At 31.9% G+C, this 57,671-nt stretch carries 52 protein-coding genes, 4 tRNA genes and 2 pseudogenes (1 of these 58 running past the window's edge); 20 read left to right on the top strand and 38 right to left on the bottom strand.

Annotation, left to right across the window (positions count from 1 at the left end; genetic code table 11):
- Nucleotides 1-30: the 5' end (the start) of a UDP-N-acetylglucosamine 1-carboxyvinyltransferase gene (gene murA, locus LS73_RS03735; RefSeq protein WP_034556655.1), read on the bottom strand. 1,257 nt of this gene lie to the left of the window's left edge; only the first 30 of its 1,287 coding nucleotides appear in the window; it begins with the start codon at nucleotides 28-30; its stop codon lies beyond the left edge, outside the window.
- Between the two features lie 247 nt (nucleotides 31-277).
- Between murA and LS73_RS03730 the strand changes: the two genes are divergently transcribed.
- Both LS73_RS03730 and LS73_RS03725 read left to right on the top strand, forming a co-directional pair.
- Nucleotides 278-940, top strand: coding sequence for a response regulator transcription factor (locus LS73_RS03730; protein ID WP_034556653.1), 663 nt, complete (start codon nucleotides 278-280; stop codon nucleotides 938-940).
- Between the two features lie 26 nt (nucleotides 941-966).
- Nucleotides 967-2,217: a sensor histidine kinase gene (locus LS73_RS03725; protein WP_138069982.1), complete on the top strand. Its 1,251-nt coding sequence runs from the start codon at nucleotides 967-969 to the stop codon at nucleotides 2,215-2,217.
- A gap of 214 nt (nucleotides 2,218-2,431) precedes the next feature.
- On the opposite strand, the gene cmoA is transcribed toward LS73_RS03725, so the two are convergent.
- From cmoA to smpB, 4 genes and pseudogenes are all read right to left on the bottom strand, one after another.
- The gene (gene cmoA, locus LS73_RS03720) at nucleotides 2,432-3,529 is read right to left on the bottom strand and encodes a carboxy-S-adenosyl-L-methionine synthase CmoA (RefSeq protein WP_052089425.1); all 1,098 of its coding nucleotides are present in this window, start codon (nucleotides 3,527-3,529) and stop codon (nucleotides 2,432-2,434) included.
- A gap of 26 nt (nucleotides 3,530-3,555) precedes the next feature.
- The gene (locus tag LS73_RS03715) at nucleotides 3,556-3,936 is read right to left on the bottom strand and encodes an ExbD/TolR family protein (protein WP_034556649.1); all 381 of its coding nucleotides are present in this window, start codon (nucleotides 3,934-3,936) and stop codon (nucleotides 3,556-3,558) included.
- 289 nt (nucleotides 3,937-4,225) lie between these two features.
- Nucleotides 4,226-4,666 (bottom strand): annotated as a pseudogene (gene exbB / locus LS73_RS10180) (TonB-system energizer ExbB); the annotation flags it as partial.
- A gap of 27 nt (nucleotides 4,667-4,693) precedes the next feature.
- On the bottom strand, nucleotides 4,694-5,146 hold the full coding sequence (gene smpB / locus LS73_RS03705) for an SsrA-binding protein SmpB (protein ID WP_034556648.1): 453 nt from the start codon (nucleotides 5,144-5,146) through the stop codon (nucleotides 4,694-4,696).
- 158 nt (nucleotides 5,147-5,304) lie between these two features.
- Between smpB and nusA the strand changes: the two genes are divergently transcribed.
- Nucleotides 5,305-6,552: a transcription termination factor NusA gene (nusA, locus tag LS73_RS03700; RefSeq protein WP_034556647.1), complete on the top strand. Its 1,248-nt coding sequence runs from the start codon at nucleotides 5,305-5,307 to the stop codon at nucleotides 6,550-6,552.
- Between the two features lie 212 nt (nucleotides 6,553-6,764).
- Here the strand turns inward: nusA and LS73_RS03695 are convergent, their stop codons facing one another.
- Nucleotides 6,765-7,826, bottom strand: a complete 1,062-nt coding sequence (locus LS73_RS03695; protein WP_034556644.1) for a glycosyltransferase family 2 protein — start codon at nucleotides 7,824-7,826, stop codon at nucleotides 6,765-6,767.
- 282 nt (nucleotides 7,827-8,108) lie between these two features.
- Between LS73_RS03695 and LS73_RS03690 the strand changes: the two genes are divergently transcribed.
- The gene (locus LS73_RS03690) at nucleotides 8,109-9,368 is read left to right on the top strand and encodes a DUF2972 domain-containing protein (protein ID WP_034556642.1); all 1,260 of its coding nucleotides are present in this window, start codon (nucleotides 8,109-8,111) and stop codon (nucleotides 9,366-9,368) included.
- Between the two features lie 206 nt (nucleotides 9,369-9,574).
- On the opposite strand, the gene LS73_RS03685 is transcribed toward LS73_RS03690, so the two are convergent.
- From LS73_RS03685 to LS73_RS03660, 6 genes are all read right to left on the bottom strand, one after another.
- Nucleotides 9,575-10,564 carry a catalase gene (locus LS73_RS03685; RefSeq protein ID WP_104692168.1) on the bottom strand — a complete coding sequence of 330 codons (990 nt, stop codon included), beginning with the start codon at nucleotides 10,562-10,564 and terminating at the stop codon, nucleotides 9,575-9,577.
- 100 nt (nucleotides 10,565-10,664) lie between these two features.
- A complete protein-coding gene (gene folP, locus LS73_RS03680; RefSeq protein WP_034556640.1) occupies nucleotides 10,665-11,819 on the bottom strand; it encodes a dihydropteroate synthase in 1,155 nt (384 codons plus the stop codon).
- 9 nt (nucleotides 11,820-11,828) lie between these two features.
- Nucleotides 11,829-12,497, bottom strand: coding sequence for a DNA polymerase III subunit delta' (locus LS73_RS03675; protein WP_052089424.1), 669 nt, complete (start codon nucleotides 12,495-12,497; stop codon nucleotides 11,829-11,831).
- Between the two features lie 63 nt (nucleotides 12,498-12,560).
- Nucleotides 12,561-13,112 carry a HobA family DNA replication regulator gene (locus LS73_RS03670; RefSeq protein ID WP_034556639.1) on the bottom strand — a complete coding sequence of 184 codons (552 nt, stop codon included), beginning with the start codon at nucleotides 13,110-13,112 and terminating at the stop codon, nucleotides 12,561-12,563.
- 9 nt (nucleotides 13,113-13,121) lie between these two features.
- Nucleotides 13,122-14,378, bottom strand: coding sequence for an aspartate kinase (locus tag LS73_RS03665; protein WP_034556637.1), 1,257 nt, complete (start codon nucleotides 14,376-14,378; stop codon nucleotides 13,122-13,124).
- Entirely contained in the window at nucleotides 14,378-14,857 is a 480-nt protein-coding gene (locus tag LS73_RS03660; protein ID WP_034556636.1) for an RNA pyrophosphohydrolase, read from the bottom strand. The genes LS73_RS03665 and LS73_RS03660 overlap by 1 nt, the downstream gene beginning before the upstream one ends.
- Nucleotides 14,858-15,067: 210 nt before the next feature.
- Here LS73_RS03660 and LS73_RS03655 point away from each other — a divergent pair, with 210 nt between their 5' ends.
- The 4 genes and pseudogenes from LS73_RS03655 to thyX all read left to right on the top strand — a co-directional run bounded on the left by LS73_RS03655 (nucleotide 15,068) and on the right by thyX (nucleotide 19,100).
- Nucleotides 15,068-16,294 carry a lytic transglycosylase domain-containing protein gene (locus LS73_RS03655; protein WP_081955510.1) on the top strand — a complete coding sequence of 409 codons (1,227 nt, stop codon included), beginning with the start codon at nucleotides 15,068-15,070 and terminating at the stop codon, nucleotides 16,292-16,294.
- A 370-nt stretch (nucleotides 16,295-16,664) separates the two neighbouring features.
- Nucleotides 16,665-17,132: pseudogene (locus LS73_RS10175) on the top strand (septal ring lytic transglycosylase RlpA family protein); the annotation flags it as partial.
- 246 nt (nucleotides 17,133-17,378) lie between these two features.
- On the top strand, nucleotides 17,379-18,416 hold the full coding sequence (locus LS73_RS10510) for an SPOR domain-containing protein (RefSeq protein WP_324737345.1): 1,038 nt from the start codon (nucleotides 17,379-17,381) through the stop codon (nucleotides 18,414-18,416).
- A 57-nt stretch (nucleotides 18,417-18,473) separates the two neighbouring features.
- Nucleotides 18,474-19,100 (top strand): FAD-dependent thymidylate synthase, encoded by a 627-nt coding sequence (thyX, locus tag LS73_RS03645; protein ID WP_034556634.1) that lies wholly within the window; start codon nucleotides 18,474-18,476, stop codon nucleotides 19,098-19,100.
- Between the two features lie 641 nt (nucleotides 19,101-19,741).
- Here thyX and gatC read toward each other — a convergent pair.
- The 17 genes from gatC to LS73_RS03560 all read right to left on the bottom strand — a co-directional run bounded on the left by gatC (nucleotide 19,742) and on the right by LS73_RS03560 (nucleotide 29,994).
- Complete coding sequence (gene gatC / locus LS73_RS03640) at nucleotides 19,742-20,020, bottom strand: Asp-tRNA(Asn)/Glu-tRNA(Gln) amidotransferase subunit GatC (RefSeq protein ID WP_034556633.1); 279 nt, start codon at nucleotides 20,018-20,020, stop codon at nucleotides 19,742-19,744.
- Between the two features lie 76 nt (nucleotides 20,021-20,096).
- The gene (locus LS73_RS03635) at nucleotides 20,097-20,588 is read right to left on the bottom strand and encodes a hypothetical protein (RefSeq protein WP_034556631.1); all 492 of its coding nucleotides are present in this window, start codon (nucleotides 20,586-20,588) and stop codon (nucleotides 20,097-20,099) included.
- Between the two features lie 22 nt (nucleotides 20,589-20,610).
- Nucleotides 20,611-20,895 carry a DUF2018 family protein gene (locus tag LS73_RS03630; RefSeq protein WP_034556629.1) on the bottom strand — a complete coding sequence of 95 codons (285 nt, stop codon included), beginning with the start codon at nucleotides 20,893-20,895 and terminating at the stop codon, nucleotides 20,611-20,613.
- A 121-nt stretch (nucleotides 20,896-21,016) separates the two neighbouring features.
- Nucleotides 21,017-21,718, bottom strand: coding sequence for an endonuclease III (gene nth / locus LS73_RS03625; protein ID WP_233708789.1), 702 nt, complete (start codon nucleotides 21,716-21,718; stop codon nucleotides 21,017-21,019).
- A 26-nt stretch (nucleotides 21,719-21,744) separates the two neighbouring features.
- Complete coding sequence (locus LS73_RS03620) at nucleotides 21,745-22,452, bottom strand: toxin-antitoxin system YwqK family antitoxin (RefSeq protein ID WP_052089423.1); 708 nt, start codon at nucleotides 22,450-22,452, stop codon at nucleotides 21,745-21,747.
- A gap of 77 nt (nucleotides 22,453-22,529) precedes the next feature.
- Entirely contained in the window at nucleotides 22,530-23,102 is a 573-nt protein-coding gene (gene ruvA, locus LS73_RS03615) for a Holliday junction branch migration protein RuvA (RefSeq protein ID WP_034556627.1), read from the bottom strand.
- Complete coding sequence (locus LS73_RS03610) at nucleotides 23,099-24,019, bottom strand: methylenetetrahydrofolate reductase (protein WP_034556626.1); 921 nt, start codon at nucleotides 24,017-24,019, stop codon at nucleotides 23,099-23,101. Before LS73_RS03610 ends, ruvA begins: the two co-directional genes overlap by 4 nt.
- 60 nt (nucleotides 24,020-24,079) lie before the next feature.
- A complete protein-coding gene (locus tag LS73_RS03605; protein ID WP_034556625.1) occupies nucleotides 24,080-24,784 on the bottom strand; it encodes a hypothetical protein in 705 nt (234 codons plus the stop codon).
- 120 nt (nucleotides 24,785-24,904) lie between these two features.
- On the bottom strand, nucleotides 24,905-25,810 hold the full coding sequence (gene surE / locus LS73_RS03600) for a 5'/3'-nucleotidase SurE (RefSeq protein WP_034556624.1): 906 nt from the start codon (nucleotides 25,808-25,810) through the stop codon (nucleotides 24,905-24,907).
- Nucleotides 25,811-25,894: 84 nt separating this feature from the next.
- Nucleotides 25,895-25,971: transfer RNA gene (locus LS73_RS03595), tRNA-Arg, on the bottom strand.
- A gap of 25 nt (nucleotides 25,972-25,996) precedes the next feature.
- Nucleotides 25,997-26,073 (bottom strand) — tRNA-Arg (locus tag LS73_RS03590).
- A 21-nt stretch (nucleotides 26,074-26,094) separates the two neighbouring features.
- A tRNA-His gene (locus LS73_RS03585) sits at nucleotides 26,095-26,171 on the bottom strand.
- Nucleotides 26,172-26,212: 41 nt separating this feature from the next.
- A tRNA-Pro gene (locus LS73_RS03580) sits at nucleotides 26,213-26,290 on the bottom strand.
- 499 nt (nucleotides 26,291-26,789) lie between these two features.
- The gene (locus LS73_RS03575; protein ID WP_267891668.1) at nucleotides 26,790-26,891 is read right to left on the bottom strand and encodes a P-loop NTPase; all 102 of its coding nucleotides are present in this window, start codon (nucleotides 26,889-26,891) and stop codon (nucleotides 26,790-26,792) included.
- A gap of 58 nt (nucleotides 26,892-26,949) precedes the next feature.
- The gene (locus tag LS73_RS03570; protein WP_138069981.1) at nucleotides 26,950-28,467 is read right to left on the bottom strand and encodes an SEL1-like repeat protein; all 1,518 of its coding nucleotides are present in this window, start codon (nucleotides 28,465-28,467) and stop codon (nucleotides 26,950-26,952) included.
- Between the two features lie 3 nt (nucleotides 28,468-28,470).
- Entirely contained in the window at nucleotides 28,471-29,685 is a 1,215-nt protein-coding gene (locus LS73_RS03565; protein ID WP_172458480.1) for an argininosuccinate synthase, read from the bottom strand.
- A gap of 15 nt (nucleotides 29,686-29,700) precedes the next feature.
- A complete protein-coding gene (locus LS73_RS03560; protein WP_034556623.1) occupies nucleotides 29,701-29,994 on the bottom strand; it encodes a YciI family protein in 294 nt (97 codons plus the stop codon).
- A gap of 181 nt (nucleotides 29,995-30,175) precedes the next feature.
- Here LS73_RS03560 and speA point away from each other — a divergent pair, with 181 nt between their 5' ends.
- The 3 genes from speA (at nucleotide 30,176) to LS73_RS03545 (ending at nucleotide 34,399) form a co-directional block, all read left to right on the top strand.
- Entirely contained in the window at nucleotides 30,176-32,017 is a 1,842-nt protein-coding gene (speA, locus tag LS73_RS03555) for an arginine decarboxylase (protein ID WP_034556621.1), read from the top strand.
- Between the two features lie 33 nt (nucleotides 32,018-32,050).
- Nucleotides 32,051-32,950, top strand: a complete 900-nt coding sequence (locus LS73_RS03550) for a polyprenyl synthetase family protein (protein ID WP_052089421.1) — start codon at nucleotides 32,051-32,053, stop codon at nucleotides 32,948-32,950.
- 90 nt (nucleotides 32,951-33,040) lie between these two features.
- Nucleotides 33,041-34,399 (top strand): tetrahydrodipicolinate N-succinyltransferase N-terminal domain-containing protein, encoded by a 1,359-nt coding sequence (locus LS73_RS03545; protein ID WP_104692169.1) that lies wholly within the window; start codon nucleotides 33,041-33,043, stop codon nucleotides 34,397-34,399.
- Nucleotides 34,400-34,689: 290 nt separating this feature from the next.
- Here LS73_RS03545 and serB read toward each other — a convergent pair whose 3' ends face one another.
- Complete coding sequence (serB, locus tag LS73_RS03540; RefSeq protein WP_034556619.1) at nucleotides 34,690-35,349, bottom strand: phosphoserine phosphatase SerB; 660 nt, start codon at nucleotides 35,347-35,349, stop codon at nucleotides 34,690-34,692.
- Between the two features lie 130 nt (nucleotides 35,350-35,479).
- On the opposite strand from serB, the gene LS73_RS03535 reads away from it, so the two are divergent.
- Nucleotides 35,480-35,719, top strand: a complete 240-nt coding sequence (locus LS73_RS03535; protein WP_034556618.1) for a DUF2443 family protein — start codon at nucleotides 35,480-35,482, stop codon at nucleotides 35,717-35,719.
- 748 nt (nucleotides 35,720-36,467) lie between these two features.
- Here the strand turns inward: LS73_RS03535 and LS73_RS03530 are convergent.
- Together LS73_RS03530 and LS73_RS03525 are read right to left on the bottom strand one after the other, a co-directional pair.
- Entirely contained in the window at nucleotides 36,468-37,187 is a 720-nt protein-coding gene (locus LS73_RS03530; protein ID WP_034556616.1) for a lysophospholipid acyltransferase family protein, read from the bottom strand.
- 22 nt (nucleotides 37,188-37,209) lie between these two features.
- The gene (locus tag LS73_RS03525; protein ID WP_034556615.1) at nucleotides 37,210-38,445 is read right to left on the bottom strand and encodes a hypothetical protein; all 1,236 of its coding nucleotides are present in this window, start codon (nucleotides 38,443-38,445) and stop codon (nucleotides 37,210-37,212) included.
- 126 nt (nucleotides 38,446-38,571) lie between these two features.
- Between LS73_RS03525 and LS73_RS03520 the strand changes: the two genes are divergently transcribed.
- Entirely contained in the window at nucleotides 38,572-39,318 is a 747-nt protein-coding gene (locus LS73_RS03520) for a hypothetical protein (RefSeq protein WP_052089420.1), read from the top strand.
- Nucleotides 39,319-39,400: 82 nt separating this feature from the next.
- Here LS73_RS03520 and LS73_RS03515 read toward each other — a convergent pair whose 3' ends face one another.
- Both LS73_RS03515 and LS73_RS03510 read right to left on the bottom strand, forming a co-directional pair.
- Nucleotides 39,401-40,585, bottom strand: a complete 1,185-nt coding sequence (locus LS73_RS03515) for a cation:proton antiporter (protein WP_034556614.1) — start codon at nucleotides 40,583-40,585, stop codon at nucleotides 39,401-39,403.
- A gap of 405 nt (nucleotides 40,586-40,990) precedes the next feature.
- On the bottom strand, nucleotides 40,991-41,674 hold the full coding sequence (locus tag LS73_RS03510; RefSeq protein ID WP_034556612.1) for a response regulator transcription factor: 684 nt from the start codon (nucleotides 41,672-41,674) through the stop codon (nucleotides 40,991-40,993).
- A 181-nt stretch (nucleotides 41,675-41,855) separates the two neighbouring features.
- On the opposite strand from LS73_RS03510, the gene LS73_RS03505 reads away from it, so the two are divergent.
- From LS73_RS03505 to LS73_RS03495, 3 genes are all read left to right on the top strand, one after another.
- Nucleotides 41,856-43,202, top strand: a complete 1,347-nt coding sequence (locus tag LS73_RS03505) for a homoserine dehydrogenase (protein ID WP_034556610.1) — start codon at nucleotides 41,856-41,858, stop codon at nucleotides 43,200-43,202.
- Between the two features lie 285 nt (nucleotides 43,203-43,487).
- Nucleotides 43,488-44,861, top strand: coding sequence for a sodium-dependent transporter (locus tag LS73_RS03500; RefSeq protein WP_034556607.1), 1,374 nt, complete (start codon nucleotides 43,488-43,490; stop codon nucleotides 44,859-44,861).
- Between the two features lie 25 nt (nucleotides 44,862-44,886).
- On the top strand, nucleotides 44,887-46,695 hold the full coding sequence (locus LS73_RS03495) for a sodium:solute symporter family transporter (RefSeq protein ID WP_034556606.1): 1,809 nt from the start codon (nucleotides 44,887-44,889) through the stop codon (nucleotides 46,693-46,695).
- A 218-nt stretch (nucleotides 46,696-46,913) separates the two neighbouring features.
- On the opposite strand, the gene LS73_RS03490 is transcribed toward LS73_RS03495, so the two are convergent.
- The 3 genes from LS73_RS03490 to ppsA form a co-directional block, all read right to left on the bottom strand.
- A complete protein-coding gene (locus LS73_RS03490; protein WP_267891669.1) occupies nucleotides 46,914-47,267 on the bottom strand; it encodes a S24 family peptidase in 354 nt (117 codons plus the stop codon).
- Between the two features lie 393 nt (nucleotides 47,268-47,660).
- Complete coding sequence (locus tag LS73_RS03485; RefSeq protein ID WP_052089418.1) at nucleotides 47,661-48,347, bottom strand: hypothetical protein; 687 nt, start codon at nucleotides 48,345-48,347, stop codon at nucleotides 47,661-47,663.
- A gap of 9 nt (nucleotides 48,348-48,356) precedes the next feature.
- On the bottom strand, nucleotides 48,357-50,783 hold the full coding sequence (ppsA, locus tag LS73_RS03480; protein WP_034556603.1) for a pyruvate, water dikinase: 2,427 nt from the start codon (nucleotides 50,781-50,783) through the stop codon (nucleotides 48,357-48,359).
- A gap of 172 nt (nucleotides 50,784-50,955) precedes the next feature.
- Here ppsA and purL point away from each other — a divergent pair, with 172 nt between their 5' ends.
- The gene (purL, locus tag LS73_RS03475; RefSeq protein ID WP_052089417.1) at nucleotides 50,956-53,694 is read left to right on the top strand and encodes a phosphoribosylformylglycinamidine synthase subunit PurL; all 2,739 of its coding nucleotides are present in this window, start codon (nucleotides 50,956-50,958) and stop codon (nucleotides 53,692-53,694) included.
- 213 nt (nucleotides 53,695-53,907) lie between these two features.
- Nucleotides 53,908-54,873: an aldo/keto reductase gene (locus LS73_RS03470; RefSeq protein ID WP_052089416.1), complete on the top strand. Its 966-nt coding sequence runs from the start codon at nucleotides 53,908-53,910 to the stop codon at nucleotides 54,871-54,873.
- Between the two features lie 368 nt (nucleotides 54,874-55,241).
- Here LS73_RS03470 and hypD read toward each other — a convergent pair whose 3' ends face one another.
- Nucleotides 55,242-56,360 carry a hydrogenase formation protein HypD gene (gene hypD / locus LS73_RS03465; RefSeq protein WP_407918757.1) on the bottom strand — a complete coding sequence of 373 codons (1,119 nt, stop codon included), beginning with the start codon at nucleotides 56,358-56,360 and terminating at the stop codon, nucleotides 55,242-55,244.
- A gap of 176 nt (nucleotides 56,361-56,536) precedes the next feature.
- On the opposite strand from hypD, the gene LS73_RS03460 reads away from it, so the two are divergent.
- Nucleotides 56,537-57,325, top strand: a complete 789-nt coding sequence (locus LS73_RS03460; protein ID WP_034556598.1) for a histidinol-phosphatase — start codon at nucleotides 56,537-56,539, stop codon at nucleotides 57,323-57,325.
- A gap of 25 nt (nucleotides 57,326-57,350) precedes the next feature.
- Nucleotides 57,351-57,671, top strand: a 321-nt coding sequence (locus LS73_RS03455; protein WP_201273577.1) for a gamma-glutamyltransferase, incomplete at its 3' end; no start/stop codon positions are given.

Genomic DNA, 57,671 nt, shown 5'->3' with positions numbered 1-57,671 from the left:
ATACCCGCCTTCAATCTCTAAATAATCCATAATATTTATGTCCTTTTACATCGCTATTTAAGTTTCTTAAAATCCAATAGATTCTAGCATAAAGCAATTTAGGTTGACAATAATATCAAGATCATTTATTTTAATTTTGATAAAATAATTTTAATATTTTGGGTTTCCAATGTTACAATATAATTTATTATTTAGTATATTTATAAAAATAAGGTTTCGTTTTAAGAGTATGGAAATTAATGTTGTATAAACTATAAATATTTAGAGGTTATATATTTTGAGAAAGATTTTATTGATTGAAGATGATGTAGAATTGCAAAATCTACTTAGAACATATCTTAGTCAAGCTATGTTTGAGGTTGTATGCTTTACTTTTCCAAGTAAGGCTCTAAAAATGCTTGAAAAAGAAAATATTGATTTGATTGTCCTTGATTTATGTTTACCTGAAATGGATGGATTTGAAGTATGTCAAAAGATACGATCTATAACGCAATCCCCAATTATTATATCTTCAGGAAGAGTTGATATATGCAGCAAAATTAATGGGTTTGATAATGGTGCTGATGATTACATTGCAAAGCCCTATGAGCCAGCTGAATTGATTGCTAGGATTAATGCTTTATTACGTAGATTAAAACCCATAGAGATGGTCTTTGGTGGACTTAATATAGATGTGAAACGTAGAGCAGTGAAAATTCAAGGCACAATAATAGATTTGACTAATACAGAATTTGATATTCTTGTATTTCTAATTGAAAATCGTATGCAACCAATTAGTCGTGATAGAATAGCTAATGCTATAAACGCTATACATGAAGATGCCAAGCTTCGTAGTATAGATACTCATATTAGAAATTTACGAAATAAGCTTGGAGATTCTGCAAAGCAACCGAAATATATACAATCTGTTTGGGGTATTGGTTACAAGTTCTGCCTTTAGTATTAGTCGCTTAATAGAATTTTGAAATGAAACGATACAGTTATATAATTTGTATCAGCATAGCCGTATTTTTGCTGATTGTTTGGTTAATATATCTAGTAAATCGAGATAACTATTGTTTTGTTAAAACTCATGAAGAAATCTTATTTTTGGTTGATAGTATAATTCTTTTTATAGAACAAGGTAATGAGAATGAAATAGCAAAATTGCTTATGAAGAGCGGTTATTATCAAATAGGTGGCATGCCATTGAACGCGTCTATTTTAGAAAGCCATAGTTGGCATAATTTTGATTTGACTTTATTTAAAGTTGAGAATCTCAATGGCTTTTTGTTGGATATTGGCGATAGGGAAATTATAGCAATTACATATAGATATTATGGGTTTGGCTTTTATTTAGTATCTTTTTTATTTTTTTGTTCTTTATTTTTAATTTGTGTTATGTCATATTATCTTAATAAGTTCAGCGTTCAACATGATATATTGCATAGCACAATTCAGAATTTTGTTGGAAGTAATTTTGCCATTGACTCAAAGCTTGACAATTCAACTAAAGAAAAAATGAAGAAAATATCAATGCTAATTAGGAATCGAGAATTTATATTGCGTACAATTGGTCATGAAATTCGCGCTCCTATAACAAAAATGAAGCTCATAGTAGCTTTGTTATCTTCACAAAATTCACAATCTAAAGACAACATTAACTTATTGCGTAATTATTTAGGCGACTTGCATGTTATATCAGAAAATATGCTTAAACTTGAACGAACATTGAGCTTTGATGTAAAGCCAAATTATCAAAATTTTTCTAGTGATACATTGCTTATTGAAAGCTTAAATCGATTTGATGATGAAGAGGATAACATCTCACTAAAAAATAGTTCTAGTTTTAGTATCTACGGTGATTTACATATGCTAAGAATATCATTATGGAATCTGATACATAATGCACTTAAATATAGCATTAATAGGAGAGTTAGCATAGAGGTTATACAAAATCAAATCATAATATACAATATTGCAAATAGACTTCAGCATGATATTAATTATTATTTGCAGCCTTTTTCTAGAGACCCAAATTCCAATACAACAGGATATGGTTTAGGGCTTTATATTGTTTCAGAAATTTTGAGATTACATAATATTACTCTTTCATATCATTTTGAGCCTACTGGTTTTTGCGATGATACTTTTAATGTTTCATTATCGGAAGAAAATAGTAAAAGAAATATTGGTATCCATAAATTTAGTATCATTTTTGATTATCAACAAAATTAATTAATTTAGCCTTTTATTATATTACTTATCTAATTGGATATTTATATATGAAATAAACTATTTTATCTTTAAAATCAAATTTGTATTAATATTATAAATCCATATAAAGTGCAATTAACCTTTATATAATTGCACGGCTAAGTTTTTATATGCTTATACTTAAACTTTAAAATTGCTAAATAAATAGCTAAGGCTGGGTAAAATTCTACATATATTACTTTTTGGCTATAAATAAAGCAAAATTAACCCATTTAAATAGAATTTCAACTCGTTCAAAACCAGCTTGATTCAACATAGAGATGTTTTCTTCTATGCTATATGGCACAAGAATATTTTCTAATGCCTCTCTCTTTTTATAGATTTCTTTTTGCGTATAACCATTATTTGACTTATAATTATAATAGCAAGAAATCATTTGAGATTCTAGCTCCTTATCATTTGATATAACTTTCTCTGCGAAGATAAATATTCCTTCATTCTCTAGCTTGTCATATATATTTTTGATAAGCCTTAATCTCTGTGGTGGGCGAATGAATTGTAGTGTATAATGTGCAACTATTACACTGCATGGTTGAAAGCGATATTGCAGCAAGTCATAGCAAAAGAATTGTGCTCTCGAATTTAGAGCTTCTGCTTTAAGCCTTGAATGTGTCACCATGGCTTTTGAGTTATCTATTCCATATAAGCGGAACTTATGTTGTTTAATAGCTTTTAGAGCCTCATCAAGCTGCAATAAGAAATTTCCAGTTGAGCTTCCTAAGTCATAAATTGTGGTGATATTTGATGTATCTTTATAGTTTGTATAAGTAGTATATTTATTATTGTTTATATATGTGGATTCTATTAAGCTTGAATCTCTTGATTCTAAATCTTCTGAATTTATAAGTAAATGTGATAAATGTTGATTGATAAAATAAATAGATAATGATATAACTTCATAATAAAATGGTATTGAACGTTCCAACATATCATCAAATACACTTGCTACAGAGCTATTGAATTCAAATTTCTTGCTATGTTCACGTTTAAAAAAAATGTCCTTTTTCTGAATATTTTTAGATTTAGTATATTCTGTATATTGTTTTTGATTAACAACATCTTTGGGTATTTGCTGATTTTGCTTAATAAATGCAGTATTTTTAGGTGTTTTAATTATCTTTTTTTGTGTGACTTTTGATTGCTTGTTATTCTGATTCATATTTGTATTTGGTTTTGATGTGCCATAAGTTTTTTTGTTTATTCTAGATTTTGTTGTTATTCCTTTTTGCTTGTTTATTTTATTTGCAGAATCTTTTGCTTTGTTGTTTTGCATAGTATTCCTTTATATTATATAACCAATTAGTAATCTAATTCTACTTCAGTAAATACTTTGGTTAATCCTAAAAATTGTAATGCAGACATGATATCTATAAAATATTGCACGCTTGCGTCTTTGTCTGCTTTCAAAATAATATTAGTATCAATGTCAAGGCTTCTTAGATAGCTAAATAGGCTGGCTCTATCTACGGGTTGGGAATCAACATAAATATTCCCAGATTTATCAAGTGCTATGTTAACTTGCTTGATATCTGCTCTTACAGAAGAATCTTCGTCAATTTTTGGAATCTGTATTGGAAGTTGTGATGTAGTTGTAAATGATGCACTAACTAAAACTATGACTAGCAATACTAGCATGATATCAATAAATGGAACTAGATTAAGAGAATCTATCTTTTTCATCTTTATCCTTTATATATCATTAATTCTAAGTTTAGAGGTTGCATATTTATTATTGTAATTTATTCTGATTTGAGTTGTGTAAATCATCATTACTAGATTGTATTTCTTGATTTTTATCATAGTTTTTAGTTTGAATATCTCCTAAGTTATCATGAGTCTTTTGTAACCTTGCAGCCTTATGAATTCTAGATGAAATATCCTTATTTTTAACATATATATAGGCTGGAGGTTTTTTGTCTTTTGTTAACTGATTAATTGTTGTATCTTCGTTATAGTCAAGCCTTGGATTATGTTTTGTCTTTTCGTATGGGATCGTAAAAATATCCCAATTCGTTAGGATTACCTCTGTTTTTCTTAGCAATAGATTGTAAAATACAATACTAGGAATAGCGACCACTAATCCTAACGCAGTAGCTCTAAGTGCCATAGCAAGCCCAGACATAATGGTTTTTGTATCAATTATGTTATTTTCTCCAATGGTACTAAATGTAAGCATAATTCCAATTACTGTGCCAAGTAATCCTACATACGGAGCATTTGAGCCTATTGTGGCAATAAGTGTTAGTCGTTTGTGTAAGTCAAGCTCTAGCTCGCGTTTATCTTCATAATCATTTAGACGAATAATAGAGTAGAACCAAAGCCTTTCTATCCCAATGGCAATGACTAGTAAGCTCAAAAATACAAGGAATCCAAATATTCCATAGTCTATATAGATTCCATAATTTGTCATTTTTTCCATCATTCCACGCTCTCTATTCTATCTGTATTCTTTCAGGCTAGCTCTTGCCTCTTTATCTAGCTCTCTGCGTTTAATCGTAGCACGTTTATCATATTCCTTTTTACCTTTTGCAAGTGCTATTAGAATTTTTGCCTTGCCTTTTTTATTAAAATAAACTTGCAAGGGAATTATACTTAATCCCTTTTGACTTACTTGTCCTGCGAGTTTGTCTATTTGTTTTCTATGTAGCAGTAGCTTTCTAGCTCTTTTTTCATTAGGCTTGAAGTATGGATTTGTTTGCTTAGAAAAACTTATATGCATACCAAACACAAAACATTCTGCATTGATAATTCTCACAAAGCTTTCTTTAAGATTTATTCTACCATTTCTTAATGACTTCACTTCACTGCCCTGTAGAACAATACCAGATTCAATATGTTCTAATATAAAGTAGTCGTGATATGCTTTTTTATTACGTGTGATAATATTCATTATATTTCATTAGCCTTAAGTAATAACAAAATCTTATTATTCGATCCTAACCAAAAAAAACAATTTTTTAGCAAAGTAAAAATGTAATCGTTTAAACAATCATAAATTTTGTTATAATCAGCTTTTGTAAACACTTATTACTATCAAGGTTTTCGTTAATGGAAAAAATCTTAGACATAGTTGAGGCAATAGCTTCAGAAAATGATGTTCCCAAGGAAAGAGTCATAGAGGCTATTAGGGAGTCTATGATTAATATGGCAAAAAGAGAGATTGACGATTTGGCAAATTTTGCAGTCAATCAAGATGATGCCAACAGAGATTTACAGCTTGTTCAAAAGATGATTGTTTGCAGTGATGAGGAATTTAATGAGGATTTGGAATCTACCCATATTCCACTTAGTGAAGCAAAGAGTTTAGTAGATAGTGTAGATATTAATGACGAGCTCGAATATCAAATCAATCTTGAATCTATGAATAGAAATGTAGTTAATCAAATATTTTATGAAATTAGAGATGTTATTCAAAGAATAAATGAGGAGGAATTACTTAAAAAGATTGAAAAAGATTTGCATAAAATTGTCTTGGGTAATGTAATTTCAGTTGATAATGTTGGTAATACTTCTGTTGAAATAGGTGAGAATCGTGCCATCTTACCGCTCAAGAATCGAATCAAAGGCGAACAATTTCATCATGGTCAAACAATTCGAGCAATACTCAAATATATAGGGATTAATCGGAATGGAATGAGAATAGAGTTATCTAGGACTACTCCTAAATTCCTAGAAGAGTTGCTAAAATTGGAAGTCCCAGAAATAAAAGATGGTGATGTTCAGATTCATAAAATTGTAAGAATCCCAGGAGAGAAGGCAAAGGTAGCACTCTATACTAATAATCCAAAAATAGATCCAATAGGTTCTGCTGTTGGCACAAAGGGCGTTCGTATAAATGCTGTTAGCAAGGAGTTGCATGGAGAGAATATAGATTGCATAGAATACTCAAGTGTGCCAGAGGTTTTTGTTGCTAAATCACTTGCACCAGCGCAAGTAATATCTGTAAAGATTAATGCTAATTATTCAAATAATGAGCAAGCGCAAAGCCAGCTCCAATATAATGAAAAGCCCATTGCTGTTGTTCATATTCTTCATTCGCAAAAGTCTAAAGCCATTGGTAGGTCTGGGTTAAACATACGTCTAGCTAGTATGCTTACTGGATATGATATTGAATTAGTTGAGATTCCAGATAAGGAAAAAAATCAGTCTGAACAACATATGGAATCAAATGATATAAAGAGTCAGCTATCAGCACTATTACCACAAATGTCAGAGTCTAAGACAGAGGATAAAAAGCTAGATATAGAAGCTTTAAAATCTCTATTTAAAGATTCCAACACAAAAGATCAAAACTAGCAATTTGCTTTTATTCATCTTATTTAAATGTTTAGCATTTATATCTATTATTTTACATGTAGTTTATTGGTTAAAAATTTTACTCAATTTATAATGTTAAATTTACATTTTCAGTATAAGGATTTTTTAATTCTAAAATATTGATATATCTATTTTTTATCTCAACCATAATAAGCTAAGAATACTTGCTAAAAAATCACAATATATTGGATTTAGATCTTTTCTTTTATGTCGCACGAAATATTAGAATCTAGATTCCCACCTAAGCTTTCAAGTATATAATGTGGTCTTTGCTTTACTTGCTCATAAATCCTAGCGATATATTCACCAATTACTCCTAGTAATATTAGTTGCATACCGCCTATGAACGTGATAATGCAAATAAGGCTAGGGTAACCTGGAACTAGGTTTCCATATAGAATAGTCCAAATAAGACGATATATTCCGTATCCACCAGATATAATGCTCATTATAAAACCAAGTATAAATGCAATTCGTAATGGCATAGTGCTAAAGCTTATAATACCCTCTATTGCATATTTGAAAAGATTCCAGAAACTCCAGCTAGAGCTGTCCTTGAAATGTGGAATATATTCATATTCCAGGCATTTACTTCTAAATCCAACCCAAGCAAACATGGCTTTTGAGAATCTATGGTATTCTCTAAGCCTTAGAAGTGCCTGTATGACTTCTTTATCCATAAGACGAAAATCACGTACACCAGATTCTATTTTTACCTCTGATATATAGTTGGATATTTTATAAAATAGCTCACTGAATATTGCTCTGACTTTGCTCTCTCCGTTTCTATCACTACGTCTAGCATAAATAATTTTTATTTCTCTATTTGATTCAAGCCAAGTTTGAATCATTTGTGGAATAAGACTTGGCGGATCTTGCAAATCTGCATCAAGAAGTATTACTCCTTCACCTCTTGCCTGCTCCAATCCAGCAAGGATTCCAGCTTCTTTGCCAAAATTCCTAGAAAATGAGAAAATTCTAATTTCATATTGGCTATATTCTTCTTGTAGCTTTTGCAACATAAATAAAGTTCCATCTTTACTACCATCATTGATAAAGATTAGCTCATATAGTGGCTTTTTTTTATTATCATCATTATTTTGTTCTTCTCTAGCAAAATATTTGGATAATATCAATTTAGTCGAATCCATTGTTTTAGTAATCTCTTGCAAAAATCTTGGTAAAGAAACTTCTTCATTGTAACATGGCACAACGATAGAGATTCCAATCTTTGATTCATTTTTTTGTTGCATAGAATTTCCTACTGATTAAATCATACTAAGCAATTATACTATGGAATGCATATAATGTAAGGTTTGATTTAGAAAAATAAGCTGTAGTTAATATGCGTTTGTGATTTTGGATATGCTAACATTATTCTACATAATCAGCAAGGATATACATGGCAAAATCCACAAACTTGGCAAATAATAAAAGAAAAGGGATTATCACAGGCACTCATATATAAACTTGAGAAAAGAGGATTAATAAGCGCATATAAAAATCATGGCACTTTAGGACTAATTGTTTCTATAATGAATAGAAATAGAAATTGGTATTATTCATTTGATAATCCGACATGGAAGGAAAATCTTTGGGTTAAGCCGATTTGGACTCAATTCTATAAAATGCCGCAAAATTATTCTTATATCAATATAGGTTCACATGGTGTAGGCTATGCCGCTTGGCTTGAAATGTGCAAGGTTGCAAATTTATGTCCCATGGATTTAAGCTTATATCATAGGATAGACTTTGCAAGGCATTATGTACGAGTAGCAAAAGAGCAAAGTGGAATATTTGGTATAACGCTTGATAAGTCATATCAAGATTCCTTACGAAAAAAGATTCTTTCTAAATTACAAAGGAAGGTCCCTGTATTTTGTCTTGTTCGTGATCCTATATCTGTAATTAAAAGTTTTGGTAATGTGTTTTTCTTGCCATATCTAAGATACGGGGGGGGGGACACATTTAGTGTAACTCTAGATAAGAAAAATCGAGAAATAGAAAATTTGCAAGAAATAGAAAACTTAAAACTTCGTTGCATAAATGATGTATTTATTTTTTTGCTAGATTTGCATCCAGGTTGGACAAAAACCAGACCTCATCTGTGTTATACAAGTGCTCCTGAACAAGTTAAAAATGCGACTAAAGAACTTTATTACTTTGATATGCAAAGTATTGTAACTTCAAAACAATCCTTGCAAACATTTAGAAATATATGTGAGATTTTAAATCTACCCAAACCGCAAGATGAAAGTTTGTTTGATATATCCTTCTCTAAAGAATCTTTTCTATATTATGGCTTTCCGTTTAAGCATGTTGTTAGAGGGTTAGATATTCCAATTATCTATACTAATACATGGAATCTAGTCTCAGATTTCCTTGAAATGGGCAAAATTCGCATTGTGGATTCTATAATACGTAAGGATTTACCAATAGTTGAACAAGCCCAATACAGCAATGACTATATTATGTTGTTTGGAATTCAATCTAAATATAAAACACAATATTATCAGATATTAGAAGATGAGAATCTGATGAAAAATATTACCGACGCAGCACAAGAAGTTCACAATCAACTCGAAGTTAGTGATTTGCTTTGTAGGAAACATAGGATAGATGAACAATATGTCCTTGATTTCTTGAAGAAAGCCCCTAAATGGATTCAAAAATTGCAACATTTATTGCAATATGAAGTAAGTGGAGTGCTATCTAGGAGACCCGATATTGTTGCTAATTGGAAATATTATTTGGAATTTGAAGAAATGTGTAAAGTTTTAGATAAGTTGCAATAGGAGCGAATGTATAAATATATTGAATATATAGATAAATTCATTCTTTTGTTATTTTCTATATTATTAATTTAAACTAACAGGTGAAACATTTTTCTTTTATTCTAAATAGATATTTGCCAAGCTTAGGCTTGGAATATTAATACTTGAATTACAAGCAGATGTAAATTAAAGTATAATTGATTTAAATGTTATGTAATTAGTTAAAGTTATTGTCTTCTACCAAAAGTTATCGAATATATTTCGTTGCGCACTTCAAATAAAGGATCCTTTGGTTCTCCCATTCCATTTGGCAATACATTTGGCATAAACACATCACGGTTACAATCCATTCCATCGTATTTTGATACTTTTAGTGTGCCTGCTTCTATTTCTTTATGTTTACCACTCCAAAGTGCAGTTGTATCATCAATAATATCTTTTTCATTGGCATAGACGAATACTAACTTGTATTCAATGGGCTTACTAGCTACTTTGCTTTTAAAATCAGATTCTAAGAAGTTATCATCTTTTTTTGCTAGTTCATCTTTGCTTAGATATGATACACCAGAAACAGGTACAATCTTAAACCTAGCAGGCATTAGTTTATTTGTCTTAGTATCTTTTATGAAAAATGTATGAATACTGTAATAAGCGGTATTTGCTACGCTACCCGTGATTCCAATACCATCTAAATATTTTGCAAAATTACGATAAGATTCTACTTCTTGCGTCTTTTTCTTAATGTTTTCTGAGTCAACCTTTCCATTTTTTGGGACCCTCATAGCAAAGAAATTATAAAATTCTTCAGGATTTTTTGCAAAGTTAATTTCAGTGTTAATTGCTACAATTTCCCAACTATCGTTTTTACCCTCCATTTTCACAGCAAGTCCTCTTGGCTTTGATTTATCACTTGCCTTTGGATTTCCACCACCTAGTGAGTAGCGAACTTGAATTGGAATGTTCTTTTCTGCAAAAAGTGGAATATTAATTTTTTTTGTAATATTTTTTGCTGGAATAAATTCCCCTGTAGTGCAAAAGCCTTTTGTATGATTGATTTTTTTATGCGGATCTTTTGAATCTCCATTTAAAGCATAAAATACATCCGCTATTTTCTCTGCATCATATTCCTCATGCTTATGCATATCATGTGCTTTTAAAAGCGTGAGAGAGAATACTCCAGCTACCAAAATCTTACTAATCGAGCTAAGTTGCAACATTATCTTTCCTTTAATTAAAATTGCCTTACATTATACATTTTTTATATAAATTGTTTGAATGCTTTATTTAATTTGTTAATATTTTTGATATTTAAAGAGCCTATATCATATCAATATCATTTGTTTTAAATGCTTGAAATATTTTCAACATATTTTTATGCGCAACCAAGTCATGTACCCGTAATATATTTGCACCATTTTGTAGGGCAAAAAAATGCGCTAAAAGAGTAGATTCTAATTGATATATATCCTCGCTATTGAGAATCTTACGCAGAAAACTTTTATGACTAGCTCCAATTAATAGCGGTTTACTAAAGTGTTTAAAATGCATAAGCTTGGAGATTAGGGCGGTGCTTTGTAAATGGTCTTTTGCAAAACCAATGCCTACATCAATAATAATTTTACGACAATTATGACTATGCAACAATAATAACTTTTCTTGGAAAAAGGCATCAATTTGTGCTATTAGATTGTCATAATGGCAGAGATTTTGCATAGTTTGCGATGTGCCCCTAGTATGAGTGAGTATATAAATTGCGTGCGAATTATTCTTTAGCACATCTAGCATATTTTCAGGTTTCCCGCTTACATCATTAATTATGTTAAAGCCAGAATCTAGAGCAGTTTGTGCTACTTCGCTATTATATGTATCAATACTAAGATGAACTCGGTTTGAAATATTTTTTACTTCGTTAAAGATGCCTTTAAGCCTTTCTAACTCAATGTTAGCTGGAATTATCTTTGCATTGGGTCTTGTACTAACTGCCCCAATATCAATAATATCTGCTCCCAATTCTATGTGTTCATATATTTTCATAATTGCTTTATCTAGACTATATTCCTTATAAAAGCTATCTGAATTCACGTTAATAATACTCATTATTTTATAGCCAAAAAAGTCTTGCATATCGCTTTCTTGTCTTTGGTGCAAAAAAGTATGAAGATTTTTTGCTAGTGTTTTTAATCCAAATGGTTGCATAGATAGCTTCGATATAAGCAGTTTTAATGACTTTGGTGTCCCTAATAGCAAACAGTTATAATTTTTTTCCTTGCCTAGTATTGCATTTTTTGGTGTTACTAACTCTGCATTTAGACTTAGAGCATTTTGCTTTAGAATCTGAACTGCTTCGTATCTCAAATCATATATTTTAAAGCCTAGAATCTGTGATTTGTCTTTCATAATTGTATATCCAGTCAAATCTGGTTGCAATGATTGCATTTCTATGTTTAAATTTTTTACTCGTTCAATTTGCATAGTAAGCTCTTATGGATTTTGTATCAATGAAAGTAGGAGCGGAAGTAATACTAAATGCACACTTTGCTTATTATGTAGGGATTCCATGGCTTTATCAAAACGTAGCAACTGTTTTTGATTTAATGGCTTAGATTCTATTGATAATGCCTGCAAAATAGATCCAACAATTTCTCTACCTCGTTCACTTGAATAGTTATTTTTTTCAATATCCTTGATGTATTCATAAATTGTTGGAATATTTAGCTTTGCAATATTTAGTGAAAAAGGCTCTTTTTGGATTTTTGCTCTCTTATCAAATGCAACTAAACGCGAAAATATAGTAGGTAGAAGCTTATTTCTTGCATTGGCATATAATATAAAAATAGTATGAATTGGTGGCTCTTCTAAAATTTTTAACAAAGCATTTTGCGCGAAATGGTTGTATGAAAAAGCAAAAATAGCCAATATTTTTGTTTGAGCACTAGTTATGTAGGCTTCTTTGATAACACTATGAGCAATATCTATTTTTAGTTCTTGAGTCTCAAATATTCTTAGAAAATCGGGTTGTATTGCATTTTTCAAAATATTTTTTTCATATTCGAAATCATGGGTTAGAATTATATGAGATTTTGCTAGATATATTTTAGATTTAGAATTAGCTTTTAAGTTTATTTTCTGAATTGAGCTTAAAGAATCCATATCCATTACCTAATTACCAATTAATATTCCTATTCTAGTTTCTTTAATGTTTGGCTGCTTTGTTTACTCAATGTTAATCTCAAATTCACCACATATACCAGCAAAAAGAGCACTCTCAAATATTCGGAAAGCTTGCAAAAGCTTAAAATCCAAATGTTTATCTTTAGAATCTAGAACAAAAGAATGCTCTAATGGCTCATCAAATATCCACAGAAATGAATCTCTTATATCTAATGCAAATTGCGCTATTGCATTATCGCATTTGCCTATATACCAAAAAGCATAACGTGGATATGACATATCTAGCATATCTCGGACTGCTTGATTGTCATTGGTATGCAAAAGCTTAATTAGTGAAGAATCAAGCGCATATATAGGGACAAATGGTCTTTGAATGTCAATATTATTTATGGTATTCATGATATAGTATTGTAGCCATTCGCGTTCATGATCTACACATAATAAAAATGTTCCACCATTGACAATAAATGAGACAGCTTGCATAACTAGAGGAGTCCAATGCAGCCTTTGAAACTCTAGCCATTGTAATGGGCAGTTAAGAGTTGTAGCATTGTCTCGTAAAGTCTGTAACATCCACTCATTGATATGTCCCACATTGACCCCTTATTGATCAAGCTTATAAGCAGCATGCAGCACTCTAACGCTTAGTTCAGCATATTTTAAGTCAATTAGCATAGATATTTTAATTTCGCTTGTGCTTATCATGCGAATGTTGATATTATCTTTTGCAAGGACTTGAAATGCTTTAGCTGCTACACCACTGTGGCTTTTCATTCCCACTCCTACAATAGACACAATAGCTACCTCATTATCATAGTCAATCAAATCTGCATAAGAATCAAATTCATTCAGTGTATTTTTTGCCTTTTCTAGTTCATTTTTAGGCACTGTAAAGTCAAGATTGGTTTTAGAATCTCTACCAATGGTTTGGACTATCATATCTACATTTATATTTGCTTTTGAGAGTTTGCCAAATAGTTCTGCAGCAATACCGGGTCTATCCTGAATGCTTATCAAACTCACTCTTGCTTGGTTTTTATCTAATGCTATACCGCTTACAATAGGCTTTTCCATAATATTCTCCTCTGTGGTGATTAACGTTCCAGAATCATCGCTAAAGCTACTTCTTGCATAAATTGGCACATTTAATTTCTTGGCAAGCTCTACAGAGCGAGTAAGCAAAACTTTTGCTCCCATGCTAGCTAACTCTAGCATCTCATCGTAGCTTATTCTATCTATCTTCTTAGCCTTAGATTCTATACGCGGATCAGTTGTGTATACGCCATCAACATCACTATAAATTTCACATACATTAGCCTTTAGTGCGCCAGCTAAGGCTACAGCAGACAAGTCGCTACCGCCTCTCCCAAGAGTGGTAATTTCACCGCTATTACTTAATCCTTGAAATCCAGTTACAACAACTATATATCCATCATCTAGTAATTTGTAAATGTTGGTTGTATCAATGTATTGAATTCTAGCCTTAGTGTGGTTTGAATCAGTAAAGATTCCTGCTTGTCTTCCATTTAGAGCTATGGATTTTAGCCCTTTAGCATTTAAGGCTATACTAAGTAAAGCAGCACTCATTTGCTCACCACTGCTTAAAGCCATATCCAAATCTCGTTCATTTGGTGTTGAAGTAAAGAATCCTGCATGTTCTAAAATACCGTCTGTTACACCACTCATAGCCGAAACGACAACAACTAATTTGTTATTTCTATTTACGTTGTCTTTATCTTTTACATATTGCTTATGAGACTTATAAGAAGCGTATAATGATAGAGACACTCTATTTGCTACATTTTGAATCCTTTCGCTACTGCCCATGCTAGTGCCGCCATATTTTTGAACAATTAGCATTAAATATATCCTTCTTTCTTAAAATATTGCAATGCTTTTATATAGGCATGCTTTTTAAAATGTGTAGTTCTTTTCATAAGAGTATCAAAATCCACAAATTCATAACGCGCAAATTCTGGATTTTTGGTTTGTATGTTGATCACAGAATCACTTTTTAGCTTTACTAGGAAGTATCTTTGTATTTGCCCATCAAAAGGCCGCATTTTCTTTGCTATTGTTGGAGGAAAGTCGTATTTTAGCCAATCAGGATACTCAGCTATTATTTCTACTTCACTTGTGCCTATTTCTTCTTCTAGCTCTCTATATAAAGTTTGCTTTGGACTCTCCCCAGAGTCAATTCCACCTTGAGGAAATTGCCATACATTTTTTAAGTCAAATCTCTCTGCAATGAAGAATTCACATATATTAGGATAGTTTGCAGATAGCAATACAGCCGCTACATTTGGTCTGTAATTTTTTATTGGTTTTTGTGTATCCATAGTTGATTATACCTTTGAAGCTTCTTTGATATTTGTAATGATAACATTTTCAGTTTTAATTATTGGAAATATTTACATGTGATTCGTATAGATATTGTAGAATCTAAAAGTTTTTGTTTAAATGGAATCATTTTTGCATAATAGATTCGTCTTAAGAGCATTGTAAATCAAAGCTCAAGAACTTGATATTACTAAGGAAATTTTGTGTCAATGACAGATAAAACAAAGCTATTTTTTAGAAATACTAGTAAGCTTTTGCTATGTTGCTATGCAATTTTGAATTACGTTTATGCAAATAATGAGGAAATAGGGTTTGATTCATATGAATATAGCATGAATGCAAACTTTCAGACACATTTATTTAATCGTTCCAATGAGCGGACGATTAATGCACTAGGAATCCCAACTGAATATATGATAGCTCTTGAGAAAGAAGATAGGTTAATTGCTGTTGATACAAATAGATGGAAGTATTTAACACAGCAATTTGATAAGGGCTATGAGTTTATTCCAATATTGCGAAAAATGCTTTTTGATTCTAATGTGCCTCAAGAATTCCTTTTTCTAGCTATGGCAGAATCTGAGTTTCAATCAAGGGCATTAAGTTCTAAAAAAGCCGCTGGAATATGGCAATTAATGCCAGCTACAGCAAGGGAATTGGGTCTTCAAATTGATGAATATATAGACGAGAGACAAGATCCAATAAAAAGCACAGAAGCAGCTATTAAATATTTGCAATATCTACATAGAGCTACAGGTAAATGGTATCTTGCTGCAATGGCTTATAATTGTGGTTTAGGCAGGCTCAATAGAGCTATAGCACAAGCAGGAGATGATAGTATAGAGACATTGTTAGATGAAAATGGGCAATATTTGCCGCTTGAAACTCGCAACTATTTGCGCAAGATTATGTCAATGTCGTTAGCTTTCTCAAATGCTCATTATCTAAAAACAAATGATAAGGAATATATGTTAAATAGAGGAGCAGCTGATTCTCTTGTTGTTGTAAATGTAAAAGGAGGTAACTCTTTAGCCAATATAGCTAAAGGTGCAAATATGAGTTTAGAATCATTTAAGAACTATAATCGCCATTTTCAATATAATTTTGTTCCATTTGGACGTGATGAGTATCAAGTATATATTCCATATGAAAAGCTTAGCTATTTTAGGCAGAATTTCAGGAATTCAATAGATGTTAGTTCACATTTCTTTTCTTATAAGGTAAAAAAAGGCGATACGCTTTTTACTATAGCTCGTAATAATGGCTTAAGTGTGTCAAAGATAAAAGAAATAAATACTCTAAAGTCTGATATGCTATCTATAAATCAAAAGTTGCTTTTACCAATAAATCCTAAATCACTAGGATCGGTAAAGAGTAATGCAAAGTCAGTAAAAGCTGTAAATACAAAAAATGTAAATAAAAAAACAAGTAGTTAATACTTAATAGATTAACTTAAGAGGAGATATATTGCGACATATGTTTAATGTTGGATTGGTTTGTATTGTGTTGATTGGTTGCGCTTCTGATAGTAGATATGTTGGTGGTGCCGGTAGTTTCAATGGGTATGAATCTTTAAGTTCTTATAATAATGATGTTAAATATTCTTCAAATACACGAAATAATAATTCTAATTCTGATAGTAACATAGGAAGTAACTCTAGCGCAAAGAATAAACAGTCTAATAATAAAAAATCTTCCACGGTCAATAATTCCAATTCTACTAACAAAAATTCATATAAAGAAGAGGGTAAGACGTCTTTTACTCCACCTGTTTCTGGTAGTGGACACTTCAAGCCTACAAAGTCTCTCTTAGGTGGCATGCGAGATAGTGAGGCTATACAAAGAGCTACCATGAAGCCATATACAATACGTGGAAAAACATATAGACCACATCCTGTAAAGGTAGGAGATACTTTTGATGGCATTGCTAGCTGGTATGGTCCAGATTTCCATGCCAGATCAACATCAAATGGTGAAACATATAACATGCATGCTCACACCGCAGCACATAAAACTCTCCCCATGAATACAATTGTAAGTGTATTTAACAAAGATAATGGGAAAAGCACAGTTGTGAGAATTAACGATAGAGGTCCATTTGTGGAAGGGCGCATCATAGATTTATCAAATGTTGCCGCTAGAGATATTCAAATGGTTGGTAAGGGGATTGCCAATGTTAGAATTGAGGTTATTGGATTTGGTGGAGATTTGAAAAATAATAACCCAAAAGCAAACATAAAGCAAGATGCTGCTCCAGCTAGTAAAACCAAGACAAAAGATTCTAAAACTAGTGCTACAAACACAAATGGGGATATTATTAATAAAAATCAAGATGAACAGCTAATTATAAATGAAAAACAAGAAGAACCTATTGATAGGGAGCTTTATGCCAATAATGAATTAAGAGACAGTAATGAGGAAGTAGAAATTCCCAAATCGACAAATAATAATTATGACGATAGAGCGAGTAAGCAAGCACAAATTGGGATAGCACAAGATAGTGATAGCAAAAAGACCACTATGCTAAACTCACCACAGAACACACAAGAGTATATTAATCAAGTACCACAAAAAAAGCCCGGTGTATCCCCAATAGATGGGTTAGCAATAGAAGAGTCTATAGATGAAATTAACGTAATAGAGGATACATTAGATGATCATGTTATGTCTGTGGTTTTGCCAAATCAAAATTCACTCATAGTTAAAAGCACAAATATAGCTCCAGATAATCAATCTACGAGTAAAAATGATTTTGTTAAAGGTGAGAATGTAAATGAGAAAAATATCAGTTCAAATGATTCAAATGCAAAAATACAGAACGAAAAAATAGATATAAACAAAAATGATTCTATTGATAATAAATCTATAGCGGATAATAGTCTTAATATAAATAATGAAGAAAAATCACAAGATGTTAAAGATCAAGATTCCTTTAATCCAGTCATGTCTGATATTAACGATACCATTCAGAAATTAAAAGATTCTACCAATCAACTCCAAGCTCAACAAAACCAAGTGCAAGACCAGAAGGAAAACCAGGAAAAATTAGCACAAATAGATTCAGATGTAGAAGCTATAAATAAATCAAATTCCAACAATATGGTTTCAAATCAAGAAAAGCAAAATACTCAAGATGATGTTATTGCAAATCAAAAACTTACACAAGCTACGCAACAAGATACAAATAGTATAAGAGAGATTCCAGAATTTCCAGATATTCAAAATAATCATGAATCTAAAACTAACAAGACTAATCAAAAAGAAAAATCTAGCCAAATTCAAGTTAAACAAAATAATGATGAAAAAGTTTCAAATCATATTTTTAAAGCAAAAAAAGGTAGTCATATGATATCTCTAAATGTATTTAGTCAAGAAGATAGAGCAAAGCGATTTAAGGAGCAAATGGGTGCAAAATTTGGAGATATTCCATATAATATTGATGTTATTATGACTGATAAAGGATTATTTCGAGTTGCACTTAGAGGTTTTAAAAATAGTTCTGAAGCAAAGGAATTTCTCAGTCAGAACCAAATAGCGGGACATGTTGTAGCCGAATAGGCTTTGCTGTCTATATAAATGTAACTTAAAGATTAGATGATTTAATGAGAATAAAATATGCAAATATCTACATATACAAAACAACATAACGTAGAACTAAAACATTACACTCCTTTAGAATTATGCTCATATGCAATACGCACGTGTTGGAATTCACATGACAAAAGCAGCAAAGAGGCAGACAAAGAACTAATATATAGGGTAGGTAATAAATTAAAGCATGCAAGCACTTTAGAACACATTGTATATCATTTTCATATTAAAGGTATATCTAGGGCTTGTTTGCAAGAGTTAGCAAGGCATAGAATAGCTAGTCTTAGCGTAAAATCTACAAGATATACATTAAAAGAGTTGAAAAAGAGGACGTTAGATATTGATAACTTGGGCGATTTTGTAGTTTTAGTGCCTAATGATGATGTAAATCTTGCTAACCTTAATGCATTACAAAAGATGCAGGAATTGCTAAAAAAAGGCATAGTTATTGATATAGTTAAATACATGATACCAGAGTCTTACAAAACCGAGTTAAGCCTAACAATTAATGCTAGAAGCTTGCAAAACTTTTTAGCTTTAAGAAGTAGCAAAAGGGCGTTATGGGAGATAAGAATATTATCATGGTCTATTTATGAGAGCTTACCAGATTCTCATAAGTACTTATTTTATGATAGCATGGAAATAACTTGAGCTAAGCAATGTAAGTGCTACAAGTAGATGATATTTGAGCTGTGACACCAATATAAATACAATAGTTTAATATTTTTAGATGACTCTATAATATTACTTTAATGTTGATATATTAATAAATTTTATCAATATTAAAGTAATATGTGTTTAGTATATTATTAAATCTGATTAGCATATGGCATTTATGTAGTATGGCGTCTCATTAGGAGGCTATAAAGTAAAATAATTACGCTAAATTTAATATATGCATAGCTACTTTGGAATAATTGCAATAGTAAATAAGATTCGACCTAATGTATCTATTCTAGTAATTAAAACTTTGTTTATAACTGTATAAACATGTATAAATATCTATAAAGTTTTAATATTAGCAACATGATGAGCTAACAGTTTGGTATTAATTATGTATAAATAGCGATTTGAACTTAAACTATAACGGATTCTTGATTCTTTACTAATTCCATGATATATTCAATTTATAAAACAGCAAGCTAATCTATATTAAAGATTACAATCAAACTATAAATCCATACTAGTTTTACTAACATATAGTTTTTATTATGTAATGAAACCAATAATACAAAGACTAAGTTGTTATCAATCTAAAGTACTTAGATATAAGTAATATTTATTAATAAATATTACTCTATAATCTTTGGCACTATAAAGTAACCATCTTGGGAATCTGGTGCTTGATTCAAAATTAGCTTTGCTATATTGCTATTGATGGGAACATCATCTCGCAATAATGTTCCATGAGATTGTATAGATAAATCAGAATCTGTTTCAATATCTTGTAATATATTCATCTTTTCTATTATCTGATTAAGCTCTTTTCGAAAAGACTCTTTATTATTATCAGGTATTTTTATCATCGCAAGTTTTTCCAGCTTGCTTAGCAAAGACTCATCGATAAACATATATAACTCCTTGTAATAAATTTAATAAATGTTGTTGTATATAACTTCTGTACATTTCTCATAAGCAAGATTCAAATTACTCTTGAGAGAATTCAATATTTCCATATCCACTGATACGTAGATGGGCGATTGTATTTTCATCATTAAATGGATAGTCTATACCAACAAACTTAATACTAAGATATGGTTGCGATATTTCACGATAAGCACCTTGCGTATCGAGCAAATTTAGTTTCCATACATTTGTCATATATTGCTTATATAGTATAAATTGATATGGGTAATTGTCATAGCGCACTAATACAACTAATCCCTCATTTCGGTATAAAGTCCAACGTAAAGTAAATTGCTTTGGGTTGCTTACATCTCCATTTGAGTTTTTACTGGCAGAAATACTAGCTTTTAAAATCTGATCTTTTTTTAAGTCTATATCTAATTTAAGGCTTGGTATAGGAACTTTAGCTATTGCCAAACTAGAGCATAGAACAATATATATAACCAAACTAACATAAAAAAATACCTTTGCTATTCTCATTGGTATAATTTTCAATAGTTTAATGTTTGACATACATTACTGCTCATAATTTAAATTATTCATTTTCACTTAAAATCTTTGACATAGATTCTATAGCTAGACTATTTTTGCGTTCTTGAAGTGCTTTTTTGAATTTATCATCATGGTGTGTTTTATGATAAAAATCACGCATATCAAACTCTATATCGCATTCATCAAAAGCTAGTTCATAAAGTGCTAGTTCTTCTAACAATCTATCTAGCTCATTTGTAGCTAAGGTGCGACTAGCATGGAATATAATTTCTTTCCATTTACCAACTGGTTCACCTTCAAAAATTTCACTATCTGAATTTTCCCACATACGAATAATCCTTATAAAATAAGATTAAGATATTGTTACATATTTTTAATTTTTATGCAAGTTTACATTAGATAAACTCCACAAAAAAAAGAAAATTTGAGCAACATTTACCGAGCTAAAGTCATTTTGGCTTAAAATTTTGCTTGCTGATACAAAACTCTGATACAAAGCAGTCTAAACACTTTGGATTAGTTGCCTTGCACTTGTAACGTCCAAATAGCACAAATGCTTGGTGTAGCAAGTTTAGATTATCCTTAAATATTTTAGATAAATCATTTTCTGTTTCTATCGCGCTAGCACTTGAACTAAGATTTAACCTGTGGCTTACACGAAATACATGCGTATCAACTGCCATATAATTCAAATTCAAAAACTCTCCTAAGACTACATTCGCGCTTTTCTGACCAACACCCTTAAGCTTCATCAAATCTTTTTGGTTAGTTGGAATGTTTCCATTAAAGTCTAGTTCTACTTGTTTAGCCATATCAATTAGATGCCTAGATTTTGCGTTAAAAAATGATACAGATTTAATAATGTTGCTTACATCTTCAAGCTTTGCTTGGCTTAATGCTTTTGTGTCTGGATACTTAGAAAATAGGGCTGGTGTAACTATATTTACACGTTTGTCTGTGCATTGTGCTGATAGCATAACAGCTACTAATAGCTCGTATATATTAGAATAATTTAACTCTGTCTTAGCATTTTGGTATTTTTGGAGGAATTTAGCCTTAATTTCATCTGCTATACGCGATTTTGAATATTTGCTTTTTTTAGCTATTGCAGTTTGGTTTTTAGATTTGAATTCTGAAAGTATATTTTCCATTGCCATCCTTTATTCTTTGTCAAATGCTATACCCATAAACTATCTATACCTTCAAAATATTCTTGATGCCGTTTATGTTCTTCTCGTTGATGTTTTTGGTTTTGATTAGATGGTATATCTTCATTTCCATGTAAAAATGGGCTAAGTAGCTCCAATGTATCATTGGAGCTACTATAGTCCTCCAATCTTTTTAGCAAGCCATTTTTATTAAATATCTTGCGACTAACAAGATATTTTCCTTTATATATTTCTTCTTTTACTAATTTGCCAGAGACATAATACCTTTTTATTATTTCATTTGTAGTATAAAAAATTTTCTTGACTAATTCATTGGCTACAGTTCTACTGTATACTCTCTTTTCTGCTATATTGCCGTTTTTATATATCACTTCTTGACTAATGAAACCATTATCATAATAAGAGTTAGTTGCTAGTAAGATTCCGTTATCATAGAAATCTTCATATTTCAATGCCCCATGGCTATACCACTTTTCCACACCATGTCTAACACCGCTAACCTTATGACAAGGATGTTCTCCATCTCTAGATTGACATATAACAAAATAACCATCATCGTCTTTAGAGAGGTAAGAAGTCTTACTAATAATTTCATTTTTATCTTCAGTGGAATAATTAACATATACTTTCACGTCGTTGCTTTGACTAGCGATTCTAAACCACAATACAGAAGCTAGTAGCACAAAGCCAACAATCGCAAAATTAAGTTTTTTCATAATTAATCCTTAATCACGCCATCGCTAGCTTAAGATTCTAATAATTAATCCTAAACAAAAAGTTATATAAGACAATACTAATGTTTACTCATTGTCTTTAATATTGCTTTAATGGCATCATTAATAGGCATTTTTAGAATTTCCGAATCTAATTTCTTCAGGCTATTATGTATTTCAATCTCCTTAAATCCTAAGTTAATCAAAGAATCATAAATTAATTGCATATTGCTATTTTGTTCTAATTTTTGAAGATTCTGTGTATAGCCTGATAGTTCTAACATAATTTTTCCAGCTATTTTTGCACCAATTCCTTTCACATTCTTGATTGCAGTTATGTTATTTGTAGCTATAATCTCTAAAAAATCATTAGCAGAATAATTTGATAAGATGGCTAACCCACTTTTTGCTCCTACACCATTAACTTTTAGTAAACGCAAGAATATATCTCTAGCTTCCTTAGAAGTGAAGCCATACAAATAATTAGAATCATCTCGAATAATTTGAGCTATTTCTAGCGTTATATTGCTTTTATTTTGAATTTCGTTGCTAACAGTAAGAGGCAATTCAATAAAGTATGTAATTCCATGAACTTCTAGTTCAACACTAGTCGGCAAAAGTCTCTCTATATTACCTTTCAATCTAATAATCATGTCTTATCCTCAATTATACTATTGCCAACAGATTCCAAAAATACTCTTGCATCATCAAAATTGACATAGGAAATACTACAGTTATAACCTTTAAGAGAATTAAAAATATCAAGATTCGCATTTAATGCATCCAATGCTATGTTTTTAATATAACTTGTGGGAATAAATATCCCTATTTTTTTCTTATTTATATTTATTGCAATTCTCTCTTTCATTAATGGTAAAAATCCACAATAAAATCGTATTTGATTAGAATCAAGTCTCAATATAGAGTCTATATAGTTATTCATATATTTTAAGAAAAATTGGTAGTTAATAGGTTGCGAGATACTAAAATTATCATTAATACTTGTATGGTGACTAGTATTAATTTCATAAAATGGTTGCGTAATAAAATCTTTTATACCAAATGATATTTTTTTTCGAAATGATTCCAATGTATTTTCTGTGATATTAGAATCTATTGCACAAAATACCTGAAGTTCACAAAAATAATTATCTTGCCTTGAAAGCTTATCAAGCAATAATAATGCATCATTAGTAGTAATATCTGATGAAGTTGGATTTATATCGCCACTTACTATTGCAACTGCTCTTAGATTTGCATATTTCAATGTCAAAAAAGCACTTTGCAAAGATTCTTCTGTGTAGTTACTAGTCTTTATTGTTGGAATAAAAACTAGGTTAGATGTTCTTAGATTGGAAAGCAAACCTACGTTTTTATGCTCCAAAGAATCAATCCCAAACCTTGATATAACGCTCTTTAACAAGGCTGCACAAGATATAGAGTCTGGATAATATTTTGATATGGGATTAGCCGGAATTATTATGGCATCAACAGTCAAGTAATTACAAATACAAGTTATATTCGCAATATCTAGTTGCAAAGACTGAGGAATATACTCAAAAAGAATCATGTTAAAATAATACTATTTGATAATAAATATATCTAAGTTGAAAACCTATACGATTAGAAACTATTTGCTACCTTTCCCAAAAGAAGCAATTAAAGCTTCTATATCATTTTCGCTTGCTACATCGTCATGGCTATCACCCATTATATATGTAGCAGATGCAACTCGTTTAGAATCATCACCCTTGCCTTCGAATAAAGAGTTCATATATTGACTTAGAGCGCGCATAACATTAATAACCCGTTCTATCTTTTGCCTATGAATATCTTGATATTGCATAATATCCATAGCTTGCAAGCAAGCATCACTACAATCCATAGCTACATCTTTAACTTCATTAATAATATTAGTAATTTTACGAGTTTCTTCCAAGGAAGAAGCAAAAGTATTAATATTAGGAAACTTATCAACGAGCATTAAAAGCATTTTTTCTTGTGATTTAATATATTGCTGGATTTCTTTGGATTTTTTTTCAATTTTTCCTACTCCATCAGCGATTAGGTCAATTTGATCAAAAACCTCTGACATTTTAACTTCTGAATCGCGTGTAACATCATCTAGCTGATGAACTACCTTATGCTCTTCAGTAGGTGGAGGTGGTGGCCACTTCTTATCTGCCTCGGGTTTATATGTATTTGGATCAACAAACTCTGCTTTTATGGAATCGTCTTTTGAATTCTTATCTGCTACATCCAACGAATCTTGTTCTAACGAATCAATGGAATCTGCATCTTGAAGTATCATGGAATCTAGCTCTTCTTGTGTCATTAAAACTCCTATAAATAATACTATAATTATATCTTTTTTATAGTAAATAATCTAAGATTTTCAAACTCTCTACTCATAGTTACTGTAAAGACAATAAAGTTATTGTAGTCAGATGAAAATCTAATTATTAGAATCATAAAAATAAGTTTTCATATAGTGATTTAATCTGTTTATATCTATGTAGCTTGTGTTGTCAAGTTGAATAGGTGTAATTGAAATGCAATTTTCTTCTATTGCCTTAAAATCAGAAATTACTGTAGTCTTAGTAAAATTTGACGAATGTTTATCTGAATTCCATTTTTTGGAATCAAATAAACATTCGTTGTTATCATTGATATACAAATTGTCACTATTATCTCGCTCCAACCAATCCATTTGATTTAAACCAATCCAATAATATTCTTGTTTTCTTGGATTGATTCTTTTATCAACAGATGGTTTATAACATCTATATCCCAATTGTGTAACTTTTATTCCTTTGCAAAAATGTTTAGGAATAGGGGGTATATTAATATTTAATAGTTTTCTGTCTCCGATCTTATATTCTCCATTTAAAATTGATTTTGACAAGGAACAAATAAAATTAATTCCCAACTCAAAATTCCTATCCACTCTCTTATTATCTTCACCATATTTATCTTTAATGCATTGTGATATTGCAATGCTCGGGATACCTTGAATGGATCCCTCAATAGCTCCAGCAACAGTCCCAGAGTATGTTATGTCCTCACCCATATTAGAGCCTATATTGATTCCGGAAATCAACAAATCAGGTTTCACATCAAATAATTCTTGAATTCCAATATACACGCAATCAGTTGGCGCACCATCATCTAACTTATAAAAATCTTTCTCGATTTTTATTAATTTCATAGGCTTATTTACGCATAGTCCATGTCCGCAGGCTGATTTTTCAAATGCTGGAGCAACTACTATAACTCTAGCAAATTTTTGCAATGAATTTCTTAAATACAGCAAGCCATAACTATCAAATCCATCATCATTTGTAAGAAATATTGTTTTCATTTTGCGCCTTAAAATTTGATTAATATTATTTATAAATTACATTTAATAAAGATTATATGTTATTTAGTTTAGATTGAGTAGAAATGGCACGCCCAATAGGACTCGAACCTATGACCTACGGCTTAGAAGGCCGTTGCTCTATCCAGCTGAGCTATGGACGCATAACAACCAAGAAAATAAGCAGGGTGGCACGCCCAAAGGGAGTCGAACCCCTAACCCCCAGATCCGAAGTCTGGTGCTCTATCCAATTGAGCTATGGACGCATAATAATGTCATATGCTACATGGGGTGGATGATGGGGTTCGAACCCACGACCCTCAGAGCCACAACCTGATGCTCTAACCAGCTGAGCTACACCCACCATAATAATGTAAGCAATAAACGACATAAATAATAATAAAATGGTCGGGGCGAAAGGATTCGAACCTTCGACCCCTTGGTCCCAAACCAAGTACTCTAACCAGACTGAGCTACGCCCCGACTAAACAAAGAATGAATTTTATATCAAAAAATAATAAAAGTCAAGTGTTAAACACGAATATATATATTTTCTTATTTGATTATGCTTTATTTGAAGGAAGTAAAAAAACAAATGATATTAAATAATATTTATTTGGAGTTTCGTAAACAGAGAATAGGGCTGTATTTAGGGTATGGGCTTATTAAATAAAAATTTGAAAATTTAAGTTTTCATAATTTTTATTTATATAATTAAAAAATCTATAAGCCAATAAACCAACGCTGCAGAGGTTTTGGCTATACTTAACTCAACATCACCGCTTGATTACTAGCTATTTCACTTAGTCTACTTTTTTGTAACTCTACCTTTTTTCACAAATAGTTGAAGCCTAAAGTTGTTCCGTTTGCTTCTTCCATTAATTACGCAAAATATAAGCTAAACAATTAGCCAATAATTAAAATATTTACTTGCAGAACTTTTTCTATCTTTTTTAATATTTTAGGGAAATGTCATCAAGATTTAATACCAGAAACAACAAGCCAACCCAACGCCCAAATTTGCAGTAGCGGTAGATTTGCCTACACCACCTTTACCTGAAGTAATTGTAATAACTTGTGCCATATCTGCTCCCATTTATCAATTAAAATATCATTATATAATGCTAAAGTTTAGTATGCGCTTATTTGAGCTTTTGTTGCAAACTATTAAACATTGAACAAGCATTATCTAATCCACCCTTACAAGCCTTTTGATAATATTTTAATGCCAATTCATTATTACTACTCACACTTCCAAAGCCGTGCTCATATATGCTGGCAGCACCTGAACACGCTACATTAATAATAATTTTTGTATGCTCCTCACATCTATAAATATTTGCCTTTTCTTCGCTCAAAGCACTCATTGCTTTGCAATTTCTTTTTACATCGCTTTCACAAGCAAATAATGTATGTTCTAAGGCTTTATTTGCATCTTTAGTTGTTCCACCTAAGCCCTGCATTTCCCATAATCCTAATTGATAACAACTATTTGCATCTTTTAGCTCACAACCTTTTTCTAAAAGGATTCTTGCCTGTGTGTGATTTTTATTTGCTCCACCTATGCCGTGATAATAGTAAGATGAAAGCCTTTCACAAGCAGTGCCTAAACCATTTTCGCAATCACTCTTATACATTAAGCCATACTTATCAAGATTCTCGTTTTCACTATACTGCTCTAAGGCTTTAAGATTCTCACAACCTGCCTTAAATCCATAATCGCACGACAAAGTGGCGTATTTTTTAGCAAGGGGGATATTTTGTGGAATCCCTTGCGCGTGCTCGTAGATAATTGAGAGATTATAGCAACCTCCGCCATCTTTGCTATCACAGGCTTTTTCATAATATTTTTTTGCATTACTCAAATCTTTTTTTTCAAATTTATAACTCGCACCTAATGCCCTGCAACCAAAAGGAGAATCTAGCTCACACGCTTTAAGCGCATAAGAATGCAAGAGTGGCTTTTTGTTTTGTGGAATGCTCTCAAAAATACCGAGCCAAATCTCACTTATTGCAACCTCACAAGCTTCTTTTCTTTCTTTTGTCCCTAAAGAGGTGGCAAGACATTTTTTGCCATAAAGGGATTCTCGATCTAAAGCAGGAAGCGGCTCTTTACTTGCCTTTTTAATATGCTCAATATAGTCCCACTCCACCAAACCGCTCTCTAGATTCACAATACTGAAAATAAAATGATAAGACACAATATGCAAACTGCCCTGCTTTGTTGTATCATTTGTAATCCGCGCACTCAAGGAATATTTAGGAGCAATCAATGTGCCTTTAGGGATAATATCACTAAACTCCTCATTATTACGCATTGCACGAATTTTATCAAGGCTCGGGTCAGCATTAAAAGCATTACCTGAAATAGCTGCTGTAAGTGCAAATTTTTGAGAACGCACCATATCCGATATAAGTTCTCGTGCCAAAAGCCCAATATCAATATCAAAATCACTTAAATTATTAAAATCTGAAATCATTAAGACTTTTTTTGTTTTAGAATCTTTTGTAAATGAAGATTCTAATAAATCCGCTCCTGCTAGAGAGGTGATTTGAGCTATATCATCAAAAGTAAGTGCGAATGGATTATTCTTACCCTGCTGTGCATAAATATGCGTGCAAAATAAAAATAATAAGATACAAAATCTTAAACACCTCATCACTTATTTGTCCCTATTTGCCTTTCCTGCGATGATAAAGCGTAAAGCATTAAGCTTTATAAACCCTGCGGCATCTTTTTGATTATATACGCTATCTTCCTCAAAAGTGCTGTATGCCGCATTAAATAAAGAATTTTTAGATTCTCGCCCTATGACAATAACATTACCCTTATAGAGTTTAAGGCGCACTACTCCGCTTACTTTTTGCTGTGTCTTATCAATGAGTGCTTGTAATGCCTCACGCTCTGGACTAAACCAATAGCCATTATAAATAAGCTCTGCATACTTTGGCATTATAGAATCTTTTAGATGTGCCTCTTCCCTATCAAGGCATAAAGATTCTATTGCACGATGAGCTTTTAAATATATCGTGCCTCCGGGTGTTTCATAGCAGCCGCGAGATTTCATACCCACATAACGATTTTCTACTAAATCAAGTCGTCCAATGCCGTGCTTTCCACCCAACTCATTGAGCTTCTCCCAAAAACGAGCAGGATTTAACTTCACACCATTAATGCCCACACCATCACCATTTTCAAACTCAATACTAATAGATTCTGGCTTATCTGGTGCATTCAAAGGAGAAACGCTCCAACGCCACATATCCTCCTCTGGCTCTACATTTGGGTCTTCTAGAATCTGCCCCTCATAGCTAATATGCAATAAATTTGCGTCCATTGAATACGGCGACTTATTAGGTTTTTTATCAATCATTATCCCTGCAGATTCCGCATAAGCTAAGAGTTTTTCACGACTATTTAAATCCCATTCACGCCAAGGAGCGATAACCTTAATATCTGGATTAAGCGCATACGCTCCTAGTTCAAAACGCACTTGGTCATTTCCCTTACCTGTCGCACCGTGAGCAATAGCGTCTGCACCCACACTCTTAGCAATCTCTACAAGTCGCTTTGCAATTAATGGACGTGCGATGCTCGTGCCAAGCAGATATTCACCCTCATAAATAGTATTTGCACGAAACATAGGGAAAACAAAATCACGGATAAATTCCTCTCTTAAATCTTCAATAAAAATATTTTCACTTTTTATACCAAGTTTTAAAGCCTTTGCTCTTGCTGGTTCAACCTCTTCACCTTGTCCAATATCAGCTGTAAAAGTTACAACTTCACAATGATAATTATCTCCAAGCCATTTTAAAATCACACTTGTATCAAGTCCGCCACTATATGCTAAAACAACCTTTTTAATTTGTATCATACTTCCCCCTATAAATTATGATAGAAATGCATTAAGGTGTGAGCTATGAAGCACTGCATCAAATTCGATAATATCGTATTCTGCAATATCTTTTTGACAAAATGGATCATTTTTACTAAATAAAATCGCTTCTTGCTTGTCCTTGAATTTACCAATGATTAATCCACCATCTCGAGGATTTTTAGGTCCTGATGCAAGTAAAAAGCCTTTATTGTAGCATTCCTGTAAATATGCTCTATGTAAAGGTAAAACTTCTTCTACTTTATCTAAGGGCTTTATATAATTAACAATACAAACAAATAACTTCATTGATTATCCTTACATTTATGTTTTGATTTTGTATGTGTACAAATGACTATTCTATCCTAAAGTTAGGGTTTTTATGAAATTTTGTTTCCTACTGTGATGGCTAGCAATACATTTCGTGTTAGAATATCGCTATTGTTTAGAATCCAAATTTCATTGTATATCTTAATTATAGAGGCATGACATGGTCGATTATGGTATTAAATTTTGGTCAAATGGCGATTTTATTATTGATGAGGGTGTGGTAAAGGTTAACTATATGTCAAAACCAGCCTTGATTGATATTGTTAGGGAGGTTAGAGAAAAGGGCTATATGGGTCCATTATTAATACGTTTTCCACATCTAATCAATAATCAGATTACAAAACTGTATAATGCTTTTGAATCTTCTATAATGGAGTATCAATATAAGGGTGAGTTTAAGGCTGTTTTTCCTCTTAAAGTAAATCAAATGCCAAACTTTGTATTGCCGCTTGTTGAGTTAAGTAGGACAAAGTGCTATGGCTTAGAGGCTGGAAGTAAGGCAGAGCTTATAGTTGCAATGTCTTACACTGACAAGGGTAGCCCTATTACGGTCAATGGATTTAAAGATAAGGAAATGATTAGTCTAGGATTTATCGCTGCAAATATGGGTCATGATATTACATTAACTATTGAGGGGATAAATGAGTTAAAGATAATTATTGATATTGCCAATGATATGCCAGAGCCATATCCAAACATAGGACTTAGAATTAGGCTTCATAGTATTGGCAAGGGGATTTGGGCTAAGAGTGGTGGAATTACGTCTAAGTTTGGCTTGACTTCTACGGAGCTTTTGCAGGCAATGAAGATGCTTGAAAGCTCAAAATTACTACATAAGTTCACAATGATACATTTTCATATTGGGAGTCAAATAAGCGATATTTCTCCACTAAAAAAGGCTATACGTGAGGTTGGTAATATATATGCAGAGCTGCGCAAAATGGGTGCAATAAATCTTACATCAGTAAATATTGGTGGCGGTTTGGCTGTTGAATATGCACAATATGAGAGTATGAATTGCAAGAATTATACACTAGAGGAATTTAGTGGCAATGTAGTCTTTAGCCTAAAAGAAATTGTAAAAAACAAGAATGAACTGGAGCCAGATATATTTATTGAATCTGGTCGTTTTATATCAGCATCTCATGCAGTGCTAATTACTCCTGTTTTGGAGCTTTTTTCACAAGAATATGATGAGGGTGCTTTAAATTTAAAAGACGATAATAACCCTCCTCTAGTAGAAGAGCTCAATGACTTATATCATTCTATCACAGATAAAAATGCCATTGAATATTTACATGATAGTCTTGATCACATGGAATCACTACTTACTTTGTTTGACTTAGGTTATATTGATTTACGAGATAGAAGCAATACTGAAGTGCTTGTACATCTAATCATTAAAAAGGTCATTCAGCTTTTGAAATATAAAAATCATAATGAGATTATAAAGATTCAAAAAAGTGTTCAAGAGCGATATTTACTAAATTGTAGTTTTTTTCAAAGTTTGCCAGATTATTGGGGATTAGAACAAAATTTTCCTGTTATGCCACTTGATAGATTGGATAGAAGACCAACTCGAGCTGCTAGTCTTTGGGATATTACTTGTGATAGTGATGGTGAAATATCATTTAATCCACAAATGCCACTATACCTGCATGATATTGATATATCAAGAGAAGAATATTTCTTAGGATTCTTCCTTGTTGGTGCATATCAAGAAGTGTTAGGCATGCGACATAATCTTTTTACTCACCCAACAGAATTTAGCGTGATTTTTGATGATGATTTAAACAAAGGCTATGAAATAGATTATCTTTTAGAGGCTCAAACTATAGTTGATGTTCTTGATGATTTGGACTACGATACAAAAGAAATTGAAAGAATTCTAAAACAACATATAGAGGATAGTGATTTAGATTCTGATACAAAGAAAGTAGTGCTAGGAAAACTATATGTAATGCTTTCTGAAAATGGCTATCTAAGAACCATTGCTAAGTAGATTCTTTTCAAATTTTTATTGCTAGGAGTTGTTATGCCTTTTACATCATCATCTTATTTGGACTTTACTTCTGCCTGCGATGGTTTTGAAGATTATTTGCATGCCAATAAGCCAAGTATAGAATCTTTCCATCCATTTTTTGAATCTGCCTTTTGGGAAATGGTAGAAAATGGTGGCAAGAGATTTAGACCAAAATTATTACTAAGCATTGTTTGCGCAGATGCAAAGGAACAAATCTATAATAGCTTTGCAGCATGTCTAGCTATTGAATGTTTGCATACTTACTCACTTATTCATGATGATTTACCAGCTATGGATAATGCTAGTTTGCGCCGCAATCACCCTACACTGCATGTGCGCTATAATGAGGCTAGTGCGATTTTGATAGGAGATGGATTACAAACCTATGCCTTTTCCCTGTTAAGCAATGCACGATTTTCTCCAGATGTGAGAATCTTACTTATACAATGTCTTAGTTATAATGCAGGTATCAGGGGAATGGTGTTAGGACAAGCTCTTGATTGTGAATTTGAAAATATATTGCTTACAGAGGATAAACTAGCATTTATTCACATTCATAAAACTGCAAATTTAATTGCTGCGAGTCTAAAAATGGGGGCAATCATTTCTAACTTAGATTTAAAGCAGCAAGATTTTCTTTATGATTTTGGTAGAGATTTAGGGCTTTTTTTTCAAATTAGAGATGATGTTATTGATAAGCTTCAAGATGAAAAACAAGCAGGTAAAACCACAAATATAGATTCCATAAAGAATAGTTATGTAAATCTCTTGGGACTAGATAATGCTAAGTCAAAGATGGAACAGTATATTGCTATATTGCAAAAGAGATTAGAGGATTTTAATAATTATAATTTATGTGGTGCAAGGCAGAATATTGGGCTTTTATTGCAAGACTATTTTGATACCTTATAGGCTTGTAATTAAGAATATTTTTGATAATAAGCAACGTTATTAATGCAAGATGGATATAGTAATTACAAATCAAACAGTTAAGGAGTTTTTATGAATCCAAAATCAGCCTATATTATTTCAAACAAAGAAAAATTTAAGCAATTTGTAGATGACTTCTATACCACACATAAAAAACCACAATGTTTTGGAATATGTAGATCTGAAATATCTAGACTGGCAGTGTCAAGAGGCACTAAAAAAGTAATAAGTGTTAATTTTCCTTTTTTAAACTTCAATGCAAATTTTGGGAGTTTTGCTGTATTTGCAACTGCGGCGAAGATAGGTGAATACGATAATGAGATTATATTTGATATAACAGCGGAATTTGTCATTAGATGTTTATGTATGTTTTACCCATTTATCCTTGAGGAATTGAATGAATACGTCTCTAAATTTGGTGATGACGAAGAAGTTATAGGTAAGTTTAAGATTCTATGCGATAAATTTATAAAAGATCCATATAGCATTAAAAATGGTGATGTCTTATTTTCTAATAGTATTATTAATAATTATATTGGTAAAAAGCATAAGAATATTCAAGTTATTTTTGAGTTATTACGGCATATTAGCGATATTTATGAAGATTATGATAAGACTTCAAAGTTTCAATTTGTAGGATATATTGAAGACAAAAAAACTCAATCCCTCCAAGTTGCCTACGCTAAATTACATGCGTTATCTATGGGTTATACACCATTAAGAAGTCTAAATCTTGATGGAATTTTCTCTATCATGCCAAATCTTGCTTGGAGTGGCAATAAGCCTTTTGAATTGGAATATCTAAGAGAAAATGAGCTATCTTTGAAAATAGATGGAGAATTCCCCTCAATTGATTTCATAGATAAATTTCCTCGTTACCTCATGCAAGTCCTCCCTCAAGCAGATAATATTAGAATCCTAGATAGCTCTAAGACTCGTTTTGGCGCTTTTTTAGGAGCAGGTTATACTCAAATGCCAGGTGCTAGCTATGTGAATTTCAACTCTGGTGCACTTGGTGCTTGCATGAATGAGGGGCGTATTAGTTCTAGTGTAATTGTAGGTGAAGGTACAGATATTGGTGGCGGTGCTAGTATTCTAGGCGTTCTTAGTGGCGGAAATACAATGCCAATTAGTATTGGTAGAAATTGCTTACTTGGAGCAAATTCTGTAACAGGTATAAGTTTAGGAGATGGATGCATTGTTGATGCAGGTATTACCGTGCTTTATGGAAGCAAGATAAAGATTACACAAAATGAGGCAAGAAAAATAAAAGAAATTAATCCATGTTTTGAAATTTTAGATTCTGGATTATATAAAGGCGGTGATTTAAACAACTTACATGGAATCCATTTTAGAGTTACTTCGCAAGATTCTAATCTTATTGCCTTTAGAAGCAATAGAGATATTAAGTTAAATGAGGAATTACATTAATTGTATTTTAAATAAAAATTGCTTCAATACTATAATCTTCGATTATGCTTGGAGAGGCATTTGGTTGCTAGGTTTTGAGTATTATGATTTTTTTGAATCTTAATATTGTGTAATTTTTGCAAATACCATATATTATATTTGGTTAATATAACTTTATTATAAATTCATAGAAAAATCTTATCGGAGATAGTTTAAAGATATTTTCAATATAAAATGAATATGAAGAAAAAATTAAATTATTAGGATATTAACTTAAGCTATATTTACATAATTTCTTTTTATGTTTGCCTTTAAATATTACCCAAATATGTTCTATTCTTTGAAACTAAATCCACAATTTCTATAACTTCTCTTAAGTCTTTATTGTTTATACAATGTGTGGCTGCTTTTTGTAGGATTTCTTTTGCACAAAAAGCAATCCTAGTTTCTGCATATTCAAACATAGACAAATCATTTGCTCCATCTCCTATTGCTACGCATTGTTTGGAATCTACACCCAGTATACCCTGTAGATTAGATAGCATGATACCTTTAGAATCGCCAAACATCATAGGTCCCCCAACCTCTCCAGTAAGTTTAGAATCCGCACTGTGCAGTACATTGCTAAAAGTAGCATGAAGCCCCAATATATCCTTAAAATATTCTGTTACAAGTGAGAATCCGCCACTAAAACATATAATAGTATGCCCCTTAGATCTAAGCTCTTGCACACATTGTTTTGCTCCATTCATTAGATGAAAATCATATCTAATACTATGATATATGACTTCTAAAGACATGCCTTTAAGCATGGATACTCTTTTAGTAAGACTTTGGAAAAAATCCATTCTGCCTTGCATGGCTTCATTTGTTATAGAGGCAATCTCCTTTTCCTTGTTATATCTCCTTGCAAATATATCAATACTTTCTCCATCAAGAAGAGTAGAATCAAAGTCAAAAACAATCAGCATAGTATTTTCCTTATTATGGTGAATCTTAATTAGTGATTATACTTTATAAATAAATGTTAAAATCATATTTATTGTGATAGAATGGCAAACTATATTTTACTTAGATTCTATGAAAATAAAGGAATTAAGTATGCTAGATAGGATTAACCAAATCATCAAAAATATTGAAAATATACAAGATGAAATCAATATTTCCTTAAGAATGTCAAAGCTTACATTAGAAGAGTATGTAATGATTAAAAGAGGTAGTTCAGATATGCCAGAAAGTTTAAACATGAGTATATTTACTATATTAGATGAGCATGTAAACGCTCTTAAGAAAGAAATTGATACTCTAAATAAACTTAAAAGAGAATGGTTTGTATATTAAATTCATTATAATATTTTTTAACTTAGATTGATTTATTTATATAGCATATTTTATTTGTTTGAGAATAGAAGTATGTTATGGCGTTGTCATCTGTAATGAGAAATTCGCTGTTTATAACTTTGTTAATAAGCTAACTTATAATGTCTTGCTAATAATCTATTATGGGCAATATAAATTTTGTTATATTCATTCTAATGTAAATCGTGGGACTTGCAGCAATCAATAAGCAAGATCTAATCATTATATATGGGATAATAGAATCTTCATATTATATATTTGTCCTAAAGAGTTTAACAAATATAAACCTTTGTGTCCAATCTTTGTTAGCAAGATAGCTTGAGTACGGATTTTTTAGCTTTATGATAATGTTGATAAAAATGAGGCTTAAAAAGAGTGCTAAATAAAAACCACAGTTTTTTTGTTATTAGCAAATAATTACTATTTCATTATTCAAGCTTTAAGTATATTTAAATTTGTAGAATCTATTAATACATATTACAGATAGTTGCTTCTTGCATTTGTAAGATATAGTGATTATTTTCATAAAAATATCTATATTTGTAGATTTTAGTCAGCTAGTGCTTATTTGATTGATATTTTGCATTTAGCCTATTTGTAAATTGATGCACAACCCCCTACGCTATTGAAATATATTTTATATCTTGTTATGAGCTATAGTTTATTTGATAAATATATGATTAAGATTTACCACTTAACTTAACTCTTGAACTTTGCAATCATCATTTTCTTAGGCTTCAGTTTGTGTTAAATCCTCCGGGTTTAGTTCATTATAATGTTTAGAATAGTACTCAAACATGTCTTTTTCTAATTTCTCATACCAATCACTTCCAACTTCAGGCACAAATGATGGCATACATACTAAACGGGCTACATTTTTCTGGCTATAAATTGGATTACTATCATACATCTTTCTTGTGTTTATAAACACGATAGGTTGAATACGAAGACCCAACTTTTCTGCTAGAATCTTAGCCCCCGGCTTAAATGGTAGAAAGCTCCTATTGCCAGGCCCTCTAGTGCCTTCAGGAAATATAATAATTGGACGATTTTGTGCTATTTTTTCTTTTGCCTCTCGCATTAATTGTATTAATCCCTTTTTATCTTCTCTATCAATTAATATCATCTCTGGAATTTTTACTGAATATCCATAGAATGGAATTTCTCCTAGCTGCTTCTTTGCTACCCAGCATATATTTAGGGGATGATCACCTTCAAGACATATGATGTCTGAAGCACTTTGGTGGTTTGCAACAATAAGTTTTGCATTTAAATCATATTCTCCTATTTTCTCCATCTTGAATCCACCAAATAAAAAAAATAATCTGCAACATTTCCTCGTAGCTCTTCCATTATTTTTGCGAAACACCCACATAAAACAAATAATTGTCGCTAGTCCAATAATAATTAAAAAAGTTGCATAATAACCTTTTAGTTTATTTACACTCATAATATTCACCTTAAATTATAAATTATCTTACTTGAGATTTGCTAATCCACCCTACTTTGTTTGAATTTATATAGACCTTATAGAATCCATTTCTCTTATCAACAGCTTGCAATTTCGCAGGATTTGAAATAGTAAGCAACTCTGTAGAATGCGAAGTAGGCAGTATAAGCACCTTGGCATTAGGAATTGTTTTGATAGTATGTGTGTTAGAAAAGAATCGATAAACCAATAAACAAAGCAATAGTACAGAAATAATGGCAAAGAAATAGGATCGTTTAAAAATTGTTAGGAGTGAAAATAGCAAAAGAAATGAGATAATGCAGATGTTAACAATACCCAAAAATGAATTTTTTGGATTCAGATCTTCTTTTGTGCTGTCATCTTGAGCTATGACATTTATTATATTTGGAATCTTTATGTCTATAAACTGTTTACTATCAATATTAAAATAATTAAAGTTTATTGATTCTAAAGATTTTGGGACTAATGCTAAAACATTGGCTCTAGCTATATCTATACCAAATTTAGTTCCTTGTCCAAATTCCTGCTCCTTTATGTTTGGTATGGAGAAATCTTCCAAATTACTATTCTTACCTTCTAATTCAATTAGAATCATATTATTCTTATTATCATAGATTTCAAGTGTATAATCAATTACTTTAAGATTGCTTGCTACTACATTGCTAAATGAGTGATTGCTTGATAGGTCTTGAGCTTGCAGTCCAATCTTACTTGTCTGCATAGAATCTTGAATATTATTATTTTGCACATGCACAACTAGAGCTGGAATGGTAGCCCTATCTCTTAAAATCTTGAATGTGTAGCTAATATTCCAATAATCTCCATTTTCATTCCAATCTGAACTCTTTATCAAAGCTACTCCGGAGTTATTATCTGCACCTTGTTGGTTTTTAGTCAAGCTATCAAAAGATGGAGTAAACTCAGTATATACAATCCTTGCACCATCAAATAGCATGAGTCGATATGAGATTGTTATATATTGTCCTACATAGAATGTTTGATTAGTAAAATAATCTGTATCAGTCAAGATTTCAAGTCTTAGAATCTTTGGTGCTTCTATTACTTGATTTTGCTGTATTGCACTATCATAGTCTTGTGGCTCATCTTGCATATTTCTAATTACTGAAGATAAATCTTCTTGCCCAAAACATAAGTGTAGAATAAAAAAAATGATTACAAACATAAGCATAAATGCACGCAAAAACCGCAAAATGATATTTGCGTAGAATTTGCACATTAACGCTCCTTTGTTGTAATTAATATTATAGTAGTTAGTAATTTATCAAAAAATATTTTAATTATAGCATATTGTTAAGGTCAATACACTACTATCACAACTAAAATTATTTGGGGGGTTATTATAATGTTTAGTATAGGCTGGGCAAGCAAAAATCCGCTTTATTATATATATTTTTTAACTATTATAGTTATGCTTAGTGGATGTGGCTCTTTGAGTGTAAAGCCTCAAAATATCGCTAGCTATAATAATGGCATAGCAATTATTCAAAGTAATCAAGAAGAAAGTAAGATTCAGTTCGAAGTAGCGCAAAATTTTATTGGTGGAATTGATAATGAACCACTTCTTTTATATATTACGGTTCAAAATCTTTCTAATAAAGATATATCTTTTGATACGGATAGCATTACTGTGCAAAACAACAATAAGATTTTACATGCTCTTGAATTCCAGGAACTACAACGTTATAATCTCAATTTAAGTGAGGCATTATATGCCTATGGTAAAGAAATTGAGATAGATAGTGAAACAAGTATAGAAATAAAGGTAATTGATACATTTTTTAAATCTCAATTTTATTATCCATACTATCCTTTATATTTTTATAGAGGATACGGATATAGATTCTATGATTATTCATTTGCTAGGGCTAGTCTTCAAGCAGAAAGGAATGCTATATTGCAAAGAAAAGCAAAGCAGATTCTAATTGCTAACTATTTGCGTAAAAATACTCTTACTAAAAATGATACAAAGGGTGGATTCGTTGTTATTCCATATAAAAAAATGGAATCTGGAGTATTATTAGTGCGAGTGCAGCTGGGGGAGGATACCCATGTTTTAACAGTAAATCTCAATGATGGCAAAAATTCTTAAAGACTTTGATGAAGATTCAAAATTTTCTATAGAGATGATAGCAAGCAAACATATACTATGAATTGAACAAAATATATATGTTTTAATCTTTCCTTGCTTTGCTATTTCCTGAATAGAATATTATTTTTATTAATACTGTGAAAAATACTGCTTCAAATACTGCTGCAATCACTAAAGAATAATATTCAGAATCATCTATAGCTTTAAATCCTAAACCTATTTTTGCTATTGCTACTAAAAATGTAAGTGGCATACAACCACTTAATGCAAAAAGAGTAGTATCCTTTAAACTACAAAAGTAAGATTTAAACGCAAAGTATGAAGCTATAAGACGTATTAGAAACATAACAAATGCTATGCTAATGCCATACCAGACTATCTTATGATCATGTAGGATTGCATTTAGGTTAAGAGTTGAACCCACATAGACAAAAAATAGTGGCACAAAGAATCCAAATCCTATATCATTTAACTTATGTACCATATCATATTTGTATGAAAAAAATGTAGCCACAACCATTCCTGCTAGGAATGCGCCTAAAACATCTTCAATATCCATTAACGTAGTTATCCCAATTAGCACAAAGAATAGCATGAAGCTAAATCGTATATCTTGATTGTAACTGTCGTTTGTAGGCATGAACCAAAGTTTTAAGGTTGGCTTCCACCAAAATATTATTTTACTAATACGAAACAAAATTGCAAAGGTTATAATAAATATAGCCAGTAAGATAAAAGATTTATATATTTCAAATGGTGAATTATCGCTATTTTGTGAGTAGCCATTTTGCACCATAATAAGAGCTACTATACTTGCTAGTTCACCTATTATTCCAATACGAAGTGCTATATTTAGCCATTTATGAGTTTTGCCATAATCTCTTAGTAGAGCCACAATCATACCAAGACTCATCACAGGAAGTATTGCTATATAAATCCATTTTAATTGCATAGCAATCACAATGACAGCACATATAGCATAAAGAGTTCCAAAATATAGCATAGCCTTTTTATAAAATGATCTACCTAGCCTACTAAACCCTCGTAAATCAACTTCCATACCTGCTAATAGCATTAGATATAGGAAGCTTACATGAGCGACTGTGTTTAGTGTATCTGAGTTTTTAAAAAGTCCATAATGGCATGTAAGTGCTCCAAGTATAATTTCTATAACAGCTACAGGCAAACGCGTTAAGCGACTAATATATGGTGCTATAACAATCAATAATGCAATTATGCCAAAGGACACAAGCTCCGAGTTATGCATAAATTTCCTTATGTTTAATCATAAAAATGCTAAATTTTATCAAAAATGAGTGTTTGAGCGCAACTATGTAGCACTAAAGCAAATTTTGAGGTTAATTTATTATACAAGAGTTGCAATTAAGATAAATACTATAATATTGTTATACTTGGAGATTGCATGTTTATCTATTTCAAGTTTACCATTTAAAGAATGTTAGCTGTTTCCATTTTAAAACAGAGCCAATGTTATGCTAACTTTATACAAAATATTGATTTTATTAATTAGTTTAATTTGCTTGTGATAAAGCCAAGTTTATGTATACTATTAAAATTCCTTTGCATATTTAAGAGTGTTCTTAACCTTACATCTATTGTGTATCATTGGCTTAAGTTATCTAAAAACCATACATACAAATAACACAAAGAGCTAGCATAGCTTATATCCCCTACCTCGAATGGATTTAATCTTAATAACATTTGTTTCTTTTTCTATTTTTTTTCGTAACCTCTTTATAGCTACATTTACACTATTCTCATGATATTTTTTCTCATCTCCCCATGCTTTATTTAGTAAAAAACTCCTAGTTAAAATCTGCCCTCCGTTTTTTATAAAGTAGAACATAATTCTTGCTTCAAGCGGGCTTAGCGTAATTTCTAAATTATCAATACAAAGCTCTTTTGTGTGTTTATTTAGAGCGATTCCCTTGTATTTAATTACTTTTTGATTGATATTTTTGCTATATCTTCTAAGAACTGCAAAAATTCTAGCTATGACTTCATCAAAGTCAAAGGGCTTTGTAATATAATCATCAGCATATTCAAGTGCAGATATCTTATCAAATGGTGTGCTTAAAGCACTCAAAAATATAATTGGTATATCATAGCCAGAATCTTTTAGTTGCTTAGCAAACTGCAAACCATCGTCTGCAGCCAAATTTTTATCCATGAGGATAAAGGCTATACATTCTTTTTCAATAAAACGCCATGCTATTTGAGTATTCAAACAGCCAACAGTCTCAAAACCACTTTGCCCTAATGTAGCATTGAGATTTAATTCTAGCAAATCTAGCAAATCTTTATCATCATCGATACACAAAATTACTCCACCCATAATTCTTGCTCCGATTTAAGTTTATACAAATTCTAGTATTGTATTATAGCTAATATATTATTGTATAAAGTTATAAAATTAGAATAAAATAATATTTGAGGTTAACTAGAATCTTAAATGAATTGTGGAGATTCTAAATAGTAATATATAAAAACTTTAAGTATAATTCTAGAATTTTTTTATGGGGTTCAAAGTGGAGAAAATCTTTATAGCTATTTTAGGTGTTGGCACAGTTGGCAAGGCTGTTATTGATATATTGCAAAACAATCAGGATATCATAACTGCAAGAGCTGGTGTAAGTATTATTCCAAAGATTGCAATAGCTCGAAACATAGATAATAAAAATATCTCCATTCCGCTAAGCACAGATATTAATGACGCGCTTAATGATAAAGATATTGAGATTATTGTAGAGCTTATAGGTGGTATAGAATTGCCCTATTCTATTGCACTACAGGCATTAGAGCGTAATAAGGCATTTGTAACAGCAAACAAAGCAATGCTAGCATATCATAGGCATGATTTGGAAGTAAGAAATAATGGAATTCCAATTGGATTTGAGGCAAGTGTTTGCGGAGCTATACCAATTATAAGAGTTTTGCGCGATGGGTTATGTGCCAACCATATTATAAGCATTCGTGGCATTATGAATGGCACTAGTAATTATATCTTAACTCAAATGAGTCAAAAGAATGAAAGTTTTGAATCTGCTCTAAAGCAAGCTCAAGAGTTGGGTTATGCAGAAGCAAATCCCGCACTAGATATAAACGGCAGTGATAGCGCGCATAAGTTACTTATTCTAGCTTCACTTGCATATGGAATCAATGCCAAGATAGATGACATTATTGTTGAAGGCATAGAAGGATTAACATTAGAAGATATAAACTTTGCAAGGGGAAGTGAATATGAAATCAAACTACTAGGTGTAGCTAAGAAGACTAATAACCAACTAGAACTAAGAGCGCATTTAGCAATGATACCTAAGGATTGTATGCTAGCTAAGGTAAGCGGCGTAATGAATGCTATTAGCGTTGTGGGCGATAATGTTGGCGAAATGCTTTATTACGGTGCAGGAGCTGGTGGTAGCCAAACAGCTAGCTCAGTGATAAGCGACATTATCGAAATTGCAAGAAATAAAGTCTTATTGCATAATATTAAAAATACAGTTCCTTCAGAATCTACTCCACATTCTATGCCTATGCTTGGCTATGCAAATGACACTTATAGTATTGGGCATGATATAGAGCTTATGCCAAGAGATAAAATATCTTGTTGCTACTACATCAGATTAAAGGTGAGAGATAAGTTAGGAGTGTTATCCAATATTTCTCATGTATTTGCCTTACATCAAATTTCAATCAAATCTCTCATTCAGAAGAATCCAAAAAATTTGGATTCCCAATATGCCTATTTATTGTTATCTACGCATATTTGCACAGAAGCACAAATACAAAAAGCATTAAGTGAACTGTCTATATTGCAAGATATTATAGAATCTCCATTTATGATACGTATTGATAATCTCTAACTTAGTATATTGATTTTGTTGTTTAATTTTAATGATGTTGACCCATTAAGGTTTAACATTATGATAGAGATTTCTTTCTTGTTATAGATATTTTATTCATATGCATAGCGTGATTAAATTATAGAATACATAGATTATAAACATAGCGGTAATTTTACAAAATGTTACCAAAGGTATCTTTTTTTATACTTACCAACAATCAATTATTGCTAAACTAACTGATATTTACAAAATACATTCATGATAAATAAATCACTAATAAATAAAAATATTTAAGGATATATTATGCAAAGACCTGTTTGGAGTTCTCAAATAGCCTATATTCTAACCGTTGCTGGTGCAACTATTGGATTTGGTGCAACATGGCGTTTCCCTTATCTTGTAGGACAGAATGGTGGCGGTGCATATGTGCTTACATTTTGTATAGCAATGATTGTCATTGGGATACCTATGATTCTAGTAGAAAATGCAATTGGTAGAAGAATGCATAAAAATTCACTAGATTGCTTTGGTGGTAGCTCTAATGGTAAGCCTATTTCTCGTCTTTGGAAGATTGTTGGAGTGACAGGGCTTATTGGTGCGTTTGGAATTATGGCTTACTATATGGTTATTGGTGGTTGGGTATTAAACTATATTTATCATTCTACGCTTGGTAATTTATCTGCATCACAAGAGTTAAATGCCGACATTACTAAGGAATTCTATCAGAACAATGTAGTAAATTCACCTATAGCAATTAGCATAGCTACATTCTTATTTGTATTGGTAAATTACATTGTCTTAACAAGAGGCGTCATAAATGGAATTGAAAGGGCAGCAAAGATTCTTATGCCATTGTTATTCTTAATCATGATTGGCATGGTGTTACGTAATATTACTTTATCGGGGGCTATGGAAGGAATAAAATATTATCTCACACCTGATTTCAGTAAGATTACACCACAGTTGTTTGTAGCCGTGTTGGGTCAAGTCTTCTTCGCATTATCACTTGGTTTTGGAGTTATGATTACGCTTTCTTCTCATTTACATAAAAAAGAGCAATTAGTCAAAACTTCGGTTATAACAGGTATTGTTAATACTTTAATTGCTGTTATAGCCGGATTTATGATATTTCCATCTCTATTTACATTTGGTATCAGCCCAAATGCAGGACCTAGTCTAGTATTTGAAAGTTTGCCAATTGTATTTTCTAAGATGCATGGTGGCACATTTTTTATGGTTGCTTTTTTCTGTTTACTAATGCTTGCTGCATTTACTACATCAATGCCTAATTTTCAAGTATTAATTGTAGTCTTAGAAGAAAAGTTCGGAATAAATAAAAAGTTAGCAGTATTTGCTGTGTTGGGGGTTATCTTTTTACTAGGCAATATCCCATCTATTCTTGGTGATAATATATGGAAAGATGTAAGAATATTTGGTAAAAGTATATTTGATGCCTTTGATGATATTAGTGCTACCATATTTTTTATACTTACATCACTTGGTTGTGCATTGTTTGTTGGTTGGGTGTTAAAAGACGAAGCTAAGAAAGAGATTTTAAACGGCAGTGAGAAATATTCTAAAGTTGTTGATATATGGTTTTTATATGTTAAGTATATTATCCCATTTATCATATTAATTATATTTATTAGCAGCTTCTATTCAAGTTTCTTGAAATAATCATAATTTATAAAAAGGAATAGTTATGACAAATACATTAGAGGTTCAAAATCTAAGCCTACCTATATTTATAACATTTGGGATATATGCTCTTATTATGATTGGTATTGGAATTTATTTTTATAGGCAAATAAGGAATCCAGAACAATTTTTTCTTGGTGGAAGGAATGTAGGAGCTGCTGTTAGTGCCTTAAGTGCGGGCGCATCTGATATGAGTAGTTGGCTATTAATGGGATTGCCAGGCGCACTTTATGTTGCAGGATTACTTAATGCTTGGATTGCTATTGGACTTAGTGTTGGTATGTTTATAAATTGGATGCTTGTAGCAAAGAGACTTAGAATCTATACTGAAGTAGTTGCTAACTCAATAACAATTCCAGATTATTTTGAGACCAGATTCTCTGATGATAAGCATATTTTACGTCTTATTTCTGCGATTGTGATTTTAGTATTTTTTGTATTTTATATCTCATCAGGACTTATTGCGGGTGGAAAGTTATTTGAGCAAACATTTTCTATTGATTACAATATCTCTTTAATAATTGGTGCAGGCATTATTGTTGCATATACTTTTTTTGGTGGATATTTAGCCGTATGTTGGACAGATTTGTTACAAGGAATATTGATGATGATAGCATTAATAATTGTGCCTATTGTCATGCTTTTTCATATTGGTGGATTTGGTGAAGTTGTCGATCTAGTAAACAAAAGTGATGATATTCATAACGAAAAAGTGCAAAAAACATATCAATACCTTGACACTGATGTGAACGCCCTCCTAGAGCAAAGCAAACAAAATACTAATAATGCAATAAATAATTTGGAATCAATTATACAATCGTTGAATATGCTAAGTGAAATTAGTATAGATGATACTAAGGCTAGTTTTAAATCTTTACAAGGTAGAGCATTATCTATTCAAGATTCCATAAATAATGGGCAATCAAGCGATAAGATAGAAAAAGATTTGAACGCCTTATTTGCTGATATAGATTCTACAATAAAAAAATCACTTGGCGCAAAGTCTCATTTCTCATTTTTGCATAATGTTACTCTTCTTAGCGTTATTTCTGCTGTAGCTTGGGGACTTGGATATTTTGGGCAACCTCATATAATTGTTCGATTTATGTCAATTCGTTCTACTAGGGATATACCAAAAGCAACATTAATTGGTATGTCATGGATGATAATAAGCTTATTTGGTGCGTGTCTATTGGGAATCTTGGGCGTTGCCTATATAACAAAGTTTGATTTATCTTTTAATGACCCAGAAAAAATATTTATAGTTATGTCTCAAACTCTTTTTAACCCTTGGATTACAGGGATATTCCTATCAGCATTGCTAGCTGCAATAATGAGTACAGCAAGCAGTCAATTACTTGTTTCAGCCTCAACTGTAGCAGAGGACTTTTATAAAAAGATTCTAAAAAGAGATGCCACTCCAAGGCAAGTTATGTTCTTTAGTCGAGCTAGTGTTTTGGCTGTATCTCTTGTTGCATTTTTTATTTCTACAGATAAAAACTCTAGTATTTTATCTATCGTATCTTATGCTTGGGCTGGATTCGGTGCTAGCTTTGGAAGTGTAATTTTATTTTCGCTTTTTTGGAGTCGTATGACTCGTATGGGTGCAATAGCTGGAATGGTAATAGGTGCAGTAGTGGTTGTTATACATAATAATTATCTGTATGAGTATTTTCCAATCTATGAGATTGTCCCGGGATTTGTATGTGCTAGCCTTGCTATTATTATAGTAAGCCTTATGCAACCAGTAAGAAAAGGCACAAAAGAAGCATTTGATAAAATGATGGCAGAGATGAAAGCAGGTAATATTTAAATTTTTACATTATAGCAATAGCTATTAATCTTTGATGCTATTACCACTATTTTATTTATTGTATAGGTTAATTCTGTAATAGCATACAGTATTGTTTAAAATCAAAGTGAACCTAAGAATTGAACTTTGTCAAAAGAATCCTATATATTGCATAAAAAGTCCTATATATTCCTTTAAATTTTTTATACATGAGTCAAAAAAGTGCAAGGAAGCATGATTTAAATGGCATTTAAACGATTTTTAAAGGTGTTTAATTTAAAGATTGGAAAGCATACATTGTGTATATTGAGATAGTTTAGCATTATAACTTTTGAAATAATCCTACTACAATATATTTCGTAGTTTTCTCCCTCTAGGACTATATCATTATAACTTTTATTATCGCTTATAAGTTTGTATTTTAGACGTTTCTGAAAACGTTTGATATATAGCTCATTATCTATGCGAGTAACACATATTTGCTCTTCTCTTGGCATTCCTTTTTCTAAAGGAGTCTTGCTTTGCACTAAAAGCTTGCAGTTAGGCGGTATTGCATGTGTCATGGAATCGACTCTAACGTGGATTATTGACAAATTATAAATAAAGTAAGCCCAAAGTATGCACGCAAGGAAGCCTTATCTACTTCTATACGTTGTGTTATAAATGGCATTTCATGTAAGGTTAATCTGATTGGATTTTAGAAATATTTAACTTTTTATTAAAATACCTAACTAGCTCTTTTTTATTAATTGCTATAGTTATACTATTTTATATTTGCGTTATGGTTTATTGTTTTGAATAATAATCTCTATTTACTATTTCTTAAATAATTTGCAACTATATATTTCCAATAATTTTACCTTACAATAAACTCTTATATAAAAGCCTATAAATTTGAAATCAAAATGAATATATAAATTTATTCATAACTATCACGTAAAAAATATATTACTGTTTTTTTACGTAAACGGCTTTAAATCGTGAACTTAAGAGCTTGCTGTTGATGTTGCTCCCTTATTTGATGAGCTACCAGAGAAGAAGCCACTCTTAGCATTTGATGGGGTAGCTGCTCTTGTTGTAGATTGAGTGCTTTGTGTTCTAGCAGCACCAGGAGAAGTTTGAGAACGTTGATATGCAGATGGAGAATTGTAACTTCTCTGTGCATTTGCCTTATAGTTAGGATTATTAAAAAGCTTATTGCCTATATAGCTGCCAATTAATGCTCCAGCAGCACTAGCTAGGATAGCACCACCAATGCCTAACCCACCACCATCACTACTAGTTAGTGTGCTAGTTCCATTATCAATTCTTCTTTCTTCTTCAGCTACTAAAGAATCAACCTCTTCTTTGCTCAACACACGCTTATTGCCATTTGTGTCCTTTACTATTATTGTAGTATCTCCATCGCTACTTGGAGTTTCATCGATAATTGTGTAACTGCCATCGTTATTTTCTTGTAAAGTAACTGTTACACCTTGTTTCTTTTGTATTTCTTGAGTCCCACTTTGAGCACTACTATCACAACCTATTAATCCAGCAACGAGCATTGCACTCATTCCACCAAGTATAGCAATATCAGAAATCTTGCGTAAATAATATCTCTCTTTAGTTTTTTTTGCATTTTCCTCAAAATTAACTTTTTCTAAACCACAATTTTTATTGTTTTGCCACATAACAATCCTTTAGTTTGTTGATTTAAGCTTTTTTTCAAGCTGCTCGATACGTTCCCATGTCATAACAACAGAATCTGGATTCAATGAAATTGAACTAATACCTTGTTGCACTAAGAATTCTGCAATCTCTGGATAGTCACTTGGAGCTTGCCCACAAATTCCACAATATTTGCCATGTCTTTTACATGCTTGAATAGCCTGTTTAAACATTTCTAGCATTGCTGGATTTCTTTCATCAAAAATATGACTTACCAAATCTCCATCTCTATCCACCCCTAAAGTTAGTTGTGTCAAATCGTTTGAACCAATAGAATATCCATCAAATATTTTAAGAAATTCATCAGCTAGTATAATATTAACAGGCAATTCACACATTACATATATTTCAAGTCCATTTTTACCAGATTCTAATCCATTACGTCTCATAATTTCTAATACTTTTTTTCCTTCTTCTGGTGTCCTCAAGAATGGAATCATAATCTTCATATTTGTTAATCCCATATCATCTCTTACCATAGCTAAGGCTTGACATTCCCACTCAAATGCTGTTCGATATTGTTCTGAATAATATCTGCTCGCTCCACGATAACCTAGCATAGGATTTTCCTCTTGAGGCTCGTAATACTCTCCAGAAATCATATTCCTATATTCATTACTTTTAAAGTCGCTTGTGCGTACAATAACAGGATTTGGATAGAAAGCTGCCGCGATCATACCCATACCTTCTGCAATTTTCTTGATAAAAAAATCCTTTGGATTATCGTATCCATGTATTAATTTGACTACATCATCTTGGTTGTATATTGTTTTATCATTTTGCAAATCAAGCAATGCTAAAGGGTGAGCTACAATTTGATGTAGCACAATATGCTCCATGCGAGCTAAACCAACCCCACTATTAGGTATAAATGAGAATCCAAATGCCTTAGCAGGGTCTCCAACATTCATATATATCTTTGTCTTCGTTTCTCCTAAGTGCTCTAGAGATATTGTTTCTACCTCGTATTCATGAATACCTGCATATACATAACCCTCCTCACCTTCGCTACAAGAGACTGTTGCCTCCATATCTGTATATAGCACTTCAGTTGCACCGTGCGCGCCAACAATAGTTGGAACGCCTATCTCCCTTGCTACAATAGCTGCATGACATGTTCTACCGCCTCTATTTGTTATAACTGCAGCTGCTTTTTTCATCACTGGCTCCCAATCTGGATCGGTATTGTCAGTTACTAGAATTTCACCTTCTTTGAAAGTATTCATTTGCTCTATGTTATTGATAATCCTTATTTTACCGCTACCCATTTTTGTTCCAATAGCCATACCCCTTAACACTACTTCTCTATCATTGTCTATTGGATTTTTAAAGCGAAATTTTTCTATTTTTGCCCCGTGTTTGCTTTTTTGGCTTTGAACGGTTTCTGGCCTAGCTTGGACTATGAATATTTCTCCGCTTTGACCATCTTTTGCCCATTCCATATCCATTGGTCTATATTCGCCTGCTTCTTTTGTATAGTGTTTTTCAATGTCAATTGCATATCTTGCAAGTGTCAGCACATCTTCATCTGTAATTGAAAAAGTTTCCATTTCATGATGCGTAGTCCTTACATTCATAGTGGGCTTATCACTACCAGCAGGTGAATACACCATTTTTACATCTTTTGTGCCTAGTTTACGCTTGATAATTGGTTTTTTGCCCTGCTCTAAGGTTGGTTTAAATACATAAAATTCATCTGGATTTACTGTTCCTCCAACAACGTTTTCACCAAGTCCCCATGATGATGTAATAAATACAGCATCTTTAAAACCGGTTTCTGTATCAATGCTAAACATGACACCTGCTGCACTTTTGTCTGAACGTACCATCTTTTGTACTCCAACACTTAATGCAACCTTAAAGTGATCAAAATTCTTACCAGCACGATAGCTTGTTGCTCTATGTGTAAAGAGAGATGCAAAACAAGACTTAATATAGTGAACCAAATCTGTTTTACCTTTGACACTAAGATAAGTATCTTGTTGTCCTGCGAAACTTGCGTCAGGTAAATCCTCTGCAGTAGCAGAACTTCTAACTGCGACATCTGCTTCTGTCATACCATATCTTTGGCTTAGCTTATCATAAGCTTGGAAAATTTCATCTTTTAAGTCTTGGGGTAGTGGTGTGCTAAAAATCAATTCTCTAATTTTGCTGCATCTATTCCTCAAAACGTCCATTTCTGTATAATCAACATTTACTAAAAGCTCTCTAATCTGATCTTTTATATTGCCACTTTCTAAAAGATACCAATATGCATCGCTAGTAATAGCAAAGCCATCTGGGACCTTAATGCCAACAGGCACTAGCTCTTGAAACATTTCTCCTATGCTTGCATTTTTGCCACCAACTAGAGGGACATCGCGGTTATTTAGTTCCTCAAAAAACTTTATGTATTTCATTTATTCACAAATCTCCCCATTAAAAAATTTAAGGCTACTTTTATATTGTAGTAAAAAAAACATAAATAAATTATTTAATCATCTATAAAATTAGAAAAATATTTCATATCTGTGCAGAACCCTTTATTGTAGTTTTGTTAGAATTAGCATATATTTTTATATAGGGGTAATAATGAGCGACAAAAAGAGCAGTAATTTTAGTATTTCAGATGATAATATTGAGGCTATTTTGAGACAACACAAACTAAGCAGCGAAGACTATATAAAGATTACACAAATGCTTAATCGCCAACCAAATTTAATAGAAATTGGAATCTTTTCTGCAATGTGGAGTGAACACTGTAGTTATAAGTCAAGTAAGATTTATTTAAAAGAATTTCCAACAAAAGCTCCTTGGGTATTGCAAGGACCAGGGGAAAATGCTGGTGTAATTGATTTAGGCGAAAATACTAATAATGAAAGGTTGGTAGCAATATTCAAGATAGAATCCCATAATCATCCAAGCTTTATTGAGCCAAATGCTGGGGCTGCTACTGGTGTTGGAGGAATCTTACGTGATATTTTTACTATGGGGGCAAATCCAATAGCTAATCTAAATGTATTGAGATTTGGAGACATTTTGGATTCTTCTATGAAAAAAAAGCATACTCATTTACTTCATGGTGTAGTTGATGGTATTGGACACTATGGCAATTGCATGGGGATTCCAACTATTGGTGGAGAGACTGGCTTTGAGTCTTGCTATAATGGTAATATACTTGTTAATGCCTTTAGCCTAGGCATTGCAAAGCAGAATGAAGTATTCTATGGTAAGGCTATCGGAATTGGGAATCCAATCGTATATGTAGGTAGTAAAACAGGCAGAGACGGATTAGGTGGTGCTATTATGAGTAGCAATAGTTTTGATTCTCAAACAAAAGCCCTACGTCCAACAGTACAGATTGGAGATCCATTTACAGAAAAACTACTCTTAGATGCATGCTTAGAAGTTTTTAAAAATGATCTAATCGTTGGTATACAAGATATGGGTGCAGCTGGGCTTACTAGCTCTAGTTTTGAAATGGCTAGTAGGAGTAAAAGCGGTATGATTCTGTGGTTAGAGAGAGTGCCAATGAGGGAAAGTGGTATGAGTCCATATGAGCTTATGCTTTCAGAATCGCAAGAGAGAATGCTTATTTGTGCGAAAAAAGGTTGTGAAGATAGAATCAAGGAGATTTTTGCCAAGTATGAATTAGATTGTGTTGTAATTGGTGAGGTTACAGATAGCGGAAAGATGGAGCTATTTTGGCATGGCAATATATGTGCTAGCCTAATGGTAGATCAAGTTGTTGAATCCTCTACTATATTAAAACGTCCCATAAGTAAACCTAAATATCTAAAATATTGTAAGGAATTACAGCTAAGTCTAGATTATAAGAATTTTAAACCATATCATAATTATTACAAAAAAGATGAAGATTTTAACAGTTATAACAATGGTGCTAATTATTCTAAAGAACATACCTTAGATTTGATATATAGCAATATGGACAAAGAATTAGCTAATATAGTCTTTAGAGAAATGTTATCTAGCCTTGATATAAATGATAAATCATGGATATATAACCAATATGATCAAAGTATAAAAGCTAGCACAATTAAAGCCGCTGGTTTAGGAGATGCAAGTATTGTTAGCCTAAAGAATTTTTCCTCCCCTAAAGCTATTTCCATGAGTGCCAAATGCGATTCACGTTATTGCTATTTAGATCCAAGGGGTGGGGCTAAGATAGCCGTTGCCAAATCTGGACGCAATGTTGCTTTAAGCGGAGCAAAGCCGCTTGCTATTACGAATTGCTTAAATTTTGGTAATCCAGAGAATCCTGAAGTAATGTGGCAGTTTAAGGAATCTTGCAATGGGATAAAAGAAGCTTGTATTACATTAAATACGCCTGTGGTAAGCGGAAATGTATCTCTATACAATCAAACCAATGAAAATGATATATACCCTACTCCAAGCATTGTTAGCGTTGGTCTTTTAGAAGACTATAGTTATGCTATTGGAAGTCATTTTGTAAAAGAAGATTCGCTTATATGTCTTATAGGTGGAAATATAGAATCTGCATTGATCAATGGTGATAATATGGGTATAAAAGTTGTTGAATGTGGATTAGATGCCAATAGATGCATGAAATCAAACATAAATGATTCTAATAGCAAAGAATCTAATAAGACAATCAAACATAAATATAATAACAATGCTTCTTATTTTGCAGGCTCATTATTACAAAAAATCCTTAATAATCCGCCAAGTGGCGAGATTGTAGAAATTGATTTGGATATAGAACTTAGGCTTTGGGAATTCCTACAAGAATGCACACAAATTAGGCTATTACTAAGTGCTAAGGATATAGGCAGCGGGGGCATTGCTATAACTTTAGCTAAAATGGCAACCATTGGCAATAAAGGACTTCAAGCACTACTTCCATTTGAATCTATTTGCACTGTAGATTATCGAAGAATTACTAAACTTTATGGTAAGCAAATTGCTAATATGTTAACAAGGCTTTATACTAATTATAATGACAATGAATTTAATGCTTTGATTGATAGTGGGAAACAAACTGCTTTGCAATATGTTTTATCATTAACTGGCAATAATAAGATTTTGATTCATGAAATACTAAGAGATTTTTTGAAATTTAACAACCTAACTAATACATCTCTATTTGCCGAGACACATAGTCAAATCGTATGCGAAATATTCCCGCATAATTTAGGAATCATAAAGCATCTAGCAAATAGCAAGGGTTTGGAATGTTATTGTATCGGCAAAGTTGGCACGCAATCCATACAGATCTCAAATATTGTAATTCCGCTAAATGAAGCAAGGGATCTATATTACAATAGCTTCGAGAAGAAAATATTTGGCTAGTGCTGAAATCTTTAACTCTATCTATAAAGTATAAAATAAACGGTTGATTAAATTTATATTCAAGCATGAAGGCTTGCAATAAATATTTGGCAATGTTTACAAGATAAATAATTGTCATATGAAGATAAGCTTTACACATAATCAATAATAATAACTTGTAGATTTTATGTATAATTAGCTTTTTTAAAGTTCATAATTATGTAAGGGGGTTTTATGCGTGATATGACAAGAAGAGATTTTATCAAAATGACGGCTATTGTTAGCTCTACTATTGGTTTAGGTATGCTAACAAAAGAGAGTATATTTACTTCTGCACATGCTTTTTCATCTCGCTTTCAGATTCAGGGTCCATTTAGCACACAAAAATTAAACAATAATGTGAAAATGCCAATCTTTGGATTTGGCACATATGGGTTAAACGGCGAAAAAGGGGTAAATGCTATTTTAAATGCCCTAAATGATGGCTATAGGCTTATTGATACAGCTACTCGCTATGATACAGAGCGCGAAGTAGGTGAAGCTGTGATACGAAGCAAGATTCCAAGAGATGATATTTTCATTACTAGCAAGTTATGGAATGATAAGACTACAAGCGATGAAACTATAGAATCTGTAAACGAGAGCTTAGCTAAACTTAAAATGGATTATATAGATTTGTATTTAATTCATTTTCCTCAACCAAAGAAATCCGGACCCAAATGGTTAGAGAGAGATATCAATGTATGGGAAGCTATGGAGAAACTTTACAAACAAGGTAAGGTTAAAGCTATTGGTATTAGTAATTTTTATCCACATCACTTAGAGGCTTTTATACCTGAATGCAATATCAAACCAATGGTAAACCAGATTGAAGTTCATCCATTCTATGTAGATGATAAGCTAATAGATATATGTAGACATCATAAAATAGCAATTCAGGCTTATTCCCCACTAGCGCGCGGAAAGGAAGCATTGCTCAATCCTGTGTTAAAGAAAATTGGTAACAAATACAATAAAACTGTAGCACAAGTCATGTTGAGATGGAGTTTGCAAAAAGGCTTTGTTCCTCTGCCGCGTTCAGCAAATCCAGATAGGATTAGAGAAAACATTAATGTATTTGACTTTTCTTTGAATGCAAACGATATGAGCTTGATTAACAAGCTAAAAGTTACTAACAATAAAATTATACCTATTTCATAAATTATATCAATAGGTTAAGTATATAGCTTTGTTGTCCTATCCGTTTATTTTAGTCTATGTTTATTTTACATTTAAATATTATGATGTAAGTGTAAGCGCAAGATTAAATAAATTAGCAAATGGAATTAGAAAGTATCATAATAATTAATGCCTTATATTATTAAGTTCTGCTGAAAATATTTCATATGGATTATTGGTTTATTATAATGTAATTTATGAAATTGATAATATTTAATTGGTAGTAATCATTATTTTTTGATCTGTATTAATAAGCACCTTTATATTTTAGTATTTTTATTATTTAGATTTGCTAACTTACGTTAGCTATAGCCTACATCTTATTATTCTAAATAAATCTTTATTAATTGCTATTTTTTGCTTAATGAGCCATATTTATAGTATGCTGCACAAGCCCCTTCGCTACTCACCATACAGCTACCTATTGGTTTGCTAGGAGTACAACCTTTGCCAAATACTTTACAATCTTTAGGATTTGCCAAACCTTTTAATATATTGCCACATAGACAATGTGGAGATTCCTTACTTTCTATTTCTTTAATTCCAAAATGTATTTTCGCATCATATCTTGCAAAAGATTCTTTTAAGCATAGGCTTGAGTTCTTAATGTCCCCCAATCCTCTCCAAGTAAAACTTGGAGCAACATCAAAATATGTATTAATTAATTCTTGTGCCTTTATATTTCCTTCCATATTAACTGCACGCGAATATTGCATCTCAACCATATTATTTCCATCTATCTTTTGCTTTATTATTCGCATAATGCTCTCTAGCATATCAACGGGTTCAAACCCACTAACAACAATAGGTATACCATAATTTTTTGCTAATGGTAAATAAATCTTTGCGCCACTAACTACACTTACATGGGAAGGGGCAATGAGAGCATTAACCTTAACTCTCTCATCATCTAAAATAGCACTCACTGGAGGCGGGACTAAAACATGATTTATATGCAAATAAAGATTGTTTATGCTTTCATTGATTGCTCTTTGTAGTATAGCCGCGCTCATGGGGGTTGTAGTCTCAAAACCAATGGCAAAATATACTACATTTTTATTTGGATTTTCTTTTGCTACCTTTAGGCAATCCATTGGAGAATACACAAAACGTACATCAGCTCCCTTAGCTCTAGCATCAGCCAAAGAACCAAGCTCACCCGGAACTTTTATCATATCGCCAAGTGTTAACAATATAACATTTGGAAGCATAGCTAACGTATAAGCCTCTGAAATACGAGATTTTGGCATAATACAAACAGGGCAACCTGGTCCATGTATAAAATGTATAGAATCTGAATTGATTAGATTCTTTAATCCATACTTCATTAGCGTATGGGTATGTCCACCACATACTTCCATAATATATAATTCATCTTTTAAGTTTTTAGCAATATTATTGATTTCTCTTGCTAAAGCTTTTATTGTGTCCTTGTTTCTATATGGCTTAATAAAGTCCGTCATTATAATACTTCCTTGATTATTTTATTTGATACTGCAAAATATGGCTTTGATTATAGCCTATTATAAGCTTTTAGATCATTACTCATGTATATTGATAAAATATTGATTTATCAATAACTGTTTGAAATGGCAGGTAATGTTAGATTCTATGATAGAATTAAATAAACATTGTAAGGAATAGTATGCGCGTTGATTTGCATAATCATACTACATATTGCAACCATGCAACAGGCAGCATGCGGGAATATATTAATAAAGCACAAGAGCTTGGTATAAATGTATTCGGCTTCTCATGTCATGCGCCTATGGATTTTGATTCTAAATATCGCATGAGTTTTGATATATTGCCTAAATATTTAGAACAAGTTTCCTCATTAAAAGATGAGTTTGATGACATAGAGATCTTATGTGCTTTAGAAGTAGATTATATTTTAGGAAGAGAAGATCTACTTAGTAAAGAAGTCTTGAATGCTTCTTGCGATTATTTGATAGGTTCTGTTCATTTTTTGGACAAATGGGGGTTTGATAATCCTGAATTTATAGGAGAATGGAGCAAGAGAGGAGTTCATGCTACTTGGAATTGCTATTTGGATTCCATAGAATCGCTATTAAGGAGTGGATATTTTCAAATCATTGGACATTTAGATTTACCAAAAATATTTGGCTCTGTGTTGCCTAGGAATCTTCTACCTAGATTGTATGATATTTTGCAAATAGCTAAAACTAATGATATAGTTATTGAAGTTAACGCAGCTGGACTTCGTAAGCCTATTAAAGAGCAATACCCTAGTATTGAGATTCTAAATATGATAAAAAAACTAGAATTAGATATTACATTAAGTAGCGATGCTCATAGAATCTCTGAAATAGGCTTTGGTTATTTAGAATGTTTGAATATTATTAAGGATATCGGATTCACCAATCTAGCAATATTTAGAGATAAAACAAAACATCTTGTAAATATTAATTAATTTGCTCTTATTTAGGGAGGCTATTATGTTTTATAGCATTAGTGGCAATAAGTATCAGATCATAAAATTGGAATCTGATAAATCATTAGTAGGTATTTTCCTATTATTTTGCATATTATTACTAACCCTAAACTTACTAAATGCAGCTAGCTATCCACCTATTAAGGATACTAATGGCAATGGTCTTGCAATTAGCAGTAGTCAATATGCTACAAAGATAGGTAAAGAAATTCTTGATAAAGGTGGCAATGCCATTGATGCAGCTGTGGCTGTTGGATATGCTTTAGCTGTAACTCATCCTGCAGCAGGCAATATTGGTGGAGGTGGATTTGCTATTATTCATCTA

Origin of the sequence: Helicobacter muridarum (assembly GCF_000765805.2) — a bacterium.
Taxonomy (GTDB): domain Bacteria; phylum Campylobacterota; class Campylobacteria; order Campylobacterales; family Helicobacteraceae; genus Helicobacter_A; species Helicobacter_A muridarum.
This window is presented reverse-complemented; position numbering and strand designations above follow the sequence as displayed.

Bases quoted from the DNA above. Each gene is read 5' to 3' on its own strand.
- LS73_RS03725 (WP_138069982.1), top strand. From the start codon at position 967: ATGAAACGATACAGTTATATAATTTGTATCAGCATAGCCGTATTTTTG.
- cmoA (WP_052089425.1), bottom strand. From the start codon at position 3,529: ATGCAAAACAACAAAGCAAAAGATTCTGCAAATAAAATAAACAAGCAA.
- LS73_RS03715 (WP_034556649.1), bottom strand. From the start codon at position 3,936: ATGAAAAAGATAGATTCTCTTAATCTAGTTCCATTTATTGATATCATG.
- smpB (WP_034556648.1), bottom strand. From the start codon at position 5,146: ATGAATATTATCACACGTAATAAAAAAGCATATCACGACTACTTTATA.
- nusA (WP_034556647.1), top strand. From the start codon at position 5,305: ATGGAAAAAATCTTAGACATAGTTGAGGCAATAGCTTCAGAAAATGAT.
- LS73_RS03695 (WP_034556644.1), bottom strand. From the start codon at position 7,826: ATGCAACAAAAAAATGAATCAAAGATTGGAATCTCTATCGTTGTGCCA.
- LS73_RS03690 (WP_034556642.1), top strand. From the start codon at position 8,109: ATGAATAGAAATAGAAATTGGTATTATTCATTTGATAATCCGACATGG.
- LS73_RS03685 (WP_104692168.1), bottom strand. From the start codon at position 10,564: ATGTTGCAACTTAGCTCGATTAGTAAGATTTTGGTAGCTGGAGTATTC.
- folP (WP_034556640.1), bottom strand. From the start codon at position 11,819: ATGCAAATTGAACGAGTAAAAAATTTAAACATAGAAATGCAATCATTG.
- LS73_RS03675 (WP_052089424.1), bottom strand. From the start codon at position 12,497: ATGGATTCTTTAAGCTCAATTCAGAAAATAAACTTAAAAGCTAATTCT.
- LS73_RS03665 (WP_034556637.1), bottom strand. From the start codon at position 14,378: ATGCTAATTGTTCAAAAATATGGCGGCACTAGCATGGGCAGTAGCGAA.
- LS73_RS03660 (WP_034556636.1), bottom strand. From the start codon at position 14,857: ATGGATACACAAAAACCAATAAAAAATTACAGACCAAATGTAGCGGCT.
- LS73_RS03655 (WP_081955510.1), top strand. From the start codon at position 15,068: ATGACAGATAAAACAAAGCTATTTTTTAGAAATACTAGTAAGCTTTTG.
- LS73_RS10510 (WP_324737345.1), top strand. From the start codon at position 17,379: ATGCTAAACTCACCACAGAACACACAAGAGTATATTAATCAAGTACCA.
- thyX (WP_034556634.1), top strand. From the start codon at position 18,474: ATGCAAATATCTACATATACAAAACAACATAACGTAGAACTAAAACAT.
- gatC (WP_034556633.1), bottom strand. From the start codon at position 20,020: ATGTTTATCGATGAGTCTTTGCTAAGCAAGCTGGAAAAACTTGCGATG.
- LS73_RS03635 (WP_034556631.1), bottom strand. From the start codon at position 20,588: ATGTCAAACATTAAACTATTGAAAATTATACCAATGAGAATAGCAAAG.
- LS73_RS03630 (WP_034556629.1), bottom strand. From the start codon at position 20,895: ATGTGGGAAAATTCAGATAGTGAAATTTTTGAAGGTGAACCAGTTGGT.
- nth (WP_233708789.1), bottom strand. From the start codon at position 21,718: ATGGAAAATATACTTTCAGAATTCAAATCTAAAAACCAAACTGCAATA.
- LS73_RS03620 (WP_052089423.1), bottom strand. From the start codon at position 22,452: ATGAAAAAACTTAATTTTGCGATTGTTGGCTTTGTGCTACTAGCTTCT.
- ruvA (WP_034556627.1), bottom strand. From the start codon at position 23,102: ATGATTATTAGATTGAAAGGTAATATAGAGAGACTTTTGCCGACTAGT.
- LS73_RS03610 (WP_034556626.1), bottom strand. From the start codon at position 24,019: ATGATTCTTTTTGAGTATATTCCTCAGTCTTTGCAACTAGATATTGCG.
- LS73_RS03605 (WP_034556625.1), bottom strand. From the start codon at position 24,784: ATGACACAAGAAGAGCTAGATTCCATGATACTTCAAGATGCAGATTCC.
- surE (WP_034556624.1), bottom strand. From the start codon at position 25,810: ATGAAAACAATATTTCTTACAAATGATGATGGATTTGATAGTTATGGC.
- LS73_RS03575 (WP_267891668.1), bottom strand. From the start codon at position 26,891: ATGGCACAAGTTATTACAATTACTTCAGGTAAAGGTGGTGTAGGCAAA.
- LS73_RS03570 (WP_138069981.1), bottom strand. From the start codon at position 28,467: ATGAGGTGTTTAAGATTTTGTATCTTATTATTTTTATTTTGCACGCAT.
- LS73_RS03565 (WP_172458480.1), bottom strand. From the start codon at position 29,685: ATGATACAAATTAAAAAGGTTGTTTTAGCATATAGTGGCGGACTTGAT.
- LS73_RS03560 (WP_034556623.1), bottom strand. From the start codon at position 29,994: ATGAAGTTATTTGTTTGTATTGTTAATTATATAAAGCCCTTAGATAAA.
- speA (WP_034556621.1), top strand. From the start codon at position 30,176: ATGGTCGATTATGGTATTAAATTTTGGTCAAATGGCGATTTTATTATT.
- LS73_RS03550 (WP_052089421.1), top strand. From the start codon at position 32,051: ATGCCTTTTACATCATCATCTTATTTGGACTTTACTTCTGCCTGCGAT.
- LS73_RS03545 (WP_104692169.1), top strand. From the start codon at position 33,041: ATGAATCCAAAATCAGCCTATATTATTTCAAACAAAGAAAAATTTAAG.
- serB (WP_034556619.1), bottom strand. From the start codon at position 35,349: ATGCTGATTGTTTTTGACTTTGATTCTACTCTTCTTGATGGAGAAAGT.
- LS73_RS03535 (WP_034556618.1), top strand. From the start codon at position 35,480: ATGCTAGATAGGATTAACCAAATCATCAAAAATATTGAAAATATACAA.
- LS73_RS03530 (WP_034556616.1), bottom strand. From the start codon at position 37,187: ATGAGTGTAAATAAACTAAAAGGTTATTATGCAACTTTTTTAATTATT.
- LS73_RS03525 (WP_034556615.1), bottom strand. From the start codon at position 38,445: ATGTGCAAATTCTACGCAAATATCATTTTGCGGTTTTTGCGTGCATTT.
- LS73_RS03520 (WP_052089420.1), top strand. From the start codon at position 38,572: ATGTTTAGTATAGGCTGGGCAAGCAAAAATCCGCTTTATTATATATAT.
- LS73_RS03515 (WP_034556614.1), bottom strand. From the start codon at position 40,585: ATGCATAACTCGGAGCTTGTGTCCTTTGGCATAATTGCATTATTGATT.
- LS73_RS03510 (WP_034556612.1), bottom strand. From the start codon at position 41,674: ATGGGTGGAGTAATTTTGTGTATCGATGATGATAAAGATTTGCTAGAT.
- LS73_RS03505 (WP_034556610.1), top strand. From the start codon at position 41,856: ATGGGGTTCAAAGTGGAGAAAATCTTTATAGCTATTTTAGGTGTTGGC.
- LS73_RS03500 (WP_034556607.1), top strand. From the start codon at position 43,488: ATGCAAAGACCTGTTTGGAGTTCTCAAATAGCCTATATTCTAACCGTT.
- LS73_RS03495 (WP_034556606.1), top strand. From the start codon at position 44,887: ATGACAAATACATTAGAGGTTCAAAATCTAAGCCTACCTATATTTATA.
- LS73_RS03485 (WP_052089418.1), bottom strand. From the start codon at position 48,347: ATGTGGCAAAACAATAAAAATTGTGGTTTAGAAAAAGTTAATTTTGAG.
- ppsA (WP_034556603.1), bottom strand. From the start codon at position 50,783: ATGAAATACATAAAGTTTTTTGAGGAACTAAATAACCGCGATGTCCCT.
- purL (WP_052089417.1), top strand. From the start codon at position 50,956: ATGAGCGACAAAAAGAGCAGTAATTTTAGTATTTCAGATGATAATATT.
- LS73_RS03470 (WP_052089416.1), top strand. From the start codon at position 53,908: ATGCGTGATATGACAAGAAGAGATTTTATCAAAATGACGGCTATTGTT.
- LS73_RS03460 (WP_034556598.1), top strand. From the start codon at position 56,537: ATGCGCGTTGATTTGCATAATCATACTACATATTGCAACCATGCAACA.